Here is a 57,671-nt window from a genome sequence, read left to right as displayed (position 1 = left end):
CCGCCGGCGGCGTGCACCGAGCTGGCCCGGTGGTAGCTGCCCGACAGCCGCACGTCCGGGAGCAGCGGGAGCGCGGGAGGCAGCAGCGAGTGCTGCACCTGGTCGACGACGTCCCCCTCCGCGCCGGCGACGTGCCGGCAGTCGGTGTGGTCGGCCTCGACCAGCACGAGGACGCCGGGCTGCCCGTGCACCTGCAGCGGCTGCAGGACGACGGTGGCGGCCCGGCCGTCGGGGTCGGGGGCGCCGTGGACCGTCTCGGCGTGCCCGCTGCGGGCGACCTCACCGGCCAGCTCGGCGACGCGGTGGCCGGTGACCGCGGCGAGGTCGCCGGTGCCCGTGCCCAGGTCACGGGCGCGCGCGTTGGCCCAGACCGGTGCCAGCCCGGGTCCGGCGAGGCACCAGATGGCGGTGGAGGCGGTCTCCAGCGCCGCGACGAGCGCGGCACCGCCGGCGTCGTCGACGGGGGCGGGCCCTGAGGGCGGGCTCTCCTGACTGGTGTTCATCTCAGGCCAGCGAACCGCAGCCCACAGGCCCCTGCAACCGCGCCCACCGGCCGTGTGACCTGGGGTTTGGCGGCTGCCCGCGCCGGGGTAGCCCTCTCCGTCAGGCGCACCGCCCGGCGGCGCCGGGCAGGCCGCCGCGGCCGGTCGGGCAGGATGGGTGCGAACCGCGCGGACCGGGGTCTCCAGGGCTCCCGGCGCGCGGTCGCGATGCGAGGATGAGGAGCGTACGACGGATGGTGGACTCGAGGGGTGCCCTCACGCAGGACGGGCGGCGCGCCGAGCGACTGGAACTACGGGTGCCCACCACCCCGACCCAGCTGCCCGCCGTGCGGGCCATGGCCGGTGACCTGGCGATGCGGATGGACTACGACCTCGACGCGGTGGAGGACCTCCGACTGGCCGTCGACGAGGCCTGCGCGACGCTGTCGGCGATCGTCTCCGAGGACCGCCGGCTGACCGTGGTCTTCGAGACCACCCGCCGGGGCCTGCACATCGACGCCTGGGTGCCGACCGCCGAGGGCACCGACGTCCCCCGCGACGGCTTCGGCTGGGCGGTGCTGCACACCCTGGTCGACGAGGTCGAGGCCGGTCCCGCCACCCAGGCCACCGTGCCGGCCGGCGACGGCACCAGCTCACCGGTCGCCGTGATCTCCATGGACAAGTACCTGCCGGGACAGCACCCGGACCAGCGGCTCGGGGGCGCGGGCCAGAACGTCTCGGTCGCGCGGTGACCGGGGCGCCAGCCCCGGAACCCCGGACCGTCGAGGAGGACACCCTGCGCGACGACGAGTTCCCGACCGGCCGCCGCGGCACGGAGGGAGAGGTCGCGTCCGAGGAGCAACCCGTCGTGGTGCCCGACCCGCGCAGCGAGGTGGTGCCCGGCCCGGACGCCGGCGCCCCGGTCGGGAGCGACGTGGCGGACGAGGACACGGCGGACGCCGACGCGGAGCTCGAGGGCGCCACCACCGAGGACGCCGCATCCGACGACGAGCAGTCCGACGAGGACGACGAGACCGCGTCGGGTGACACCGGCTCCTCCGGCGCCGCGCCCGTCTCGGAGAACCGGCGGCGGGCGGAGCGCACCGCGCCGCTGTTCGCCGAGCTGGCCACCCTGGACAAGGACGACCCGCGCCGTGAGCGGCTGCGCGAGATCCTCGTCGAGGAGCACCTGCCGCTGGTGCGGCACTTCGCCCGCCGGTTCAGCAACCGCGGCGAGCCCTTCGACGACCTGCTGCAGGTCGGCACCCTCGGCCTGATCGCGGCCATCGACCGGTTCGACCCGAGCCGTGGGGTGGAGTTCCTCTCCTTCGCCGTCCCGACGATCACCGGCGAGATCAAGCGGCACTTCCGCGACCAGGGCTGGTCGGTGCGCGTCCCGCGGCGGCTGCAGGAGCTGCACCTGTCGTTGAACGCGGCGGTCGGCGAGCTGGCGCAGAAGAACGGCCGCGCGCCGACGCCGTCGGAGCTGGCCGAGCACCTGCGCATCCCGCGGGCGGAGGTGCTCGAGGGCCTCGCCGTCGCGAACGCCTACCGCAGCAGCTCCCTCGACGAGCGGCTCTCCGGTGAGGACGACTCACCGACCCTGGCCGCCACGCTCGGCGAGGAGGACGCCGCGCTCGAGGGCGTGGAGTACCGCGAGTCGCTGCAGCCGCTGCTGGCCACCATCCCGGCGCGGGAGCGGCGGATCCTGATCCTGCGCTTCTTCGGCAACATGACCCAGTCGCAGATCGCCGCCGACATCGGCATCTCGCAGATGCACGTGTCCCGGCTGCTCAGCCAGACGCTGGCCAAGCTCCGCGAGGGCCTGCTCAAGGACTGAGACCCCCCGCTCGCGAGCTCGCGGCGGGGCCCTGCAGGGGGCCGGCCGCTGCCCGACGCGGCTGCCAGCAGTTGATCACGGGGGCGTCGCACCAGCGCACGGCGTGTCCGCGCGGGTCGTCCGCGACGACCCCATGATCAACTCGAGATGGCGGTCACGGACGGGGCTGCACCTCTCCGCCGGTGGTCTCCTCCTCGGCGGCGCGGGCCAGTGACGTCGTGTCGGGGATCGTCGGTGCCGGCACGGCGGGCGCGGTGTCGGCGATGCTCGTCAGCTCGATCTTCGCCTCGGGCTGGTCGGCGGCGCGGGGCAGTGCCGACTCGAACCAGCCGGACGTGTCCAGCTCGGCGGCCGGCCGGCCGGCGCCGTTCGCCGACCCGTCGACGTCCATCCAGGACCGCCCGTCGCCGTCCGCCCCGCCCAGCTTGGCCAGGCCCTCCAGGGCCTTGCTGAACTCGCTCGGGACGATCCACATCTTGTTCGCGTCGCCCTGGGCGATCTGCGGCAGCGTCTGCAGGTACTGGTAGGCCAGCAGCCCCTGGTCGGGCTTGCCGTCGTGAATGGCCTGGAAGACGGTCTCGATCGACTTGGCCTGGCCCTGCGCCTGCAGGAACAGGGCCGCACGCTCACCCTCGGCCCGCAGGATCCGGCTCTGCCGCTCGGCCTCCGCCTCGAGGATCGCCGCCTGCTTCTTGCCCTCCGCGGAGAGGATCGCCGAGGCCTTCTGCCCCTCGGCGGTGGTGATCGCCGACTGCCGGGCCCCCTCGGCCTGCAGGATGATCGCCCGCTTGTCGCGGTCGGCCCGCATCTGCTTCTCCATCGAGTCGCGGATGGACGGCGGCGGGTCGATCGCCTTGATCTCGACCCGGGCGACGCGCAGACCCCAGGGGCCGGTCGTGCCGTCGAGCACCTCGCGCAGCTGGCTGTTGATGCCGTCGCGGCCGGTCAGCGCGCCCTCGAGGTTCAGCCCGCCGACCACGTTGCGCAGCGTCGTCGTGGTCAGCTGCTCCATGCCGGTGATGTAGTTGGCGATGCCGTAGACGGCCAGCCGTGGGTCGGTCACCTGGAAGTAGACGACGGTGTCGATGCCGACCTGCAGGTTGTCCGAGGTGATCACCGGCTGCGGCGGGAAGGAGACCACCTGCTCGCGCAGGTCGATCGTGGCCCGTACGCGGTCGATGAAGGGCACCAACAACGACAGGCCCGGCGACAGCGTCCGGCTGTAGCGGCCGAGCCGCTCGACGACCTTGGCCTGCGCCTGCGGCACGATCGTCACGCTCTTGGCGACGACGACCACCACCAGCAGGGCGATCACGATCAGGGCGATCAGTGCGGGTGTCACGGGAACGCTCCCTCCTCCGGGTCCGCTGCCGATCCTGCCCGGCTTCGGTGACGATGCGGTCACGGCGCGACGCGCGATCACCCGCGCGAGGCGCTACTCCAGTTCGAGGGCGTCCCCGACGACGGCGGTGGCGCCGTCCACCTGGAGGATCCGCACGGTCGCGCCGACCGGGAAGTGCTCGCTGCCGTACTGGCTGCGGGCGGTCCACTCGTCGGCGCCGAGGCGGATGCGCCCCCCGTGCCCGTCGACGGCACGGGTCACCTTCGCCGTGCGGCCGACGAGCGCGGCGACGCCGTCCGGTTGCTCGGGGGTGCCCTCGGTGAGGTGGCGCCTGGCCAGTGGCCGCACCACCGCCAGCAGCAGCGCCGAGACCACGACGAAGGCGACCAGCTGCAGGACGACGGGACCGCCGAGCAGCGCGACCCCGACGCCGCCGAGCGCCCCGCCGGCCAGCATGAGCAGGAACAGGTCGCCGCTGGCCAGCTCACCGGCGGTGAACAGGCCCGACGCGATCAGCCACAGCACCCAGGCGTCCACGTCCGCACTCTCCCAGATCCGGACCGCGCTGTGATCGATCGCGACCGGATCGTCATCTCGGCCGGGGCCCGGCATAACCTCGCCGGGTGCACGACTTCCCCGCGGGCCGGTTCGCGGTGTGGGCGACCGCCTGGCTCAGCGGCCGCGCCCCCTACGACGACGCACTCGACGCCCTGGTCGGCGACACCGCGCACCAGGTCCGCGGCCTGTCCGACACCGACGCGGCGGTCCCCCTCGGCTGGGCCCTGAGCGCACTGCGCGGCGTCGGCGAGCGCCGCGTCCGGCTGGTGCTGCCGGTGCCCGGCGACGTCCGGGGGCTGCCCCGCGTCCCGGGTCTGGCCCAGCTGGCCGTGGAGGCCGGGCAGGCCGCCGTCGGCGAGCGGGTGGCACTGGTGCCCGAGCCCCTGGGCCCCGAGGTGGTGCAGTGGACGGCGTTCGACCTGACCGGCGCCCCTCCGGTGCCGCCGCCGGTCGAGGGGTCGCTGCGCGCGGTGTCCGGCGCGCTCGACCTCGCCGTCGGCGACGCGGCCCGCACCCTGGCCGCGCTGGACCTGGCGCGGTGGCACCCCGAGGTGCCGGCGCTGCTGGCCGGGCTGGCGAAGGCCGCGCACGTGCCGGGGATGCCGCCGGGCACCGACCCGGTCGCGATGGCGCTGCTGGCGCGCGCCCAGCGGCTGGCGAAGGTGCTCGACCTGGCGCTCACCGACGCCCCCGGCGGCGCGGTCACCCACCGCCAGGCCGCGGCCCGGGACGACGCGCTGCGCCCGCTGGGCGACGCCGTGCGGGAGGCGGTCACCGCCGCCTACAACGCCGTCCCGCGGTAGCCGAGGACCGCCGCGCAGCCGGTCCGGCCGAGTGGGGCCCGGAGGGCTCCGCGCGGGCGGGACGCAGCGGCTCAGCTCAGGCCGGGGACGGCTCCTGGCCGCGGCGGAGGCCGGTAGGCCGACGGACGAAACAGCAGGCGGCCGGGCAGTTGGTGCCCAGCCGCGGCGGGGTCCCGGACCGGCGCTCCTCGACCAGCTCGCGCACCATCGCCACGAAGGCCGGGTGGGTGCCGGCCGTCCCCGCCCGGACGAAGGCCATGCCGAGCTCCTCGGCGGTCTCCCTCGCCTCGTTGTCGAGGTCCCAGACGACCTCGACGTGGTCGCTGACGAAGCCGATCGGGAAGAGGACGACGGCCTTCTCCCCCGCCGCGGCCAGCGCCCGCAGGTGGTCGTTGACGTCGGGCTCGAGCCACGGCACCGACGGCGGGCCGCTGCGCGACTGCCACACCAGGTCGACGTCGCGGCCGGGCACGACCGCGTCGACCACGAGCCGCGCCGAGCGCAGCAGCTCGGCCTGGTAGGCGCCGCCGTCCGGCCCGGCCACCGCGGCCATGGTGTCGGGGATGCTGTGCGCCGTCGCGACCAGCCGCGCGGTGTCCCGGAGGTCCTCCGGCAGCGAGGCCAGCGCGGCCGCCAGCGCCTCGGCGTTGGCCTGCACGAAGCCGGGGTGGTCGCCGTAGTGCGGCAGCTTCTCGGCGGTCGGCCCGCCGCCGGGCGCCGCGCCCGTGAACACGGAGCGGGCCCGGGCGACGTCCTCGTGGTACTGCCGGCAGCCCGACCATGAGGCGAACCCCGACGTCGGGAAGACGTAGACGTGCTCGATGCCGTCGTCGGCCATCTGCTGCCAGACGTGCTCGACGTAGGGCGACCAGTTGCGGTTGCCCCAGTAGACCGGCAGGTCCACGCCGGCGTCGGCGAACTCCCGCTCGACCGCCGCGGTCAGCGCCCGGTTCTGCGCGTTGATCGGGCTGACCCCGCCGAAGTGCATGTAGTGCTCGGCGACGTCGAGCAGGCGCTCGCGCGGGATGCCGCGGCCGCGGGTGACGTTCTCGAGGAACGGCATGACGTCGTCGGGCCCCTCCGGGCCACCGAAGCCGAGCACGAGCAGCGCCTCCCGCCGTCCGGACGGCGCGGGGTCGGCGGACGGCGGCGTCCCGCCGTTGTTGCGGACGGCGAGCGACGGGTCCTCGTCGGGACGCTGGCCGGCGGGCGTGATGTCGACGTCGGTCTGGAGCGGCACGCCTCCTCTTCTACCCCAGGCCGCGGGCGGATGCGGCGAGACCTCTCACACGCCGACGGCGTGGAAGCCCCCGTCGACGTGCACGATCTCGCCGGTGGTGGCCGGGAACCAGTCCGACAGCAGCGCGACGACGGCCTTGCCGGCCGGCTCGGTGTCGGTCACCGACCAGCCGAGCGGGGCGCGCGCCTCCCACGCCTCCTCGAACTGGGCGCTGCCCGGGATGGACTTCATCGCCATGCTGCGCAGCGGGCCGGCGGCGACGAGGTTGACCCGCACGCCCTCGGGGCCCAGCTCCCGGGCCAGGTAGCGGGAGGTGGACTCCAGCGCCGCCTTGGCCGCGCCCATCCAGCCGTAGACCGGCCAGGCGACGGTGGCGTCGAAGGTCAGGCCGACGACCGACGCCTGCTCCCCGAACAGCGGCCGGCAGGCCTGGGTCAGCGAGGCCATCGACCAGCTCGACACCTGGAACGCCGTCGCCGCGTGCTCCCAGGCGACCTCCGGGAAGCCCTCCCCCATCGCCTCCTGCGGCGCGAAGCCGATGGAGTGGACGACGCCGTCGAGGGTGTCGCCGACCTGCTCGCGCAGCCGGTCGGCCAGCGTGGCCAGGTGCTCGGTGTTCGTCACGTCGAGCTCGACGACCGCCGCCTCCTGGGGCAGCCGCTTGGCGATCCGCTGGCACAGCGACAGCGCCCGGCCGAAGTTGGACAGGACGACGGTGGCGCCCTGCTCCTGCGCGATGCGCGCGGTGGCGTAGGCGATCGAGGCCTCGGTGAGGACCCCGGTCACCAGGACGGTCTTGCCCGCCAGGATCCCTCCACCAGCGATGCCGCTCATCAGTGCCCCATTCCCAGTCCGCCGTCGACCGGGACGACCGCCCCGGTGATGTAGCCGGCCGCGTCGCTCGCCAGGAAGCGCACCACGCCGGCGATCTCCTCCGCCGAGGCGTACCGCCCCAGCGGCACCTGCCCGAGGATCTCCCGCTGCCGCTCCTCCGGCAGCGCGGCGGTCATGTCCGTCTGCACGAAGCCGGGGGCCACCACGTTCGCGGTGATGCCGCGGCTGCCCAGCTCGCGGGCGATCGAGCGCGCGAGCCCGACGAGCCCGGCCTTGGACGCCGCGTAGTTGGTCTGGCCCGCCGAGCCCAGCAGCCCGACCACCGAGGAGACGAAGACCATGCGGCCGCGACGCGCGCGCACCATCCTGGCCGCGGCCCGCTTGGACACCCGGTAGGCGGCGGTGAGGTTGGCGTCGAGGACGTCGGTGAAGTCCTCCTCCTTCATCCGCATGAGCAGGCCGTCCCGGGTGATGCCGGCGTTGCTCACCAGGACCTCGACCGGCCCCTGGTGCTCCTCGACCTCGGTGAAGGCCCGGTCGACCGCCCCGGTGTCGGTGACGTCGCACTGCACCCCGAACAGCCCCTCGGGGGTGCCGCTGCCACGGTGGGTCACCGCCACCCGGTCGCCCTGCTCGGCGAACTCGCGGGCGATCGCCAGCCCGATGCCGCGGTTCCCGCCGGTCACGAGCACCGATCTCGCCACGTGCCACACCCCCTGCGCCGGTCGCTGACGTCCGGGTCCCGAACCTAGTCGGTGGGTGCAGGTCACACCCGGTGACGGGCTGCCCGGGCGTGACGCGCGGGGGCCCGGGCTGGTGGAGTAGTGGGGCACGGCTCGGGTAGAGCGCGACGGACGAGGGCGGCACGTGATGGGGAGCCGGCCCGGCGGAGGACTGGATCCCACAGATGAGCAGCAACAGCACACGCAGGTTCACGAACACGGCGGTCCTGGCCGTCCAGACCGAGGACGCCACCCGGGTGGTCGGCTCCGACGACCTCGACGACGCGCTCGAGGGGACCTACCAGCGGGTGGGCCTGCGGCGCGGCCTGCTCGAGCGCCTCGCCGGCATCCGGGAGCGCCGCTGGTGGGCCGACGGCGTCACCTTCGTCGACGGGGCCGCCATGGCCGGCGCCAAGGCGATCAGCGAGAGCGGCGTCGACCCGGCCTCCATCGGCCTGATGGTCAACACGTCGGTGAGCCGCCGGTACCTCGAGCCCTCGACGGCGGTCGCGGTGCACCACGCGCTGGGCCTGCCGCGCTCGTGCCAGAACTTCGACGTGACGAACGCCTGCCTCGGCTTCGTCAACGGCATGGAGCTGGCCGCCGCTATGATCGACTCCGGCATGGTCGACCACGTCCTGGTGGTCAACGGCGAGGACTCCCGGCCGGTCCAGGAGCGCACCGTCGAGCGGCTGAACCGCCCGGACGCCACGTCCAAGGACGTGCTGGCGCAGTTCGCGACCCTGACCCTGGGCTCGGGTGCGGTCGCCATGGTCCTCGGGCGCGCCGACCAGCACCCGGAGGGGCACCGCCTGGTCGGCTCCGCGAGCCGGGCCGGCAGCGAGCACCACGAGCTCTGCACGGGCGACAACGACGAGATGCGGACCGACCTCAAGGGCCTGCTCGAGGCCGGGCTCGGCCTGTCCGAGGAGCTCTGGGCGGACGCCGCCGGTGAGTTCGACTGGGCCCGCGGCATGAGCCGGTACATCGTCCACCAGGTCTCCAAGGTGCACACCAAGGCCATGTGCGACCGGTTCTCGATCGACCCCGCCCTGGTGCCGACGACGTTCCCGACCCGGGGCAACCTCGGCCCGGCCTCGGTCCCCTTCACGCTGGCCGGCCAGCAGGACTCCCTCGTCGGCGGCGACCGGGTGCTGCTCATGGGGATCGGCTCGGGCCTCAACGCCTCCTGCCTCGAGATCGCCTGGTGAGGGCGGCCGACGCGACGCCCGCCCGGCCGGCGCTCCCGGGGCTGGACCCGGCCTGGTCCCGGCTCCTGACCGTCGCCGACGCCGACGGCGGGGAGCACTGCTGGCACGTCCTCGACAACGGCGTCCGGGAGCCGGTCGGCACGCTGTTGTGCGTCCACGGCAACCCCACCTGGTCCTACCTGTGGCGCCGGCTGCTGGCCGCCGCCCCGCCCGGCTGGCGGGTGGTCGCCCCCGACCAGCTCGGCATGGGGTGGTCCGACCGGCTGGCCGGGCCGCGGCTCCTGCGGCAGCGGGTGGCCGACCTCGGCGACCTCACCGCGGCCCTGGGCGTCACCGGCCCGGTGGTCACGGTCGGCCACGACTGGGGCGGGGTCATCTCCCTGGGCTGGGCACTGGAGCACCGCGACCAGCTGCGGGGCGTCGTCCTGGCCAACACGGCCGTCGCCATGCCCGAGGGCGACCTCGGGCCGGCCCTGATCCGGCTGGCGCACGTGCCCGGCGTGCGCGCGGCGGTCACCGTGGGCACCCCGGTGTTCGTCCGGGCGACGACGGCGCTGTCCCGGCCGGCGCTGCCCGCCGGCGTCCGGCGCGCCTTCGCCGAGCCCTACCGCTCGCCGGCGCGGCGCCGGTCGGTCGGTGACTTCGTCGCCGACATCCCGTTCTCCCCCGGCCACCCGTCCCGCCCGGTGCAGGAGGCGATCGCCGAGGGCATCCGCGGCCTCGACGTCCCGGCGCTGCTGCTGTGGGGCCCCCGCGACCCGGTGTTCGGCGAGCGGTACCTGACCGACCTGCGCGGCCGCCTGCCGCAGGCCCGGCTGCACCGCTACGAGGGCGCCTCCCACCTGCTGCCCGAGGACGCGCCGCAGTACGCGGAGGCCGTGGCGCAGTGGGTGGCCGACCTCGACACCGGGGACCGCACGCCCGCGCGGCCGGCTCCCGCGACGACCGGTCGCCGGCTGTGGTCGGCCCTGGACGAGCGGGCGGACGACGACTCCCCCGCGGTCGTCGAGGTCGGCGGCGCGACGGTGAGCTGGTCGCAGCTGTCCCGGCGGGTGGCGCACCTCGCCGCCGGGCTGGCGGCGACCGGCGTCCGGCCGGGCTCCCGCGTCGCGCTGCTGGTGGAGCCCTCGGCCGACCTCACCGCGACCGTCTACGCCGTGTGGCGGGCCGGGGGCGTCGTCGTCGTCGCGGACAAGGGCCTCGGGCTGGCCGGGATGCGCCGCGCGCTGCGCAGCGCCGCGGTCGACTCCGTCGTCGGCAGCCGGGCCGGTCTGGCCGCGGCGCGCCTCATGGGCCTGCCCGGGTCCCGGATCGCCGCCGGTCCGGGAGGCCGGACGGCGCTGCGCGGCCTGGGCGCCCGCTCCACGCTCGCCGACCTGGAGGCCCTCGGCCGGTCGGCCCCGGTGCCCGCCGAACCGCCGCTGGACGCCGACTGCGCCGTGCTGTTCACCTCCGGGGCCACCGGACCGGCCAAGGGCGTCGTCTACACGCACCGCCAGGCGGCCGCCCAGCTCGAGCTCGTGCGCTCCACCTACGGCCTCACCGCCGACGACCGGTTGGTGGCGGCGTTCGCGCCGTTCGCGATCCTCGGGCCGGCGCTGGGCATCGGGTCGGCGGTGCCGGACGTCGACGTGACCGCGCCCGGCTCGCTGACCGCGGCGGCGCTGGCCGACGCCGCGGCCGCCGTCGACGCGACCGTGGTGTTCGCCTCCCCGGCGGCGCTGCGGCGCGTGGTCGCCACGGCGGCCGGCCTCTCGGCGCAGCAGCGCACGGCCCTGGCCCGCGTCCGGCTGCTCATGTCCGCCGGCGCGCCCGTCCCGGCGTCCCTGCTGCGGTCGCTGCAGGCGGTGCTGCCCGCGGCGGACCCGCACACGCCCTACGGGATGACCGAGGTGCTGCCGGTCACCGACGTCTCGCTCGCCGAGATCGAGGCCGCCGGCGCCGGCGACGGGGTGTGCGTGGGCCGGCCCCTGCCGGGCGTCGACGTGCGGGTCAGCCCGCTGTCACCCGACGGCCGGGCCGACGGCGGGCTGACCGACCGCCCGGGCGTCCCCGGCGAGGTCTGCGTGCGGGCCGCGCACGTCAAGGACCGCTACGACGCCCTGTGGGCGCTGGAGCGGTCGACGTCCCGGGACCCCGGCTGGCACCGCACCGGCGACGTCGGGCACCTGGACGCCGACGGGCGGCTCTGGGTCGAGGGGCGTCTCCAGCACGTGGTCACGACGGCCGCCGGGCCGGTGACGCCCGTCGGGGTCGAGCAGCGGGTGGAGGCGGTCGACGGCGTGTCGGCCGCCGCGGCCGTCGGCGTGGGACCCGCCGGGGCGCAGGTCGTCGTGGTGGTCGTCGTGCCGTCCGGACGCCGGACCCGGCTCGGCGGCCGACCGGCCCTGGCCGGGGCGGACCTCGCCGACGCCGTCCGCGCGGCCGCTGGCGTCGACGTCGCCGCGGTCCTGGTCGCCTCCCGGCTGCCGGTGGACGTCCGGCACCAGTCCAAGGTGGACCGGGGCGAGGTCGCCCGCCGGGCCGCGCGGGTGCTGGCCGGCGCACGGGCCGCCCGCCGACCGTGAGGGTGCTGGTCACCGGGGCGAGCGGGATGCTCGGCCGGGCCACGGCCACCGGGCTGCTCGGGCGCGGGGACGAGGTGACGGTGCTGCAGCGCCGTCCCTCCGGCCTGCCCTGCGCGGAGGTGCTGGGGGACGTCGCCGACCCGGGCGTCGTCGGGCGGGCCGCGCGGGGGCAGGACGCCGTGCTGCACCTGGCCGCGAAGGTCGACGTCACCGGTCCGTGGGCCGAGTACGCGCACGCGAACATCGTCGGCACCCGGGCCGTCCTCGACGCCTGCCGGGCCGCGGGCGTCGGCCGGCTGGTGCACGTGTCGTCCCCGTCGGTGGCGCACGCCGGGACGGCGCTCGCCGGGGTCGGTGCCGGCCCCGCCGACCCCGCACGTGCCCGCGGCCGCTACTCCCGCTCCAAGGCCGTGGCCGAGCTCGACGCGCTGGCCGCGGACTCCCCCGCGCTGGCCGTGCTGGCCGTCCGCCCGCACCTGGTGTGGGGCCCCGGCGACACCCAGCTCGTCGGCCGCATCGTCGAGCGGGCGCGCGCCGGGCGGCTGCCGGTGATCGGGTCGGGCGCGGCGCTCATCGACACGACCTACGTCGACAACGCCGCAGCGGCCCTGGTCGCCGCCGTGGACGCGTGCGGACCGGTGCACGGGGAGGCGCTGGTCGTCTCGAACGGGGAGCCCCGCCCGGTCGCCGAGGTGCTCGGCCGGCTGTGCCGGGCGGCCGGGGTCCCGGGGCCGCGCGGCCGGGTGCCGTTCGGTGCGGCCTGGGCGGCCGGCGCTGCCGCGGAGGCGGTCTGGGCGGTCACGCGCCGGCGGTCGGTCCCCCCGCTGACCCGCTTCCTGGCCGAGCAGCTCGCGACCGCCCACTGGTTCGACCAGCGGCGCACGCGGGCTGCGCTGGGCTGGCGGCCCGGGGTCAGCCTGGACGAGGGGTTCGCCCGCCTGCGCACCTGGTACGTCGGGGACGACGGCCACCCCGCCGCCTCCTGACCGACGAGTTCGCGGGGTGGTCGGAGTCGGAACACCCATGAGCACCCCGCCTCCCCTGTCCCGCGCCGCCGTCGACGCGGCGGTGGCCGCCGAGCGGCACCGCGTCGCCGACCTCGTCACCGACCTCCCCGACGAGGGGTGGACGACGCCGTCGCTGTGTGCCGCCTGGACGGTGCGCGACGTCGTCGCCCACCTCACGGTCACGACGAGGATCACCGTGCCCCGCCTGCTGCGCGCGGCGGTGCGGGCGCGCGGCAGCTTCGACCGGGTGGCGGTCGACCTGGCGGCGCAGCGGTCCGCGGCGTACGGACCCGAGGAGCTGGTCGCGCAGCTGCGCGAGAGCGCGGGCTCCACGCGGAGGTTCCCCGGCAGCACCCCGAGGGACCCGCTCATGGACCTCGTCGTGCACGGTCAGGACATCGCCCGGCCCCTGGGCCGGCGCCACGTGTCGCCTCCCGACGTGGTGGCCGACTGCCTGGCCTACGTCGCCACCAACCGGTTCATGGGCGGGCCGCGGCGGCTGGCCGGGGTGCGACTGGTCTCGACCGACACCGGGTGGACCCTCGGCGACGGGGCCGAGCTGCGCGGGACAGACGTCGACCTGCTGCTGGTCGCGGCGGGGCGACGCGCCGGCCTGGAGGCGCTGGAGGGTCCCGGTGCCGCGGTCGTGGGTGCCCGCCTGGCCTGAGAGCCGCTGCCCCGGCGCGGGTCGGCCGCGCAGTCCCCTGCCACGATCCCCCGCATGCGGAAGCGCGCGCTGGTCCGTCGTCCCGGCCCCCGGTTGGCCGACGGGCTGGTCACCCACATCCCTCGCACGCCCGTCGACGGCGAGCTGGCGCTGCGCCAGTGGCAGGGCTACGTCGACGCGCTGCGGGCCGAGGGCTGGGAGACGATCGAGGTGCCGCCCGCCGACGACTGCCCCGACGCGGTGTTCGTGGAGGACACGGTCGTCGTCCACGGCGACCTCGCCGTCGTGTCCCGGCCGGGCGCGGACGAGCGCAGGCCCGAGACCGCGGGGACCGAGCGGACGCTGGCGGCCCTCGGCTACCGGATCGCCCGGATCGAGGCGCCCGGGACGCTCGACGGCGGCGACGTCCTGAAGCACGACGGCACCGTGTGGGTCGGGCTGGGCGGGCGCACGAACGAGGCCGGTCTGGCGCAGCTCGCCGCGCTGCTCGCTCCCCTGGGCGCGGAGGTGGTGGGCGTCCCGGTCACCCGGGTCCTGCACCTCAAGTCCGGCGTCACCGCGCTGCCGGACGGCACGGTGGTCGGGTTCGAGCCGCTGGTCGACGACCCCGCCGGCTGGCCCGGGTTCCTCGCCGTCCCCGAGGAGGAGGGGTCGCACGTCGTCCTGCTCGACGGCACGACGGTGCTGATGTCCTCGAGCGCGCCGGCCACCCGGGCGCTGCTCGAGGGGCGCGGCCTGCGCGTCGTCGCGGTGGACGTGACCGAGTTCGAGAAGCTCGAGGGCTGCGTGACCTGCCTGTCCGTGCGCCTGCGAGGCTGACCGCGGGCCCGCTGCGACCACGGGTGCCGGGAGAGGGGACCTCGCCAGTGCAGGAGCCAGTCGCGACGTCCGGCGCGGGCGCGCCGCCCGTCGTCCGCGAGACGGTGCAGCAGTTGGTCGACCGGGCCACGGCCCTGGCGTCCGGAGGGCGGCGGCTGCTCGGCATCACCGGCGCGCCGGGGGCGGGCAAGTCGACCGTCTGCGCGGCACTGGTCGAGGCACTCGGCGAGCGGGTCGCGCTGGTGGGGATGGACGGCTTCCACTACGCCAACCAGGAGCTGCTGCGGCTGGGGCGCCGGGACCGCAAGGGCGCTCCCGACACCTTCGACGTCGACGGCTACGTCGCCCTGCTCCGGCGGCTGCGGACGCCGTCCGACCGCACGGTCTACGGCCCCGTGTTCGACCGCGACCTGGAGGAGGCCATCGGCAGCGCCGTCCCGGTGCCCCCGGACACGCCGCTGGTCCTCACCGAGGGCAACTACCTGCTCGTGCAGGACCACGGGTGGGACGAGGTCCGGCCGTGCCTGGACCAGGTCTGGTACCTCGACGTGCCCCCCGAGGTGCGCACAGGCCGGCTCCTCCGTCGCCGCCTGTCCCACGGCCACGAGCGCCGGTCCTCCGAGGACTGGGTGCAGACCGTCGACCTGCCCAACGGCGAGGTCGTCGAGGCATCGAGGGAACGGGCGGACCTCGTCGTGCTCCTCGACGCCCCGGAGCTCCCGGCCGGGGAGGGACAGCAGGGCTGAGCTCGGCGGCGCTCCGTCAGCGGTCCCCGGACCGCCGTGACCGCACCGCCCCGGCCAGCTCGGCCAGCATGACCTCCGTCGTCCCGGGGTCGACGCAGGCGTCGGTGACGCTCAGGCCGTACTCCAGCCGCTCGGGGTGCCGGCGGTCGAGGTCCTGCCGCCCGGCGACGAGGTTGCTCTCCACCATCACGCCGCGGATCGCCCGCTCACCGCCGGCGACCTGCCCGGCCAGGTCCCGCACGACGTGGATCTGGCGCCGGTGGTCCTTCTGGCTGTTGCCGTGGGAGGCGTCGACGACGACCACCTCCGGCAACCCGCGCTGCGCCAGCTTCCGCTTCGTCTCGGCGATGTGCGCGGCGGAGTGGTTGGGGCCGTCCTTGTTCCCGCGCAGGATCACGTGGGCGGTGTCGTTGCCGGTCGTCGACAGCTGGGCGCTCACGCCGTGGTGGTCGACGCCGAGGAACTCGTGCGGGGCCCGCGCGGTCAGCACGGCCGAGACGGCGGCGTCGATGCTGCCCTCCGGGGAGTTCTTGAAGCCGACGACGGACGAGAAGCCCGACACCCGCTCCCGGGCGGTCTGGTCGGTGACGTTGCGCGCGCCGACGCCGTTGTAGGTGACCAGTCCGTTGACGTACTGCGGCGTGAGCGCGTTCAGCGGCTCGGCCGCCACCGGCACGCCCAGGGCCGTGATGCGGCACATGAGCAGCCGGGTCGCGACCAGCCCGACGCTGATCCGGCTGGACCCGTCGAGGAACGGGTCGTAGGCGAACCCCTTCCAGTCGACCTCGGTCCGCGGCTTCTCGGTGTAGGTCCGCATCAGGATCTCGAGGTCGTCGCCGTGCCGCTCCCGCATGCGGACGAGGAAGGCGGCGTACTCCAGCGCGGCCTCCGGGTCGTGGATCGAGCAGGGGCCGGCGATGACGGCCAGGCGGTCGTCGCGGCCGGCGACGATCTCGGTCACGGCGCGACGCCCGGCCCGCGTCGTGGCGGCGGACCCGGCCGGCAGCGGGACGACGGTGGCGACCGCGGCCGGGGTCACCACGACGCTCAGACCGGTGATCCTGGTGTTCACCAGGCCGGAGGGGTCGACGCCGTCCGCCGGCGAGACGCCCAGTCGCTGCTGGACCCCGGGCAGCAGCTCGGTCAGCGCGGCGTCGATCTGCCCGTTCACCCGCGTCTGGACGTCGAGCAGCAGATCGGCGATCCGCGTCGCCTCGTCCAGGATCTGGTCAGCCGGAATGAGGCCCTCCTCCGTCGTTCCCGGTCGCCGGCACCCTGATCGGGCCATGACACGCTCAGGGCCGACGGGTCCAGCATCCCTCGGCACGGGACCGGGGCGGGACCCGGTCCCCGACGGCCGGACGACGGGCAGTGTGACGGCGCCGGGACCGGTCAGGACCGGATGAACTCCAGCAGGTCGGCGTTGATCGTCTCGGCCTGCGTCGTCGGCATACCGTGCGGGAAGCCCGCGTAGGTCTTCAGGGTCCCGTTCTGCAGCAGCTCCGCTGACAGCGGTGCCGAGTCGGCGTACGGGACGATCTGGTCGTCGTCGCCGTGCATGACCAGCACCGGCACCGTGATCTTCCGCAGGTCCTCGGTGAAGTCGGTCTGCGAGAAGGCCACGATCCCGTCGTAGTGCGCCTTCGCGCCGCCCATCATCCCCTGCCGCCACCAGTTCTGGATGATGGCCTCGGACGGCTCGACCCCGGGCCGGTTGAACCCGTAGAACGGCCCGGCCGGCAGCGCGCGGTAGAACTCCGAGCGGTTGGCGGCCAGCTGGGCCTGCAGGTCGTCGAACACGCTCTTGGGCAGGCCGCCCGGGTTGTCCTCGGTCTGCACCATGAGCGGGGGCACCGCGCTGAGGATGGCCGCCTTCGCCACGCGGTCCTCGCCGTGGCGAGCGATGTGGTGGACGACCTCCCCACCACCGGTGGAGTGTCCGACGTGCACGGCGTCCCGCAGGTCCAGGTGCTCGGTCAGGGCGGCCAGGTCGTCGGCGTAGTGGTCCATGTCGTGCCCGTGCCCGGTCTGGCTCGAGCGGCCGTGTCCGCGCCGGTCGTGCGCGATGACCCGGTAGCCCTGCCGCAGGAAGAACAGCAGCTGCGTGTCCCAGTCGTCGGCCGACAGCGGCCAGCCGTGGCTGAACACGATGGGCTGGCCCGTGCCCCAGTCCTTGTAGAAGATCTCGGTGCCGTCAGCGGTCGTGATGCTGCTCATTCCTGTCTCCCGGGCTCGGCACTGGATGGGATGGGGGACCAGGCAGGCCGTCGTCCGCCGCACCGCCACGGGGCGGTCCCCGGCACGAGGATCGCGGCCGGCCGTCGCGTACCGAGGGGTTTCGTCGCCGGGGGTCCGGGCGCTTCGAGTGCCCACCCGGATGCGTCACGGGGTGGTCGCGTTCCGCTGGCGGACGAGGCGCTGAGCACCGTCGCTGTTCGCGGGGTCCAGCCGCCCGGACCCCGTCAGGCAGATCTGCCAGGCCGGCTGTGCGGATCACCCGCTTCGGCGGCCCCGAGGTCCTCGACGTCGTCGACCTCCCCGATCCCGTCCCCGGCGACGGCCGGCTCCACGAGGTTCCAGCGGCTGGCGTGGCATGCGCCGACACTCATCACCGGCCCGCTCGTCGAGCCGACCGCAGGCTCCGCCGGTGGCACGGCAGCTGGCTGCGACCGCACATCGTGACGGGCCCTCGACGCGCCGCTGTGGGCAGCGGGAGGATGCCCGGTGACCCATCGTCCCCACCCGGGGACACGAGGGGGTGGGCGGCCGCAGGAGGCCCTCGTGCCGGACCGGTTCCAGCGCCCGAGCGACGACGTACCGGGCTCCTCCGCCGGGATCACCCGGCGGCGCGTGCTGCAGGCCGGCGGACTGCTCGCCGCGGCCGCCGCACTGCCGATCCCGTGGGCTCCGCCCGCGCGAGCGGTGGACGACCTCCCCACGACGCTGCGGCAGGGCACCAACGTCATGGTCGCCGCATCGCCCGGCGGACGGGAGCTCGCCCTCGACCTGGTGGTGTCGATCTGGGTGCTGCCCATGGGCGGCGGCCCGGCCCGACGGCTCACCGACGACCTGCAGGACGCCACCCGGCCCGCCTGGTCGCCGGACGGGCGGACGATCGCGTTCCAGTCCTACCGCGACGGCAACTTCCACCTGTGGACGATCCGTGCCGACGGCAGCGGGCTCACGCAGCACACCTCCGGCCCGTACGACCACCGGGAGCCGCGGTGGCTGCCCGACGGCTCGGGGCTGCTGCTCTCCTCCGATCGCGCCGGTGCCGGCACGTACGACATCCACCTGCTCGACCTCGCGACCGGACAGGTCCGCGGCGTCACCGGCGGTCCGGGTGAGGACGCGGAGCCGACGGTGTCGCCCGACGGCGCCCGGGTCGCCTTCACCGTCGACGCGAACCGCATCGACGAGGTGGTCCTCGCCGGCGGGGCCCGCCGCACGCTCGTGCCGACCGTCGAGGGCAGCTCCGTCCACGGCCCGTCGTACTCGCCCGGATCGGGCCGGCTCGCGCACGTGCGCCTGACCGGCGCACGCAGCGACCTCGTGGTCGACGGCAAGCAGGTCACCCAGGGACGCGACGTCTTCGCCCTCCCGCCGTCGTGGTCGTCCGACGACGAGCTCGTCTACACCGCCGACGGGCGCATCTGGCGGCAGCTGGTCGACGGGTCCCCCGGCGAGGTCCCGTTCACCGCGGTCGTGCCCGTGCGGACGCGTCGCCCGGAGCCCCGGCGCCCCGACCTCGGCTCCACGGGCACGCGGCAGGCGCTCGGCATCGCCGGCCCGGTCGCGTCGCGCGACGGTCGCCGGATCGCCTTCCGGGCCCTGAACGCGCTGTGGACCGCCGACGTGGCCGGGAGCGGCCGACCGCGCCGACGGGTCGCCGACGGGTACTTCTCCTCCGACCCCGACTTCGCCCCGGACGGCCGGAGCCTGGTCTACGCCAGCGACCGGGCCGGGGAGGCCGACCTGTGGCTGCACGACCTCGGCACCGGCACCGACCGCCGGATCACCGCCCTGCCCGGCGCGCAGACGGCGCCGCGCTTCTCCCCCGACGGCCGGCAGGTCGCCTACCAGGACCAGAACGGCGTCGGCAGCATCCTCGACCTGGACACCCTGCAGGCGCGACCGGTCACGCCGGCCCTGTTCCAGCCCGGCCGGATGAGCTGGTCCCCCGACGGGCGCACGCTGGTCCTGGCCGCGGTCAAGCCGTTCTCCGGGCGCTTCCGGGAGGGCACCAGCCAACTGCTGTTCGTCGACGTCGCCTCCGGCGCCCTCGAGTACGTCGAGCCGATGCCGTTCCGCTCGCTGTCGACGCGCGGCGACGACGGGCCGGTCTTCTCCCCCGACGGGCGGCACCTGGCCTTCGTCGTCGAGAGCCTGCTGCACGTCGTGCCGGTCGGCCCGACCGGCCGCCCCGCCGGCACGCCGCGCGCCGTCACCAGCGAGATCACCGACTCCCCGGTCTGGCTCGACGAGCGCACCCTGCTCTACCTCAGCGGCGGCCGGCTGCGGCGGACGACCATCGCCGGGAACCCGGCGACCACGGTGCCGCTGGACCTCACCTACACCCGGGCGAGCGTGCGCGAGCCGCGCACCGTCCACGCCGGCCGGCTCTGGGACGGCGTCGCGCGACAGCTGCGCCCGGACGTGGACGTCGTGCTCGACGGGTCGCGCATCGCCGCGGTGCGCCCGCACGACCCCGCCCGCCGTCCCGACGTCGACGCCTCCGGGCTCACGGTGATGCCGGGGCTCATCGACGCCCACGTCCACTGGCACCTGCGCGGGCGGGCCTGGGGAGCCCGGCAGGGCCTGGTCTGGCTCAGCTACGGCATCACCACCACCCGCTCGCCCGGCGACCCCGCGTACCAGATGCAGGAGACCCGCGAGGCGCTCACCGCGGGCACCCTGGTCGGCCCGCGCCTGTTCGCGACAGGGGAGGCGATCGACGGCTCGCGCGTCTACTACAACTTCATGCGGCCCACGCTCTCGGCCGAGCAGCTGGACCTGGAGATGCACCGCGCCCGCCGGCTGCGCTACGACCTGGTCAAGACCTACGTGCGGCTGCCGGTGCGGCTGCAGAGACGCGCCGTGCGGCTGGCCCACGACCTCGGGCTCCGGCTGACGTCGCACTACCTCTACCCGGCCGCCACGATCGGCATGGACGGCATGGAGCACACCGGCGCCACCAACCGCCTGGGCTACTCGCACACGGTCAGCCGCCTCGGCCGGGCGTACGACGACGTGGTCGCCCTGTTCACCACGTCGGGGATGTCGATCACCCCGACGCTGTTCACCTCCACGGTCGTGCACGTCGACGACCCGGCACTCGTGGAGGACCGGCGCACCCGCACCCTGTACCCGGCGTGGGAGTACCAGCTGCTGCTGGACCGGGTGGCGCAGGCCGCAGGCCCGGCCGGGGCGACCACCCGCGCGCTGCTGGCCGGCAACGTCGACATGCTCCTGCGCATCCACCGCGGCGGCGGGTTCGTCATCGCCGGCACCGACGCCCCGCTGGACAACGTGGCCATCTCGCTGCACGCCAACCTGCGCGCCATGGTCGGCGGCGGCTTCACCCCGTACGAGGCGCTGGTCACGGCGACCCGCAACCCGGCCCGGTGGCTGGGCGCGGAGGACCGGCTCGGCGTCGTGCGGCCCGGCGCGCAGGCCGACCTGTCCTTCGTCCGGGGCGATCCGCTCGCCGACATCCGCGCGGCCGCGGACGTGGCGCAGGTGATGGTCGGCGGGCGGCTGCACACCGTCGACGGGTTGCTCGCGCCGTTCGACGAGCGCGCCCGGTCATCCGCCGTCCCCGCGCTCGTCCGGGCACCCGCGGGAGCGTCCCCCGGCTGGCGGCTCGGCGACCACCCTCACGACCGGACGCACTGGTGGCACGAGCCGGAGTGGCTGCACCGGGCGTGCTGCGAGGGGTGATCGCGGCCCCGTCCGTCCGGGCTCCCTCGTCGTTGCCCGTGGGTGGAGCCCTAGCCTCGGCTGCATGCGAGCCGTGCAGATCACCCGCTTCGGCGGCCCCGAGGTCCTCGACGTCGTCGACCTGCCCGACCCCACGCCGGGCGAGGGTCAGCAGCTGTTCGACGTCTCCACCGCCGGCGTCAACTACGCCGACACCCACCAGATCGAGAACAGCTACCTCGCCGCCCAGCAGCTGCCGCTGGTGCCGGGCGCGGAGTTCGTGGGGACGCCGGCCGGCGGCGGCCCGCGGGTGGTCGGGCTGCTCGACGGCGGCGGCTACGCCGAGAAGGTCGCCGCACACCCGCGGCTGACCTGGCAGGTGCCCGACGGCGTGACCGACGAGCAGGCGCTGGCCGTCGTCCTGCAGGGCAGCACGGCCTACCACCTGCTGCGCACCAGCGCCCACCTGGCCGCCGGCGAGACCGTCGTCGTCATCGCCGGCGCCGGCGGCGTCGGGTCGCTGGCCGTGCAGCTGGCCCGCCGCTGGGGCGCCGGCCGGGTGATCGCCACCGCGTCCAGCCCGGAGAAGCGGGCGCTCACCGAGGAGCTCGGCGCTGACGCCTCCGTGGACCCGGCCCTCGCCGACGACGACCCCAGGGCCTTCACCGCCGCGCTGCGCGAGGCCAACGGCGGCCGCCCGGTCGACGTCGTCCTGGAGATGACCGGCGGCAACGTCTTCGCCGGCTCGCTGTCCGCGCTGGCCCCGTTCGGCCGGGTGGTCACCTACGGGATGGCCGCCCGCCAGGAGACCGCCGCCGTCCCGCCGGGGGTGCTGCTGCAGAAGAGCCGCGCGGTCGTCGGCTTCTGGCTGGCCCACTGCATGGCCCGGCCCGCGATGCTCGACGACGCCATGACCGAGCTGCTGCCCCTGGTGGCCGACGGCGCGCTGCGCCCGGTGGTCGGCGGCCGCTACCCGCTGTCGGCCGTCCGCGAGGCGCACCAGGACCTGCTCGCCCGCCGCACCACCGGCAAGCTCGTCCTCGACCCCTCCCGCTGAGCGCGGTGGGTCCGTGCGGGTGACCCGCACGGACCCACCCCGGTCAGGGCGGGGTGCGGGCGTGGACGATCACAGGTCGGCCGGCCCCAGGCCCCGCTCGGTGATCTCCCGCCGGAGCCGGGACAGTCCCCGCGCCCGCGTCGGGCCGATGCTCCCGACCGGCATGGCACACCTCGCCGCGACGTCGTCGTAGGAGTCCAGCTCCTCCCGGAACAGTGCGACGAGGAGCTGCTGCTGCCGGGGTGAGAGGCGCTCCACCGAACCCCACAGCTCGCGCGCCACCTCGCGGTCCACGACGCTCCGCTCGAGGTCGACCGTGGCGTCGGGCGTCTCGTCGACCACCGGTCCCGGGGCTTCTCTCGAGGCCGCGCGCAGGACGGACAGCGCCTCACGCCGCGCGGTGACCGCGAGCCACCCCGCGAGCCGCTCCGGGTCGCGGATGGTGTGCAGGTGCTGCACCAGGCGCAGCCAGGTCGTCTGCGCGACGTCGTGGACGTCCGCCGCCTGCAGGCGGAACGACCGGGCCACGGAGCGGACGAGACCGTCGTACTCCTCGACCAGTCGTCCCCACGCTTCCTGGTCGCCTCGGGCCGCCAGCTCCAGCAGCTCCGGGGTGCTGCTGCCGGTCGCGGTACCGGGGTGGGTCCGTGGTGCCATGGCGACATCGATCCGTTCCGTGTGGTCAGGCGCTCCCCCGAGGGGACGGGGAGCCACCACAGAGGGTGGCGAGGGGGTCTGGAGGAGCGCTGAAGCGCCGCTGAAACGGCTTGAACGGGCGGCTGCAGCCAGGAACGCTGGGTGGTGGCGCTGCGTGCACGACGGCAGACGTCCGGTCGCCGGTGGCCGGGTGACCGGATCGGCCCGGTCACCGGTCGGAGCGGAGGGATCCGCCATGGACCTTCGGATCCTGGGCCCGCTGGAGGTCCGGGTCGCAGGTGGGACGCTCGCCCTCGGGGGTGGAAAGCAGCGGGCGGTGCTGGCCATGCTGGCGCTCCACCTCGACGAGGTGGTCCCCAGCGACGTCCTCGTCGACGGCCTGTGGGGGGAGCAGCCACCGGCGAGCGCCGTCAACACCCTGCAGGTCTACGTGTCGCGGCTGCGGAGGGTCCTCCAGGCCGAGGACGACCCCGACCGCGCCGGTGTCGCGGTGCTGCAGCGGCGCGGGCCCGGCTACGTGCTCGACCTCGACCCCGAGCGGCTGGACCTGCGCCGTTTCCAGCGTCTGGTGCGCGAGGGCACCGAGGTGCTGCGGACGGCGCCGGCACGGGCGTCGGGCACGCTGCGGGAGGCCCTGGGGCTGTGGCGAGGGCAGCCGCTGGCGGAGTTCGTCGACGAACCGTTCGCGCGCGCCGAGGTCCCGCGCCTCGAGCAGCTGCGGCTGGGTGCGCTCGAGGCCTGCCTGGAGGCGGAGCTGGCCCTGGGCCGCCACGTCCAGCTCGTCAGCGAGCTGGAGTACCTGGTCGCCGAGCACCCCCTGCACGAGGGCCTGCACGGGATGCTCATGGTCGCTCTCTACCGCTCGGGTCGACAGGCCGAGGCCCTGGGTGCCCACCGGCGAGCCCGCCGCATCCTCGCCGAGGCACTGGGCATCGACCCCGGCCGCGCACTGCAGGAGCTCGAGGCCGCCGTCCTCGCGCACGACCCCGGCCTCGACTGGACCCCACCGGCGGAGCCCGCGCCTGCGGTCACGGCCGAGGTGCCGCGCTCACCTGCCCCCGTGTCGCGGCAGCAGGTGTGGAGGGCGCCGGCCCGCAACCCCCACTTCACCGGACGGGACGACGTGCTGGCCGAGCTGCGGCGGCGACTGCGCGCGGAGGGGGCGACGCTGGCGGTGCAGACGCTGTACGGGCTGGGCGGGGTGGGCAAGACCCAGTTGGCCATCGAGTACGCGCACCGCTTCGCCGCCGACTACGACGTGGTGTGGTGGGTCGACGCCGAGCAACCGGTGCTCATCCCCGACCAGCTCGCCGGGCTGGCCGCCCGGCTGGGTGTGCCGGCCGCGGCCACGGTGACCGACACCGTCGACCGGCTGCTCGCCGAACTCCGCCACCGGGACCGGTGGCTGCTGGTCTTCGACAACGCCGAACACCCCCAGGACGTCGCCGGCTACCGGCCCGACGGGGCCGGGCACCTGCTGATCACCTCCCGCTCCCCCGGCTGGGGAGCGCTCGGCGGGCGGATGGAGGTCGACGTGCTCACCCGGGCCGAGACCATCGCCCTGCTCCGGGCTCGCATCCCGGCACTGGACGCGGAGCTGGCCGACAAGATCGCCGCCTCCCTGGGCGACCTGCCCCTGGCCGCCGCCCAGGCCGCCGGGTACCTGGAACAGACGAACCTGCCGGCGGCCGACTACCTGCGCCGCTTCCGCACCTGCCGGGCCGACCTGCTGGCCCGCGGCGACGTCCTGGGCTACCAGGGCCGGATCGACACCACCTGGGCGCTGTCGCTGGAGCGGCTCAGGAACGACGACCCCGCTGCGGTGCAGCTGCTCGAACTCGCCGCCTTCCTCGCCCCCGAACCCATCCCGCTGTCACTCGTCAGCGCCCACGCACGGGTCCTCGACGAGCCGCTGCGGACCACCGCTGCCGACCCCGATGCCCTCGCCGACACCGTCGGAGCACTGGTCGGCTACTCCCTGGCCCGCCGGAACCCCGACAGCTTCCAGGTGCACCGCCTGGTGCAGGCGGTGGTCCGCCGCCAGCTGCCTCCCGGCCGGCGGCAGGCCACAGCGCACCAGGTGCTGTCGCTGCTGGCCGCCGCCTCCCCGGGCGACCCGGAGGATCCGGCCAGCTGGCCTGCCTACGCCGAGCTGACCCCGCACGTGCTCGCCACCGGCCCCCTGGGTGATGACTCGCCGGTCAGCCGCCGACTCGTCCTGGACACCGTCCGCTACCTCCACGCCCACGGGGACGGCCACGGCAGCCGGGCTGTCTGCGAACCGCTGCTCGACCGCTGGCGGTCGCTCCTCGGTCCCGACCACCCCGACACCCTGGCCGCGGCGACCAGTCTCACCCTGGACCTGTTCTTCCTGAAGGACGCGGCACGCGGCCGGCCCCTGGGCGAGGACACGCTGCAGCGTTGCCGCCGGGTGCTCGGCCCCGACCACGCGACCACCCTGTTGGCGGCGGCCGCGCTCACGCTCGTGCTGAACCAGGTGGGAGAAGCCGGGGCAGCCCGCGTCCTGGGCCAGGACACCCTGCAGCGTTGCCTCCGCGTGCTGCACGCGGACCATGCGACCACCCTGCTGGCGGCGACGGCCCTGACCGTCGCACTGGTCGTGCTGGGTGAGGTGGGGGCAGCCCGCGAGCACGGCGAGGACACGCTGCGGCGTTGCCGCCGGGTCTTCGGCCCCGACCACGCGACCACCCTGTTGGCGGCGGCCACCCTGGCCGTCGCCCTGGTCGTGCTGGGTGAGGCCGAGCCGGCCCGCGAGCTCGGCGAGGACACGCTGCGGCGTTGCCGCAGGGTCTTCGGGCCCGGACACGTGGTCAGCCTCTGGGCCGCGGGCGCCCTGACCCACGCTCTGGTGCAACTGGGTGAGACGGAGGCAGCTCGCGAGCTCGGGGAAGACACGTTGCGGTGCCGGGTGCTCGGCCGGCGCCACGTGATCACCCTCCTGGTCGAGGGAGGGCTGACCCTCGCACTGGCGTCGCAGGGCGAAGCGGCCAGGGCCCGCACGCTCGGCGAGGACACCGTGCAGCGCTCCCACCGGACCCTCGGCCAGGACCACCCGATCACCCTGTGGGCGGCCGCCGCCCTGACCCACGCCCTGGACCGGCTGGGCGAGGCGGGACCGGCCCGCGTCCTGGGGCAGGACACCCTGCGGCGCTGCCGGGGAGTGCTCGGTCCGGAGCACCCGATCACGGCCTGGGTGGCGCAGGCCGCGAGCAGGTCACCTGCGGCCCGGTGACGGTGCTGCCGCTGACGGCATGCGCCGGCGGCCGTGAACGCTGCTGCGTGCTGCCCCTACAGCAGGCGGTTGGTCCAGAGCAGGCTGAGGACGACGCCGAGCAGCGCGAACAGCACCCCGCCGCGGACGAACCAGTAGCTGACGTCGCGCGGCTCGGTCGTGTAGCCGATCTGGCTGCCGAGGTCCTGGTAGACCTGCTCGAGCTCGGCGGCGCTGGCGGCCTCGCTGTAGCTGCCGCCGGTCCGGTCGGCGATCTCCTCGAGCGTCGCGCGGTCGACCGGCACCGGGACCCGCTCGCCGTCGAGGTCGAGGGTGCCGTAGTCGGTGCCGAACGCGATGGTGGAGACGGGGATGCCGGCGTCCAGCGCGGCGTCGACGGCCTGCGTGTCGGGGCGGCCCACGGTGTTGTAGCCGTCCGAGAGCAGCACGATCCGCGCCGGCGGCACCTCCTCGCCGTCGGCGTCCAGCGACGACTGGAAGTTCTCGATGGCGGTCAGCGAGGTGAACACCGCCTCGCCGATCGCGGTCGACTCGGCCAGCTCCAGGTTGTCGATCGCGGTGCGCACCTGACCGCGGTCGGTCGTCGGTGTGACCACCGTGGTCGCGGTGCCGGCGAAGGACACCAGGCCGAGGTTGATCCGCTCGGGCAGCACGTCGACGAACTGCTTGGCCGCCACCTGCATCGCCTCGAACCGGCTGGGCTCGATGTCGGTCGCCTGCATCGACAGCGAGACGTCGACGGCCATGACCACCGTCGCCCGCTCCCGCGGCACCCGCACCTCGGTGCTGGGCACCGCCAGGGACACGATCAGCGCGGCCAGCCCGAGCGCGACCAGCCCGAAGGCCAGGTGCCGCCGCCAGCCGGGGCGCCTGGGCACCAGCGTGCCCAGCAGCGCGACGTTGGTGAACCGGGCGGCGTAGGCCTTGCGACGCAGCTGCAGCACCACGTACAGCGCCACCAGCGCGACGACCGCCAGCAGGCCGAGCAGCCACCACGGGGCCTGGAAGCTCATCGGGAGGCTCCTCCGCTGCCGGCGCGCCGGCGGTCGCGAGGTGTCATCGGGACGCGCCTCCGGAGCCCGCCCGTCGTCGGTCCGCGACGAATCGGACGACGTCCATCAGCCAGTCGCGGTCCGTGCGCAGCTGCAGGTGCCCGGCACCGGCGCGGCGCAGCGCAGCGGCGATGGCCCGCCGCTGGGCCGCGGCGCCCTCGGCGAAGCGGGCCCGGAAGCCTGCGTCGCCCGTGGGCACCTCCAGGGTCTGGCCGGTCTCCGGGTCGACGACGGTGAGCAGGCCGACGTCGGGCAGCTCCAGCTCCCGCGGGTCGACCACCTCGATGGCCAGCAGCTCGTGCCGGGCCCTCAGGCCTCGCAGCGGGCGCTCCCAGTCGGGCGCGCCCTGGGCGTCGGAGCCCAGGAAGTCCGAGACGACGACCACCAGGCCGCGGCGGCGCGGTGGACGGCGCAGCGACTCCAGCGCGGCGGCGAGGTCGCCCCGGCGCCCGCCGGCGGCCCGCGGCGTCGCGACGACGGCCCGCAGCAGCCGGTCGGCGGCCAGCCGTCCGGCGGTGGCCGGGTAGCGGTCGACCCGCTCGCCGGTGGTGACGACGGCGCCCAGCCGGTTGCCGCCGCGGACGGTGAGGTGGCTGACCGCGGCCAGCCCGGCGATGGCCAGGTCGCGCTTGGTGCAGTTGGCGGTGCCGAAGTCGAGGCTGGCCGAGAGGTCGACCACCGCCCAGGTCTCCAGCTCGCGGTCGGCGATCGTCTCGCGGACGTGCGGCACCTGGGTGCGCGCGGTCACCGGCCAGTCCATCCGCCGGACGTCGTCCCCCGGGTGGTAGGTGCGGGAGTCGCCGGCCTCGGTGCCCGAGCCCGGCACCAGGCCGAGGTGGTCGCCCTGCAGCAACCCGTCGAGCCGGCGCCGGACGGTCAGCTCGAGGCGCTGCAGCAGGACGTCGGCCGGGCCCTCGGCGAAGTGCGGCGGGGCGCCGTCCCCGGCCCCGGGGTCGATGCCGGAACCCGGGGTGGGCGGAGGGCCGGCCTGCTCCGGGGCCTGTTCCGGAGTCGTGGCGCCGCCGGACCGGCGACGCAGGATCACGTCGGCGAGGACCCGCGCTCGGCGCCGTTGGCGGACGGGTCCGGGTGGACCTGCGGCGCCGGGCCGGGCTGACCCGCGGCCGGCTGGGCCGGGGCACCGAAGGGACCGGTCGGCGGCACGGGACCGGGCTGGCCGGGGCCGTTGTAGGGCTGCCCCGGCTGGCCGTACTGCGGTCCGGGCGGGCCGAACTGCGGCGCGCCGAACGGCGGCGCGGCCGGCACCGAGGGGCCGCCGGGGGTAGCGGGGCCGAAGCCGCCGGAGCGCTGGCGCGGGGCCACCTGCGGCAGCGGCACGGTCTGCAGGATCCTCCTGACCACGTGGTCGGCGGGCACGCCGTCGGCCAGCGCGTCGTAGGAGAGCACCAGCCGGTGGCGCAGCACGTCGGCGGTGACGTCGAGGACGTCCTGCGGCAGCACGTAGTCGCGGCCGCGCACCAGCGCCAGGGCACGGCCGGCGGCGATCAGCCCGAGCGAGGCGCGCGGGCTGGCGCCGTAGGAGACCCACTGCGCGACGTCCTCCATGCCGTGCTCGCGCGGCGCGCGGGTGGCGACCACCAGCCGGACGACGTAGTCGACGAGGGCGTGGTGCACGAACACCTGCGAGGCGGTGCGCTGCATGCGCACGAGGTCCTCGGGGCCGAGGACGGTCTCGGGCACCGGCGGGGTCGAGCCCATCCGGTAGATGATCTCGCGCTCCTCCTCCGGGCTCGGGTAGTCGACGAGCACCTTCATGAGGAAGCGGTCGCGCTGGGCCTCGGGCAGCGGGTAGACGCCCTCGGACTCGATCGGGTTCTGGGTGGCCAGCACGAGGAACGGGTCGGGCAGCGGGTGGGTGACCCCGCCGATCGACACCTGGCGCTCGGCCATCACCTCCAGCAGCGCCGACTGCACCTTGGCCGGCGCGCGGTTGATCTCGTCGGTGAGCACGAAGTTGGCGAACACCGGGCCCAGCTCGGTGTCGAAGGCGTCCTGCCCCGCCTTGTAGATGCGGGTGCCGATGATGTCGGCGGGCACGAGGTCGGGGGTGAACTGCAGGCGGGCGAAGCGACCGCCGACGACGGTGGCCAGCGTCTCGACGGCGAGGGTCTTGGCCACGCCGGGGACGCCCTCGAGCAGCACGTGGCCCCGGGCCAGCAGGGAGACGAGCATCCGCTCGACCAGCCGGTCCTGACCGACGATCACCCGCTTGATCTCGAACAGCACCCGCTCCAGGCGGGCGGCGTCGACCGACGGCGGGACCGGCTGCCCGGCGGACTGGTCGAGCGGGGTGCTGGCGGCGCTGCTCACGGAACTCCCTGATCGTGCCGGTCCACGGCCCCGGGTCCGACGAGGCGCCGCGGGGCCGGCGACGGGCGGCGTGCCCGTCCCCGCCAGTGTCCTACACGTTCCTGGGGGCCAGCTGGGCACGCACGCGGGCGAGCCGATCGGACACCGACGGTGAGCGACGCCCGGGGAGCACGGGACGCGTGCACACACCTGCCCGCAGCCCCCGCCGACTGCTAGCCTCGGTCCTGCGTCGGGCAGCTCCCCCCGTGGCTGCCCGACGCCCCATCTCCTGACCCCGTCCCGGGTCCCCTCGGTCCCTGCAGGCGGCCGCCGCGAGCCTGGCGACGTGCTGGAACGGCCGTCCTCCAGGGTCCCGCGCCGAGCTCGCGAGGCGTGGGGGAAGGCTGGCTCTCCGTCAGGCGGTCGGCCGGACGGCGCCGTAGTAGTCGCGGCCGAACCACATGTCCGAGATGCGCACGACGTCCCCGCTCTGCGGCGCCTGGACGACCTGGCCGCCACCGATGTAGAGCGCCACGTGGTAGATCGACGTGTGGTCGGCGGTCTCGCCCCAGAACACCAGGTCGCCGGGCTGCAGGTCGTCGGCGGCCACCGTCCGGTCGCGGAAGCGCCAGTACTGCTCGCGGCTCGTGCCGCCGATCCGCACGCCGGCCTGCGCGTAGGCGTACTCGGTCAGGCCCGAGCAGTCGAACCCGAACACGTCGGTGTCCGGCGGGATGCCCCACGTCGGGCCGTTGGCGTTGCCGCCGCCCCAGCTGTAGGGCAGCCCCCGCTGGCTCTTCGCCGCCGCGATGGCCCGCTGCACCACCGACCCGGCCGGATCGCCGGCCGTGGTGTCCGTGCCGGTCGGCGAGCCACCGCGGGAGGACGAGGACGAGCCGGAGGACGACGCGCTCCGCTCCGGGGACCCCGCCGACGAGGAGACCGACGGCGTGCTCGGCGCCGGCGGGCGCGCCTGCGCCGCGGCGGTCGCGGCCTCGGCAGCAGCTGCCGCGGCAGCCGCACCCCGGGTGCCGGAGAGGACCTCCTGCGCCTCGGCCAGCTCGGCCTCCAGCACCTCGCGCCGGTCGGCGAGCTCGGCGGCCTGGGCGCGCGCCGAGACCTCCTGCTCCTGGGCGCTGGCCAGGGCCCCGGCCGCGGCGTCCTCGGCCTCGTCGGCCGTCCGCACCGCGGTCTGCGCCGCCACGTCCGCCGCGGCGGCCTGCTGCTCCAGGACGGTCAGCTCGGCGACGACGTCGACCCGGTGGCCGCCCGCGGCCTCGAGCAGCGCGGCCCGCTCCACCAGCTGGGCCGGACCCTCGGCGGTGACCAGCGCGGCCGTCCCCGGGGTGGTGCTGCCCTGCATGTAGCTCGACCGCGCGAAGGCGACCACCTGGTCGCGGCCGCGCCCCAGTTCGGCAGCAGCCCGCTCGGCAGCAGCGGCGGCGGCGTCCGCCGCGACGCGCGCCTCCTCCTGCGCGGCCTGCCGGACCTCGTACTCCTGCAGCGCGATCTGCGCGCCCCGGCGGGCGGCGTCCACCCGCTCCTGGGCCTGCGCGAGCTGCGCGCTGATCGCGCCGACGCGGGCGGCCGCGGCGTCGCGCCCGGTCTGCGCGGCGGCGACCTCGTCGTCCCCGGGGGCGGCCACGGCCGTCCCCGGCACCAGGCCGGCCAGGACCAGGGCGGTGACCGCCGTCCCGGCTGCGCGCGCCAGCCACCCGGAGCGCCTCGGATGGCTCTCCCGCTCGTCCGTCCTGCCCACGTCCGACCTTCCTCACGACCTCGTCGACCGGCGCCCGGAGGCGCACTCCGGTGCCGGAACGACAAGATCAAGGAAGGGGTTGAGCGGGCACTCCCCACGTGGGGGGATGCCGCTGCCGGAAATGGGGTGTCCGCCGCGGCCCCTCCAGGAGGTCCCCTCACGGCCTCGGGGACCTCCTGGAGGGGCCCTTCTTCAGTTCACCTGGCGGTCGGAGTCCGACCAGAAGGCCTCGCGCAGCTTGAACTTCTGGATCTTGCCGGTCGCGGTGCGGGCCAGCTCGTCGCGGAACTCCACCCGCTTCGGGATCTTGTACCCGGCGATGCGGCCGCGGCAGTGGGCGACGATCTCCTCGGCGGTGACCTGCTGGCCCTCGGCGACGACCACCACGGCGGTCACCATCTCGCCCCACTTCTCGTCCGGGACGCCGATGACCGCGACCTCCGCGACCGCCGGGTGGCTGAAGACGACGTCCTCGACCTCGATCGACGACACGTTCTCACCGCCGGTGATGATCACGTCCTTCTTGCGGTCGGAGATGGTGAGGTAGCCACCGTCGTCGATGCTGCCGCCGTCCCCGGTGTGGAACCAGCCGCCCTCGAGGGCCTCGGCCGAGGCGTCGGGGTTGTTCCAGTAACCGGCGAGAACCGTGTTGCCCTGGGCCAGGACCTCGCCGGACTCGCTGACCTGCAGCCGGGTGCCCAGCGCCGGCACCCCGGCCCGGGAGAGCCGCTTGGCCCGCTCCTCGCGCTCCAGGTCGTCGTACTCGGCGCGCGGCCGGTTGATGGTGATCAGCGGCGCGGTCTCGGTCAGGCCGTAGATCTGGTTGAACTCCCAGCCGAGCTCCGCCTCGACCCGCGCGATCGTCTTCGAGGGCGGCGGGGCGCCGGCCACGATGATCCGCACCCGGTCGCGCCCGGGGACCTCGCCGTCCCACTCGGCCGCGGCGTCCAGGACGGCGTTCCACACCGCCGGCGCCCCGGCCATGACGGTCACGCCGTGCTGCTCGACCCGCCGCAGGATCTCCGCGCCGTCGACCTTGCGCAGCACCACCTGGCGGGCGCCGACGCCGGCCGTGCTGTAGGGCAGGCCCCAGCCGTTGCAGTGGAACATCGGCAGCGTGTGCATGTAGACGTCGCGGTCGCTGAGCTGCATGTGCATGGCGAAGGTGACCGCGTTGACCCACTCGTTGCGGTGGGTCATCTGCACGCCCTTGGGCCGGGCCGTCGTCCCGCTGGTGTAGTTGATCGTGGCGGTGGCGTCCTCGTCGGGCTCGGACCACGGCACCGGCTCGGTGTCGAAACGCAGCAGCTGCTCGTACTCCTCGCCGGTGGTGAACCGGTGCTCGGCCTCCACGCGCTTGAGCGAGGTCTCCAGCTCCGGGTCGACGAAGAGGACCCGCGCGCCGCAGTGCCCGACGATGTAGCTCACCTCGTCCGGCTGCAGCCGGAAGTTCACCGGGACGACGACCCGCCCGGACGACGGCAGCGCCAGCAGGCACTCCAGCAGCCGGCCGGCGTTGTGGCTGACGACGGCGATCCGCTCGCCCTCCCCGACGCCGAGCGCGTCGAGGCCGGCCTGGAGCGCGCGCCCGCGCCGGGCGACCTCCCGGTAGGTGACCTCCCCCAGCGAGGGCGCGGGCTGGTTGGGCTCGTCGACGATCCCGACGCGGTCGCCGTAGACCAGCTCGGCGCGGTCGAGGAAGTCTCGGGTGGTCAAGGGCACGCGCATCGGGGCTCCCGGGTCCTCGGGCCGACCAGCCGGCCGGCCGCTCGACGTGGTGCCGATCACGCTAGCGGCCGTTCGTGGTCCGGTGGTCCCCGGCTCAGCCGAGCAGCGCGGCCAGCGCGGCGGCGGTCCCGATCGTGGCCGCGACCGCGCGGACGGTGTCGACCCGCAGCAGCCGCCGGTACGCCGCGTCGTCCCACGCCGTCCCGAGCCGGCGGTGCAGCGGGACGGCGCCCAGCGCGGTGGCCCCGAGGACGACGGCCAGGCAGGCCGCGCCGAGGAGGACCGGGAGCAGCGGCGTCCCCTCCGGCCGGGCGACGAGCAGCCACGACGTCGTGACGCCCTGCCCGGCGAACAGCGGGCCCACCACCCGGGTGATCCGCCGCTGATGGCGGCGCTCGTAGGCCGGGAAGACCGCCGGCGGGACGAGCGCGAACTGCGGGTAGACCAGCGCCCGCACCGTCCACTGGAAGCCGGCGTAGGCCGCGGTCAGCGCCAGGTGGACGGCCAGCAGCTTCACCGCTTCGGTCGCTTGCCGCGCCAGGCCAGGCTCTGCGCGTCGAGCGCACGCAGCAGCGGGTCGCCCTCGGCGAGCACCCGCTCGGCCAGCGCGACCGCGGCGGCCAGCTGGTCGTCGTCCAGCTGGCCGGACGCCGGCGAGCGGCGCCGGTCCAGCACGTCGTACCAGCGCCCACCGACGGCGTGGTCGAGCAGGATCCGCCCGAAGCAGTGGTCGGCGGTCACCACCCAGCGGCCCTCCCGCGCCCGCCGCGGCAGCTCGGCGTCCACCAGCTCGCGGTAGCGGGCGAGCAGCGCCTGCCGGCGTGCCCGGCCCAACGGCTCGTCCCGCGTCACGGCGCCAGCAGCCGCGGGAGCGACGTCCCGATCGGCTCGCGCACGACCAGGTCGGCGAGGTGGTCGTAGGGGGTCGGCTCGGCGTTGACGACGACGACCCGCGCGCCGGACTGCTGGGCCAGGTCGGTCAGCCCGGCCGCCGGGTGCACGGTCAGCGAGGTGCCGACGGCGAGGAAGACGTCGCAGTCGGTCGCCGCCTCCACCGCCGCCTCGACGACCGCCGGGTCCAGCGTCTGGCCGAAGCTCACCGTGGCCGACTTCAGGATGCCGCCGCAGACGCGGCAGGCCGGGTCGGGCTCGCCGGCGGCGACGCGGGCCAGCGCCTCGGCCATCGTCGTCCGGTCGCCGCAGGCGAGGCACTCGACGGCGTGCACCGTGCCGTGCAGCTCGACGACCAGATCCGGTGACGACCCGGCCGCCTGGTGCAGCCCGTCGACGTTCTGGGTGAGCAGCGCCCGCAGCCGGCCCTGCCGCTCCAGGTCCACCAGCGCGGCGTGCCCGGCGTTGGGCCGGGCGTCGGGCGCGGTGTCGCGGCGCATCAGCCAGGCCCGGCGGCGGATGTCGGGGTCGGCGACGTAGTAGGACAGCGTCACGAGCTTCTCGGCGTCCGGGTCGCGGGTCCACAGGCCGTCGGGCCCCCGGTAGTCGGGGATGCCGCTGTCGGTGGAGATGCCCGCGCCGGTGAGCACGGTCACGCGCCGCGCGCCGGTCAGCCAGCCAGGAGGCGTCACGGCGCCCACCGTAGGAGCCCCTCCCCCGACGATCAGCCCGGACCACCCATCCGGCTCCTCGCTCACCCCGGTGCTGAGCCAGGAGCCGGATCGATCAGCTCACCCGGTCGTCGAGGGGCCGCGAGGAGCCCCCCGGGGCAGCCTCTCGGGACGAGGAAGGGTCGCCTGACCTCCGCAGGGTGGCGGGGCCCTGGGATGATGCAGGGTGGCAAGCAGCGCGACGGACCAGCTGAGGGGTAGGCGCAGAGAAGTGGCAGCCAGCAAGGACAGCTTCGGAGCGCGGGCGACGCTGAGCGTCGACGGCACCGACTACGACATCTACCGGCTCGACGCGGTGGAGGGCGCAGAGCGGCTGCCCTTCAGCCTCAAGGTCCTCCTCGAGAACCTGCTGCGCACCGAGGACGGCGCGGACATCACCGCCGACCACATCCGCGCGCTGGCGAACTGGGACCCGAACGCGGAGCCCGACCAGGAGATCCAGTTCACCCCGGCCCGCGTGGTCATGCAGGACTTCACCGGCGTCCCCTGCATCGTCGACCTCGCCACCATGCGCGAGGCCATGGCCGAGATCGGCGGCGACCCGGGCAAGATCAACCCGCTGGCGCCGGCCGAACTGGTCATCGACCACTCCGTCATCGCCGACGTGTTCGGCACCCCGGACTCGTTCGAGCGCAACGTCGAGATCGAGTACCAGCGCAACGGCGAGCGCTACCAGTTCCTGCGCTGGGGCCAGGGCGCCTTCAACGACTTCAAGGTCGTCCCCCCGGGCATGGGCATCGTCCACCAGGTCAACATCGAGCACCTGGCCCGCGTGGTCTTCCCGCGCCAGGAGGGGAACCGCGTCGTCGCCTACCCCGACACCTGCGTGGGCACTGACTCGCACACCACGATGGTCAACGGCCTGGGCGTGCTGGGCTGGGGCGTCGGCGGCATCGAGGCCGAGGCCGCGATGCTCGGCCAGCCGGTGTCGATGCTCATCCCGCGCGTGGTCGGCTTCAAGCTGACCGGCCAGCTCCCCGACGGCTCCACCGCCACCGACCTGGTGCTCACCATCACCGAGATGCTGCGCGAGCACGGCGTGGTCGGGAAGTTCGTCGAGTTCTACGGCGAGGGCGTCTCGGCGGTGCCGCTGGCCAACCGCGCCACGATCGGCAACATGAGCCCGGAGTTCGGCTCGACCGCGGCGATGTTCCCCATCGACGAGGAGACCATCGGCTACCTGCGCCTGACCGGCCGCAGCGAGGAGCAGGTCGCGCTGGTCGAGGCGTACGCCAAGGAGCAGGGCCTCTGGCACGACCCGTCCCGCGAGCCGGTCTTCTCCGAGTACCTGGAGCTGGACCTCTCCACCGTCGTCCCCTCGATCGCCGGCCCGAAGCGCCCGCAGGACCGCGTCTCGCTGTCCGACGCCAAGGCCTCCTTCCGGCAGGCGCTGCCCACCTACGCGCCGGTCGACGAGATGCAGAAGGACGACGACGACGCCCCGCGCGACACCGAGTCGGCCGCCGACGAGGCCTCGGAGGAGTCCTTCCCCGCCTCGGACCCGGTGAGCCCCTTCGCGCACGGCAACGGCGACGCCGGCAAGCCGCACCACGTCGTCCCCGACCGCGTCCCGGACCGCCCCTCCAAGCCCACCCGCGTGGTGCTCGAGGACGGCACCGAGACCTACGTCGACCACGGCCACGTGGTCATCGCCGCGATCACCTCCTGCACCAACACGTCGAACCCGCAGGTGATGATCGGTGCCGCGCTGCTGGCCAAGAAGGCCGTCGAGGCCGGCCTGGAGAGCAAGCCCTGGGTCAAGACGACGCTGGCGCCGGGCTCGAAGGTCGTCACCGACTACTACGAGAAGGCGAACCTCACCCCGTACCTGGAGAAGCTGGGCTTCTTCCTGGTCGGCTACGGCTGCACCACCTGCATCGGCAACTCCGGTCCGCTCCCCGAGCCGGTGTCGGCCGCGGTCAACGAGGCCGACCTCGCCGTCGTCTCGGTGCTGTCGGGCAACCGCAACTTCGAGGGCCGCATCAACCCCGACGTCAAGATGAACTACCTGGCGTCGCCGCCGCTGGTCATCGCCTACGCCCTGGCCGGCTCGATGGACGTCGACATCACCACCGAGCCGCTGGGCACGGGCAAGGACGGGCAGGACGTGTACCTGCGCGACATCTGGCCCTCGCCGCAGGAGGTCCAGCGGGTCATCGACGAGGCGGTCTCGGCCGAGCAGTTCGGCCGCAGCTACGAGGACGTCTTCGCCGGCACCGAGCAGTGGCAGAACCTGCCCACGCCGACCGGTGACACCTTCGCGTGGGACGCCGAGAGCACCTACGTCCGCAAGCCCCCGTACTTCGAGGGCATGCCGGCCGAGCCGGCCCCGGTGCAGGACATCACCGGCGCCCGCACCCTCGCCGTCCTCGGCGACTCGGTGACGACCGACCACATCTCCCCCGCCGGGTCGATCAAGCCCGACAGCCCGGCCGGGAAGTACCTGCGCGAGCACGGCGTGGAGCGGCGCGACTTCAACTCCTACGGCTCCCGGCGCGGGAACCACGAGGTGATGATCCGCGGCACCTTCGCCAACATCCGGCTGCGCAACCTGCTGGTGCCCGGCACCGAGGGCGGGGTCACCAAGAACCACCTCACCGGCGAGACGACGACGATCTACGACGCGTCGGTCGCCTACCAGGAGCAGGGCATCCCGCTGGTCGTGCTGGCCGGCAAGGAGTACGGCTCGGGCTCGTCGCGTGACTGGGCGGCCAAGGGGACGGCGCTGCTGGGCGTCAAGGCGGTCATCGCCGAGAGCTACGAGCGGATCCACCGCTCCAACCTCATCGGCATGGGCGTGCTGCCGCTGCAGTTCCCGGCCGGGCAGGACCGCGAGTCCCTCGGCCTGACCGGCGACGAGGAGTTCACCATCACCGGGATCACCGCGCTCAACGACGGCGAGACGCCGCGCACGGTGAAGGTGAAGGCCGGCGACGTCGAGTTCGACGCCACCGTGCGGATCGACACCCCCGGCGAGGCCAACTACTACCGCAACGGCGGGATCATGCAGTACGTGCTGCGCTCGCTGCGCGGCTGATCCCCCGCATGGACCTGGGCCTGGGCGGCCGCGGATACCTGGTCACCGGCGCGAGCCGGGGGCTGGGGTTCGCGGCGGCCCAGGCCCTCGTCGCTGACGGGGCGCGCGTCCTGGTGAACGCGCGCGCCACCGACGCCGTGGACGCCGCCGTCGCCACGCTGGGCGGGCCGCCGGCGGCGCACGGCCTGGCCGCCGACCTCACCGCCGCCGACACGGCCGAGCGGCTGGTCGCGGCCGCCCGGGACCGGCTAGGCCGGGTGGACGGCGCGCTGATCAGCGTCGGCGGCCCGGAGCCCGGAACCGTGCTGGACACCCCCGAGGACGCCTGGCGGGACGGCATGGAGGCCGTGCTGCTCGGTCCGCTCCGGCTGGTGCGCGCGCTGGTCCCCCACCTCGGCGCGGGCGCCGTGATCGGCTTCGTGCTCTCCACCTCCGCCCGCTCCCCGCTGCCCGACCTGGCGGTCTCCAACGGCCTGCGCCCGGGCCTGGCCATGACCGCCAAGCAGCTGGCCGACGAGCTGGCCCCCCGCGGGATCCGGGTGGTCGGCCTGCTGCCGGGCACCTTCGCCACCGAACTGGTCGTCGAGCGCGAGGACGCCTCCGGCGACCCGGACCGCGCCCGCGCCTGCGCCGAGGCCGGCATCCCGCTCGGCCGGGTCGGCGAGCCCGCCGAGTTCGGCCGGGTGGCCGCCTTCCTGCTCTCCCCCGCCGCCTCCTACGTCACCGGCACCTCTGTCGCGGTGGACGGTGGGCGGCTGAGGACGCCGTGAGCCGACGTGGGCGTGAGCATCGCAGCGAGCGCCGGCGAGCGAGGAGCGCAGCGGCCGCGGAGGCGGACCCGTGGACGCCGTGACCGGTGCGCCGGTGCTGGTCGCCTGCGCGCACGGCACCCGCAACCCCACCGGCCGGCGGCTGATCGCCGAGCTGGCCCTCGCCGCCCGCGAACTGCGCCCCGGCCTGGTCACCACGGCGGCGTTCGTCGACGTGCAGCCGCCCACGGTGGCCGACGTCGTGGCGGGCCTGGCCGGGGACGGGCGGCCCGCGGTGGTCGTCCCCCTGCTGCTGTCCGGGGGCTACCACGTGCACGTCGACATCGCCCGGGCCGTGCGCGAGCACGCCGCGGCCCGCGCCGCCCGTCCGCTGGGCCCCGACCCGCGGCTGGTCGCCGTCCTGCACGACCGGCTGCTCGCCGCCGGCGCCGACCCCGACGACCCGGCCACCGCCGTGGTGCTCGCCGCCGCCGGCTCCAGCGACCCGCGCTCAGTCGCCGACGTCGACGCCACCGCGGCCGCGCTGCAGGAACGCTGGACCGGACCGGTGACGACCGGCTACGGCTCGGCGGCGCAGCCCCCGGTGCCCGAGGCCGTCGCCGCCGCCCGGGCCGCCGGCGCGCGGCGGGTGGTGCTCGCCGCCTACCTGCTGGCGCCCGGCCACTTCCACGACAAGCTCGGCGGGGCCGGCGCGGACGCGGTCACCGCTCCCCTGCTGCCCGACGACCGCATCGCCGCCGTCCTGCTCGACCGCTACGACGCCGCGGTCGCCGCCTGGTCGGCCTGACGGGAGGCCCGCGGTCTGGGCCCATGGGGGTGGGCCCCCACGGGCCCCCGGACGAGCGGTCGGTGGTGTTCGCCGTCGCCCTGCTCCTGAGCATGCTGGGGCTGGCCTACGCGATGCGCGAGCTGCCCGTCGGGACGGCGTACGCGGTGTGGGTCGGCATCGGCGCGGTGCTGACCGTCGTGATCGCCATGGTGTCCGGCGAGGAGCCGGCGTCCCTGGTGCGGCTGCTGCTGCTCGCCGGGATCGTCGGCTGCGTCGTGGGGCTCAAGGTCCTCCACTGACAGCAGGTCCTGCACTGACAGCGATTCTCAGGTGGGTTGGCGGGGTCGGTGTCACCCGGGAGTCCGGACGGAGCGGGCACGCGTCGTGCGGAGGAGACACCGCCGAGAGCCCCCGGATCGAGCACGGCAGCAACCGCCGACGAGCCCGCACGGGTGCAGCACCTGTGCGGAACCTCCACCCCTGCTTCCCTGTGTAAGCAGGGGTGGAGCCGCCACGGGAGGGTGTCCGGCCGACGCGCCCCGGGACGCAGAAGGCGTCGTCCGGCCCGACCCGGCACCGGGGGGCGTATCACCCCGATCGGGGGCCACCGGCCCACCCACCCGCTCACCCCGACCCGTCAACCCAACCGGAGACCGCTGTGAGAGGACCCTCCTCCACCACTCGCCAGCTCGCGGCGGGACCCTGCAGGAGGGCCATGCCTCGGGCAGTCCCTACAGTGGCTGTACCGGGATGATGAATCGGCAGGTCACTGGGCTGCGAGCAGCCCCCGCAGCTCCTGGGTCAGCGCCTCGCGGCCCCCCGGGTGCTGCTGCCAGGCCGCGGGGGTGGCCTGGAGCAGGGAGATCCGCCAGCGGCCGGCGCCCTCGTCGACCGCGACCACCGTGTGGACCGTGTGGTAGCGCGGGTCGATGTCGTTGTCCCCGGGCGGGATCATCCCGGCGTGGGCCAGCAGCATCGCCACGCCCGGCGCCACCGGTCGCACGGAGCGGATCACCGCGACGTAGGCGGCCGTCGGATGGCTCCCGAAGATCTGCCGGAAGTCGGCCGCGATGGCCAGACGCCCGTGGTGGTGGGTGCCGTCGTACCCGATGATGTCCCCGTCGTCGGCGAAGGCGGCTGCGACCGCGGCGCCGCTGCGTCGGTTCCAACCGTCGAGGAACTGGGCGTAGAGACCGCGGATCTGGGCGTCGTTCGGGTGCGCGGACGTCACGCTGGCTCCTCCTGCGTTGCTGGGACAGGAGTGACGGTAGTGGTCACGCCGCGCCGACCGTTCGCCCCTCGCCGACGGCGAACTGCGTGCGGTAGAGGTCGGCGTACCGGCCCCCGAGCGCCAGCAACTCGGCGTGCGTGCCCGACTCCACGATGCGACCGTCGTCGACCACGAGGATCTGGTCGGCGCTGCGGATGGTGGACAGCCGGTGGGCGATGACCAGCGACGTCCGGCCCTCCAGCGCGGTGTCCAGCGCGTGCTGCACCGCCACCTCCGACTCGCTGTCGAGGTGCGCGGTGGCCTCGTCGAGGATCACGATGCCCGGCGCCTTGAGCAGCACGCGCGCGATCGCCAGCCGCTGCTTCTCCCCGCCGGAGAGCCGGTAGCCGCGGTCGCCGACGACGGTGTCCAGGCCGTCGGGCAGCGACCGCACCAGCCCGGCGATGCGGGCGCCGCCCAGCGCGGCCCACAGCTCGTCGTCGGTCGCCTGCGGCCGGGCGTAGAGCAGGTTGGCGCGGATCGTGTCGTGGAACAGGTGCGCGTCCTGGGTGACCACGCCGATCGCGTCGCGCAACGAGGCCAGCGTGGCCCGCCGCACGTCGATGCCGCCGACCCGCACGGTGCCGCTGGTCGCGTCGTACAGCCGCGGTACCAGGTTGGCGATGGTCGACTTCCCGGCACCGGAGTGGCCGACCAGCGCGACGAGCTGGCCGGGCTCGACGCGGAAGGAGACGTCGTGCAGCACCGCCGTGGGCCCGCCGTGCTCGGGCAGCGACACGTCCTCCAGTGACGGTAGCGAGACGTCCGCGGCCGACGGGTAGCTGAAGGAGACGTGGTCGAACTCGATCGACCGGCCGTCCGCGGGCACCGGGACGGCGCCGGGCTCCTCGCGGATCATCGGCTGCAGGTCGAGCACCTCGAAGACGCGGTCGAAGCTGACCATCGCGCTCATCACGTCGACCCGGACGTTGGACAGCGCCGTCAGCGGGCCGTACAGCCGGGACAGCAGCAGCGCCAGCGCCACGACGTCGCCGGGGCTCAGCGACCCGGTGAAGGCCAGCCACCCGCCGAGGCCGTAGACCAGCGCGGTGGCCAACGCCGCCACGAGGGTGAGCGCGGTGAAGAAGGTGCGGCCGTACATGGCCGACAGGACGCCGATGTCGCGGACCCGCGCGGCCCGGCCCCGGAACCCCTCGGCCTCCGCCTCGGGCCGGCCGAAGAGCTTGACCAGCAGCGCGCCGGCGACGTTGAACCGCTCGGTCATCGTCGCGTTCATCGAGGCGTTGAGCCCGTAGGACTCCCGGGTGATCTCCTGCAGCCGCCGGCCGATCCGGCGCGCGGGCAGGACGAACACCGGCACCAGGACCAGCGACAGCGCGGTGATCTGCCAGGACAGCGAGAACATGACGCCGGCGGTGAGCACCAGGCCGATGGCGTTGGACAGCACCCCGGACAGCGTCGAGGTGAAGGCCTGCTGGGCACCGATGACGTCGTTGTTCAGCCGGCTGACCAGCGCTCCGGTCTGGGTGCGGGTGAAGAAGGCGACCGGCATCCGCTGGACGTGCTCGAACACCCGGCTGCGCAGGTCGTAGATGACGCCCTCGCCGATGCGCGCGGAGTACCAGCGGGTGGCCAGCGAGATGCCGGCGTCGACGACCGCGAGACCGGCGATGAGCAGCGCGATGCGGACGACGTCGCCCGCCGTCCCCTCCAGGCTCGCGATGTGGTTGACGATCCGCCCGGCCAGCAGCGGGGTCAGCACACCGATGACCGACGAGCCGACCACCAGCAGCACGAACCAGGTCAGGTCGCGCCGGTAGGGCCGGGCGATGCCGAGGATGCGCCGGACGGTGCCCTTGGGCAGCTCCCGCGCGACGACCGACGGGTCGCGGCGGAAGGACCGCATCGCCGCCATGGAGGTCATGGGACCGCTCATGTCCATGCCACCCCCTCTCCCGACCGGCCAACACCCCCACCGGGCGGGCTGTTCCGGAGGCAGTCTGGCAGTGCCCTCCGACGGTTCAGCGGCCGCCGACCAGCTCGGCCAGGCGCCGGGTCTGGGCGGCCCGCTCGGCGGCGTCCTGGGTCTCCGGGTCGTTGCGGACGGCGGAGCGGACCAGTGCCGCGGTCTCCCGGCTGGCCCCCACGGGCGCCGCCGTGATCGCGGCGACCAGCGCGCCGACCGCCCCGTCGAGCGCGTCGGCGGGGACGACGGCGTTGGCCAGCCCGAGCTCGAGCGCCTCGGCGGCCGGCACCGGCCGGCCGGTCAGGCAGATCTCCATCGCCCGCGAGTAGCCCACCAGCTCGGTGAGCGTGCTCGTGCCGGTGAGGTCCGGCACCAGCCCGAGGGTGGCCTCGGGCAGCCGCAGGTCGGCGTCCTCGGTCAGCACGCGAAGGTCGCAGGCGAGCGCGAGCTGCGCGCCGGCGCCGATGGCGTGCCCCTGCACCGCCGCCACGGAGACGATCCCCGGCGAGCGCAGCCACCGGAACCCGCCCTGGTAGCGGCGGATGCGCTCCTGGGTCTCCTCGGCGGGCAGCCGTCCCAGCTGGCCGAGGCCGCCGGCGGTGCCGGGGTCGGTGCTGAACAGGCTGCGGTCCAGGCCCGCGGAGAACGAGCGCCCCTCGCCGCGGACGACGACGACCCGCACGTCGTCGTCCAGGGCTGCTCCCACGGCGGCGAGCGCCGCCCAGGTGGCGGGGGTCTGCGCGTTGAGCCGGTCCGGCCGGTCGAGGGTGACGGTGAGGACGACGCCGTCGCGAGCCGTCCTCACCCACCCGTCCTGGTCGGGACCGCTCAACTCTTCCTGCTGTTCCGGTTGGCTCCCCCGCGGCTGCGCAGGGTGGCGCCGGACTCCGACAGGAGCCGGTGCACGAAGCCGTAGGACCGGTTGGTCGACGACGCCAGCGACCGGATGCTCTCCCCGCCGTCGTAGCGCTTGCGCAGCTCGTCGGCCAGCGACGTGCGGTCGCCCCCGGTGATGCGCTTGCCCTTGCTCAGGTCCGCGGTGCTCGAGTCGGCCATGACTCCCCTCCGTCAGCAACCAGCCGCGGGCCCCTGGCCCGTCGAGGCTGCTCGTCCCGTCGGCGCCGGGCCCCGCTGACCTCGGCGTCCCACCTCCTCATGATCACCCAGGAGGACGACGACGGCCACGCGAACGGGTGACCAGGTGGACCGACTCCACCCACGTGCGGAGGCCGCCTCGGACGGCGGCCCGCCCCGTGGCTCAGGCCAGCTCGACCAGGTCGGCGAGGTCCTCGCTCCAGGCGTCCTCGGTGCCGTCGGGCAGCAGGATCACCTTGTCCGGGTCGAGCGCGCGCACCGCGCCCTCGTCGTGGGTGACCAGCACGATCGCCCCGGTGTAGGTGCGCAGCGCGTCGAGCACCTGCTCGCGGCTGGCCGGGTCGAGGTTGTTGGTCGGCTCGTCGAGCAGCAGCACGTTGGCGCCGGAGACGACGAGCGTGGCCATGGCCAGCCGGGTCTTCTCACCGCCGGAGAGCGTGCCGGCGCGCTGGCCGGCGGCGTCCCCGGAGAACAGGAACGCGCCGAGGATCCGGCGCAGCTCGGTGTCGGTGCTCTGCGGGGCGGCCGCGCGCATGTTCTCCAGCAGCGAGCGGTCGTGGTCGAGGGTCTCGTGCTCCTGCGCGTAGTAGCCGACGCGCAGCCCGTGCCCGGGCTTGACCTCGCCGGTGTCGGGCACCTCGGTGCCGGCCAGCATCCGCAGCAGCGTCGTCTTCCCGGCGCCGTTCAGCCCGAGGACGACGACCCGCGCGCCCCGGTCGACGGCCAGGTCGACGTCGGTGAAGACCTCCAGCGAGCCGTAGCTCTTCGACAGCCCCTCGGCGGTCAGCGGCGTCTTCCCGCACGGCGCCGGCGTCGGGAAGCGCAGCTTGGCCACCCGGTCGGCGACCCGGACCTCCTCGAGCCCCGCGGCCAGCCGCTGCGCGCGCTTGTCCATGCTCTGCGCGGCCTTGGCCTTGGTGGCCTTGGCGCGCATCTTGTCCGCCTGCGCGGTCAGCGCGTCGATCTTGCGCTCGGTGTTGGCCCGCTCCTGCCGCCGCCGGCGCTCGTCGGTCTCCCGCTGGGCGAGGTAGGGCTTCCACCCGAGGTTGTAGACGTCGACCGTGGCCCGGTTGGCGTCCAGGTGCCACACCTTGTTGACGACGGCGTCCAGCAGCTCGACGTCGTGGCTGATGACGATCAGGCCGCCCTTGTGCGCGGCCAGGAACGTCTTGAGCCAGGTGATCGAGTCGGCGTCGAGGTGGTTGGTCGGCTCGTCGAGCAGCAGCGTCTCGGCGTCGGAGAAGAGGATGCGGGCGAGCTCGACGCGGCGCCGCTGACCGCCGGACAGGGTGCGCAGCGGCTGGGCCAGCACGCGGTCGGGCAGCCCGAGCGCGGTGCAGATGCGCGCCGCCTCGCTCTCCGCGGCGTACCCCCCGAGCGCGGCGAACTGGTCCTCGAGGCGCCCGTAGCGGCGCACCGCCCGGTCGCGCTCGGCGTCGTCGGCGGGCTCGGCCATCGCGACCTGCGCCTTGGTCATCTGCGCGCGCAGCACGTCGAGCCCGCGGCCGGACAGCACGCGGTCGCTCGCGGTGGTGTCGAGGTCGCCGCTGCGCGGGTCCTGCGGCAGGTAGCCGATCTCCCCGGTGACCTCCACCTTGCCGGCGTGCGGGAGCCGCTCCCCGGCGAGCGTGGTGAGCGTGGTGGTCTTGCCGGCGCCGTTGCGGCCGACGAGGCCGATGCGGTCGCCGGGCTGCACGCGGAGGTCGGCGTCGCTGATGAGGACGCGTGCCCCGGCGCGCAGCTCGAGGCCGGTCGTCGTGATCACTGATCCCAGGATAGGCGCTCGGCGGCCCGCGCCCGACCGGGTTTCGGGTGACGTCGGCGGCAGCCCGTCGTCCACAGACGGGGGAAGCGGCTCCCACGCGGACCCCCGGCACGCCACCATCTCGGCCATGACCTCGACGTCCGGCCCATCGTGGGGCCCGCCGTGCCCGGTGTGCGGCCTGCCGAGCGCCGGACCGGGGCCGGCACCCTGCCCCTCCTGCGGGCTGCCCGCCGTCGGCGAGGCGGCCCGCGTCGTCGCCCGCATCGGGGCGACGATCGACGAGCTGTCGCGCGACCGCGACCGGCTCCTGGCCACGCTGCGGACGGCGACCGCGCTCCCCCGCCCGGCTCCGGCCCCTGCCCCGCCCGCCGCCCCCGCTCCCCCGGCGCCACCGGTCGCCGCTCCACCGCCGCTGTTCCCCGCGCCGCCCGGCCGGCCGCCGCGGCGGGTCAGCCCGCAGCAGGTGCTCCTGGCTCTGGGCGCGCTGCTCGTGGTGGCCGCCGGCATCGCGTTCGTCGCGGTCGCCTGGACCCGGCTGGGCCTGGTCTTCCAGTCCGCCGTGATGGCGACCGTGACCGCCACCGCCTGCGGCGTCTCGGCGTGGACGGCGCGCCGCGGCCTGCGGGCCACCGAGGAGGCGCTGGCCGCGGCGGGAGCGGCGCTGCTCGCCGTCGACCTCGGCGCGGCGCACGCGCTGGGGCTGTGGGGGCTGGACGGCGTCCCGGTGCGGCTGTGGACCGCGGTCTCCTGCGCCCTCGTCGCGGCGGTCGCGCTGGGCCTCGGCCGGCTGACGCGCAGCACGCTCACGTGGCCGCTGGTCGCCCTGCTCGCGGTGCAGCTCGTCCCGCTCCTGCTCCTCCCCGAGGACGCCATCGCCGGGGCCGCCGGGGTGGCGGCCGTGCTGGGCTGCGCGCTGCTCGACGTGGCGGTCGTGCTGCGCCTGCGCCGGGTGCTGGCACCGGTCGCGCAGGTCCTGGCGACCCTGTGGGCGGCGGCGGCGGTGGCCGGCGGCGTGCTCGTCGCCTGGGTGGGGACGGCGGTCGACGCGTGGACCGCAACCGCCCTGCTGGCGGCCGCCGGCGCGGTGGGGCTGCTGCTGCGGCAGGACGCGCGGCTGGCCGCCCGGCTCCCCGCGGCCCCAGCCGTGGCCGCCGCAGGTGCCGCGGCCACCGCCCTGGCGCTCACCGGCGCGCTGGCCCGCGCCGACCTGCCCGGCTGGGTCGTCGCCGCCGCGCTGGGCCTCGTCCTGCTCACCGCGGCCGTGCCCGCCGCGCCACGCCGGACGGCGCTGGCCGCCCTGCTTCCCGGCGGCGGGGTGCTCACCGCGAGTGGCGCGGTGCTGCTGGGGGCGGATGGCCGTACCGGCGTCCTCGGGCTCGTCCTCCTCGCCGGCACGGTGCCCGCGGCGCTGGCCGCGGCACGGCTCCCCGCGATCCGGCCGCGCGCCACGGTCGCCGCGCTGCTGTGCCCGGTCGGGGCGGCGCTGCTCACCCGGGACGCCGGGTGGCTCACCCCCGCCGTCGCCGGCCTCCTCCTGGTGCTGGTCGCCGCGGCCGGGTTCGCGCTGGCCGCCGCGCGCGCCGGCCGGCCGGAGGAGTGGGCAGCGGCCGGCGCGGCGGCCGTCGCCACGCTGCTGGCCGCGGGGTCCACGGCGGAGACGGGGGCCTGGGGCCAGGTGGCCGTCCAGCTCGCCGTGGCCGGCGCCGCAGCCGGGACCTACGCGCTCGTGGCGCAGCGGCGCGACGTGGCGGTGCTCGCCGTCGCCGACCTGGTCGTGGCCTGCTGGGTGGCCGCGGGCGGCGCGGCGGTGCAGACCGTGGAGGTCTACACGCTGCCGGCCGCGGCGGGCCTCCTGGTCGTGGCCCTGCCGCAGCTGCGGGCCGGCGCACGGTCGTGGGCGGCGGAGGGCGCTGCGGTGGCCACCGCGCTGGTCCCCTCCGCGCTGGTGGTGGTCGCCGATCCGTCGGCGCTGCGGCTGGTGCTCGTCGTCCTGGCCGCCGGCGCGCTGACCGTCGTGGGCACGCTGACCCACCGGCAGGCGCCGTTCGTGGTGGGCGCCGCGTCGCTGGCGTTCGTGGTGCTGGGCCGGCTGACGCCCTATGCGCCGCTGGCCCCGCGGTGGCTGACGCTGGCAGTGGTTGGCCTGCTCCTGCTGGCGCTGGGCGCGACCTACGAGCGCCGACGGCAGCAGGCCCGCGAGGCGGTGGCCTGGGTGGTGCAGATGCGCTGAGCGACCGGAGCGCGCCGGGGGGGCGCCCCGCCCTACCGTGGACCGGTCGCACGGACGCGGGAGGGGGAGGCCGTGGGCTCAGCGCCGGCGCCGCCGCTCCGCTACCGCGCCCGTCCGTCGCAGTTGCTGCTGGTCGTCGGCGCCGTGCTGGTCGTCAGCGCCGGCGGAGCAGCGGCCGCGGTCTACGGCGGCGGGTCCGCACGGGTGCTGCTGCTCGCGCTCGCCGCCGCGGCCGCCGGTGCCTCGGCCTGGGGGTCGCGCGCCCGGCTGCGCGCCACCGAGGAGACGCTCGCCGCCGCGGCGGTGGCGCTGGCCGTGCTGGGGGCCGACGCCGGGACCCCGCTGCTGCGCGGCTCCGTCGTCCCGCCGCTGGTGCTGGGCGGGGTCTTCCTCGTCCTCGCCCGGCTGCTCCCGCGCCCCGCCACCTGGCCGCTGGCGGCCTGGCTGGCCCTGCAGCTGGCCGCGGTGCGCGCCCTGGACGGATCCGAGGCCGGCGTCGTCCGCACCGCCGAACTGCTGACCGTCGCACTGGTCGGGCTCGGCGTGGCGCTCGGCGCCCGACGGCTCGTCGCGCGGGTCGCCCTGGTCACCACCGCGCCGTGGTGGGGAGCCGGTGTGCTGGGCGCCCTGGGGACGGCGTGGAGCGACGACGCGGCCGCCCGCTGGACGTCGGCCGCGCTGACCGTCGCCGCTGCGCTGGAGCTGGTCGCCGCCCGGCTGGTGCGCCGGCTGGAGCCGCTGCTCGGACCACCGGTCGCGGTCCCCGTGCTGGCCGGCGCGGTCTCGGGCGCGGCGCTCGGCGGCGCCCTGGGCGCTCCCGGACCCGGTGCGGTGCTGCTCGCCGGCTACACCGGGGTGCTGCTCGCCGCGGCCGCCGCGGCACTGCTGACCGGCTGGGTGCGCGGACTGTTCCTGCCGGCGGCCCTGGCGACCGGCGGCACGCTGGTGGTGCTGAGCGTCGGCCAGCTGGTCGCCGGGTCGCGGTGGCTGGAGCTGGTCCTCCTGCTGGTGCTCACCGCGCTGCCGTGCGTGCTGGTCGCGGCGCTGCGCGGGGACGACCGGCCGGTGGCCGCCCCCGCGGCGGTCGGCTGCCTGGCCGCCGCCGCACTGGTCGCGGCCGCGAGCGGGCTGGTCGGCGTCGGCGGAGCCGCGGGCTTCCTGGGCGTGCTCTACGCGGCGTCGCTCGGCGCGGGCCTGGTGCTCGACCCGCAGACCCGGCGGGCCACCGTCGTCACCGGCGCGGTGTGCGCAGCCCTGGCCGTGGTGCTGCTGGTCCTCGCTCGGGACCGGGGGATGCTGGCGGTGCAGCTGGCCGCGCAGGGGCTGCTGACCTGCGCCTGGGGCTGGTTCGTGTGGCACACGCCGGACCCGCGCAGGGGCGCACCCGAGGGCTCCCCGGCGTGGCGGGCGGGCGCGGCCCAGCTGGTGGTGGCCGCGTGGACGGCCGCCGCGCTCGCGGGCTGGTCGGTGGTCGAGGCGTACACGCTGCCGGCAGCGCTGGGACTGCTGCTCGCCGCGGGGCCGCGGCTGGCCGGCGGACCGTCCTGGCCGGCGTGGGGTCCGGGACTGCTGGTCGCGGCGGTGCCGTCGGTGGTGTGGGCGGTGGTGGCGCCCGGGAGCACCCGCCCGGTGCTGGTGCTGCTCGTGGCCGCCGCGGTGATGGCCGTGGCCGCGTGGCGGGCGGTGCGGGCTCCGCTGCTGATCGCCGCCTGGACCACGGTGGCGCTGGCCCTCGGCCTGGCCGTGCTGGCGCTGCCGCTGCCCGTGTCCGGGGCGCTCGTGGTGGGCGTGGTGCTGCTGGCGGTCGGCGCCCGGCGTGAGCGGTACCCCGTCGCCGGCTTCGACGCCCGTCTGGCCGACATGCGCTAGACACGACGACGGCCCGCACCCCGGAGGGGTGCGGGCCGTCGCGGCCTCAGAGGCGGCCCTCCCGCAGGGCCCCGCCCCGAGCGTGCGAGGGGTGGGGGGCGGAGGGGTCCTTCCTCAGACGCGGAAGCCGAGGGCGCGCAGCTGCTCGCGACCGTCGTCGGTGATCTTGTCGGGGCCCCACGGCGGCATCCAGACCCAGTTGATCCGCACGTCGTCCACCAGGCCGGGGCCGGGGCCGCCGGTGAGGGCCTGCCGGGCCTGGTCCTCGATGACGTCGGTCAGCGGGCAGGCCGCCGAGGTCAGCGTCATGTCGATGACGGCGACGTCGTCGACGACGTCGATGCCGTAGACCAGGCCGAGGTCGACGACGTTGACGCCGAGCTCGGGATCGACGACGTCGCGCATGGCCTCCTCGACGTCCTCGAGCAGGGCCGACTTGTAGGCCGGCAGGTCGCCGGGCGCCCCGTCGGTCGCCGGCGTGGCGTTCTCGGTGGTCTCGCTCATGCCTTGTCGCCTCCAGTCGGGGGGGTGGCCGCCAGCGCGCGGGCGGACGCGTCCTTGAGGGCCATCCAGCTCATCAGCGCGCACTTGATCCGCGCCGGGTACTTGGACACGCCGGCGAACGCGATGGCGTCCTCCAGCTCGTCCTCGAGCTTCTCGGCCACCGCCGCGTCGCCCTTGCTCTGCATCAGCGTCATGAAGTGCTCGCCGGTCTCCAGTGCCTCGGGCACCGACTTGCCGATGACGAGCTCGTACATCGCCGACACCGACGCCTGGCTGATCGAGCAGCCCATCCCCTCGTAGGAGACGTCGGCGAGGGTGTCGCCGTCCAGGTGCACCCGCAGGGTGACCTCGTCACCGCACGTCGGGTTGACGTGGTGCACCTCGGCCTCGAACGGTTCGCGCAGCCCGCGGCCGTGCGGGTTGCGGTAGTGGTCCAGGATGATCTCCTGGTACATCGACGCCAGCTGCATCAGTCCGCCTCACCCGGTGTCACGGCAGGTGCAACGCCGAAGAAGCGCTGGGCTTCCCGGACGGCGTCGGCCAGCGCGTCGATGTCGTCGTAGCCGGTGTGCACGTAGAAGGTGGCCCGCGTCGTGGCCGGGACGCCGTAGCGGCGCACCACCGGCCAGGCGCAGTGGTGGCCGACCCGCACCTCGACGCCGAGGTCGTCGAGGACCTGGCCGACGTCGTGCGGGTGGACGCCCTCGACGGTGAAGGAGACCGCACCGCCGCGGGCGACGGTGTCGGGCGGGCCGATCACCGTGACGCCGGGGATCTCGGCCAGCTTCTCCAGCGCGTAGGCGGTGAGCGCCTCCTCGTGCGCCTGCACCCGGTCCATGCCGAGCTGCTGCAGGTACTCGACGGCGGCGGCGAGCCCGATCGCCTGCGCGGTCATGGGGACGCCGGCCTCGAAGCGCTGCGGCGGCGGCATGAAGGTGCTGCCCTCCATGCGCACGACCTCGATCATCGAGCCGCCGGTGAGGAAGGGCGGCAGCGCGTCCAGCACCTCGTAGCGGCCCCACAGGACGCCGATGCCCGTCGGGCCCAGCATCTTGTGCCCGGAGAACACCAGGAAGTCCGCGCCGAGGGTGGTGACGTCGACCGGCTGGTGCGGCACCGACTGCGCGCCGTCGACCAGCACCAGGGCACCGACCTCGCGGGCCCGGGCGACGATGTCCTCGAGCGGGTTGATCGTGCCGAGGATGTTCGACTGCTGGGTGACCGCGACCAGCTTCGTCCGCTCGTTGACCACGGTGCCGAGGTCGGAGAGGTCGAGGCGGCCGTCGTCGGTCAGCCCGAGCCAGCGCAGCGTGGCGCCGGTGCGCTCGCACAGCTGCTGCCAGGGCACCAGGTTGGCGTGGTGCTCCATCTCGGTGACGACGATCTCGTCGCCCTGCCCGACGGCGTACCGCCGGAACTGCTCCTCCTTGGCCGTGGCCGCGTTCGACAGCGCGTAGGCGACCAGGTTGATCGCCTCGGTGCTGTTGCGGGTGAACACGACCTCCTCGGCCGGCGCGCCGATGAACGCCCCGATGGTGGCGCGGGCCGCCTCGTAGCGGGCGGTCGCCTCCTCGGCGAGCTGGTGCGCGCCCCGGTGCGGCGCGGCGTTGCAGGTCAGGTAGAAGTCACGCTCGGCGTCGAGCACGCGCAGCGGCTTCTGCGAGGTGGCCCCGGAGTCCAGGTAGACCAGCCGCTTCCCGTCCCGCACGGTGCGGGACAGGATCGGGAAGTCCGCCCGGATCGCCTCGACGTCCAGAGGCAGGGGCGCCTTCTGCGCCCCGACTTCGGGACGCGAGACGGTCTGGGTCATGCCTTCGCAGTCTCCTTCGAGCCCTTGATGTAGGCGGCGTAGCCCTCGTTCTCCAGCTTCTCCGCCAGCTCCGGGCCGCCCTCCTCGGCGATCCGGCCGTTGACGAACACGTGCACGAAGTCGGGCGTGATGTAGCGCAGGATGCGCGTGTAGTGGGTGATCAGCAGGACGCCGACGTCGCCCTCCTCGCGGGTGCGGTTGACGCCCTCGGAGACGACCCGCAGCGCGTCGACGTCGAGGCCGGAGTCGGTCTCGTCGAGGATCGCGATGGCGGGCTTGAGCAGCCGCATCTGCAGGATCTCGTGGCGCTTCTTCTCACCGCCGGAGAAGCCCTCGTTGACGTTCCGCTCGGCGAAGGCGGAGTCCATCTCGAGCAGGTCCATCTCGCTCTTGACGTCCTTGACCCAGGTGCGCAGCTTCGGGGCCTCGCCCTTGACCGCGGTGGCCGCGGTGCGCAGGAAGTTCGAGACCGAGACGCCGGGGACCTCGACCGGGTACTGCATGGCCAGGAACAGACCGGCGCGGGCGCGCTCGTCGACGCTCATGGCGAGGACGTCCTCGCCGTCGAGGGTGACCGTGCCCCCGGTGATCGTGTACTTCGGGTGGCCGGCGATCGAGTACGCCAGGGTCGACTTGCCCGACCCGTTCGGCCCCATGATCGCGTGCGTCTCGCCCGAGCGGACGGTCAGGTCGACGCCCTTGAGGATCTCCTTGGCGTCGTCACCCTCCCCCACGCTGACGTGCAGGTCGCGGATCTCCAGAACGGACACTTCTCTTCTCGCTCCTCAGTTGCCGGCCGCGAGCGGGAGGCGGCCGTCGGCTTCGGTGTCGACGAGCACGTCCTCCCCCTCCACGCGGACCGGGTAGACGTCGACCGGCTCGGTGGCCGGCAGGTTGGTGGGCTCGCCGGTGCGCAGGTCGAAGCAGGACCCGTGCAGCCAGCACTCGATGGTGGGGGCGCCGTCGAACTCCTCGACGTCGCCCTCCGACAGCGGGACCTCGGCGTGCGAGCAGACGTCCTGGAGGGCGTAGACCTCGCCCTCGAACCGGACGACGGCGATGTCGATGTCAGCCAGCTCGACCCGCAGGGCGCCGTTCTCGGGCACCTCGGAGAGCGCGCAGACCCGCTCGAAGGACATGTTTCAGGCCACCTCGACCGGCTGCTCGTCCAGGCCGGGCAGTGCACCGAGACGGGTCTCGATGGTGCGCATGAGCCGGTCCTGCAGCTCGTCGATGCCGATGCGCTGGACGACGTCGGCGAAGAAGCCGCGGACGACCAGGCGGCGCGCGGTCTCGGCGTCGATGCCCCGGGAGCAGAGGTAGAACAGCTGCTCGTCGTCGAACCGGCCGGTGGCGCTGGCGTGGCCGGCGCCGACGATCTCGCCGGTCTCGATCTCCAGGTTGGGCACCGAGTCGGCGCGGGCGCCGTCGGTGAGCACCAGGTTGCGGTTGAGCTCGTAGGTGTCGGTGCCGGTGGCCGCGGGGCGGATCCGGACGTCACCGATCCACACCGTGCGCGCGCCCTCGCCCTGCAGCGCGCCCTTGTAGAGCACGTTGCTGGTGCAGTTGGGCACCGCGTGGTCCACCCACAGCCGGTGCTCCTGGTGCTGGGTCTCGTCGGAGAAGTAGACGCCGAAGAGCTCCGCCGTCCCGCCGGGACCGGCGTACTGCACGTTGCTGACCAGCCGGACCAGGTCGCCGCCGAGGGTGGCCACGACCTGGGTGAAGGTCGCGTCACGGCCGACCACGGCGTCGTACTGCGCGCCGTGGACGGCGCCGGGCGCCCAGTCCTGCACCGAGACGAGGTTGACGTGGGCGCCGTCACCGACGAGGACGGCGACGCCGCCGGCGTACCTGGCCAGGCCGCCGTGGTCGAGGACCACCGTCACCTGGGCGAAGGCCCCGACCTCGATCACCAGCTGGCCCCAGACGACGTCGTCCGAGCCGGTGCCCGACAGCCGCAGCGTGACCGGGCGGTCCAGCTGGGCCTCGGCCGGGACGCGGACGACGGCAGCCCCGCCGCTGCGCTGCCGGGTGAGGGCGGCCAGCCGGTCGACCGGCTCGGGCAGGCCCTTGAGCAGCGGGTCGTCGACCTCGACGCTGACCAGCTCGACGCCCTCGGGCAGGTCGGTGTCCCACTGCAGGTGGGCGTCCGACGGGGCGCCGTCCAGCAGCGGGCGGATGCGCTTCATGGGAGTGAAGCGCCAGTCCTCCTCGCGGCCGGTGGGCACGCCGAAGGCGTCGGGGTCGGTCGAGGTGAAGCGCTCGGCCGGCGAGCCGGTGGGGGTCGTCCCGCCGTGCGAGTGCGCACCCGGTGCGGCCTGGCCGGCGGTGCCGGTGCCCGCGGCCGGGGTGGCCGGCGGGCCGGCCTGGGTGCCGACCCCCTCGCCGAACAGCTCACCGGCGAGGGTGGCCGACTCCGTGGTCAGACCGGTGGTGTTGACGTCCCCGGTGGTCCCTGGGGTGTTGTTGCTGGCCGACATCAGCCGACGGCACCTTCCATCTGCAGCTCGATCAGGCGGTTCAGCTCGAGGGCGTACTCCATCGGGAGCTCGCGGGCGATCGGCTCCACGAACCCGCGGACCACCATCGCCATCGCCTCGTCCTCGGACAGACCGCGGCTCATCAGGTAGAAGAGCTGGTCGTCGCTGACCCGGGAGACGGTCGCCTCGTGCCCCATGGCGACGTCGTCCTCGCGGACGTCGACGTAGGGGTAGGTGTCCGACCGGCTGATCGTGTCGACCAGCAGCGCGTCGCACTTCACCGTGGACTTCGAGCCGTGCGCGCCCTCGTCGACCTGGACCAGGCCGCGGTAGGAGGTGCGGCCGCCGCCGCGGGCGACGGACTTGGACACGATCGTCGAGGAGGTGTTCGGCGCGGCGTGCACCATCTTGGCGCCGGCGTCCTGGTGCTGGCCCTCGCCGGCGAAGGCGATGGAGAGCACCTCGCCCTTGGCGTGCTCGCCGGTCATCCAGACCGCCGGGTACTTCATGGTGACCTTGGAGCCGAGGTTGCCGTCGATCCACTCCATGGTCGCGCCCTCGTGGGCGATCGCCCGCTTGGTGACCAGGTTGTACACGTTGTTCGACCAGTTCTGGATGGTCGTGTACCGGCAGCGCGCGTTCTTCTTGACGATGATCTCGACGACCGCGGAGTGCAGCGAGTCCGACTTGTAGATCGGCGCGGTGCAGCCCTCGACGTAGTGCACGTAGGCACCCTCGTCGACGATGATCAGCGTCCGCTCGAACTGGCCCATGTTCTCGGTGTTGATCCGGAAGTAGGCCTGCAGCGGGATCTCGACGTGCACGCCCTTCGGCACGTAGATGAAGGAGCCACCCGACCACACCGCGGTGTTCAGCGCGGCGAACTTGTTGTCGCCGGACGGGATGACCGAGCCGAAGTACTCGCGGAAGAGGTCCTCGTGCTCCTTCAGCGCCGTGTCGGTGTCGAGGAAGACGACGCCCTGCTCCTCGAGGTCCTCGCGGATCTTGTGGTAGACGACCTCGGACTCGTACTGGGCGGCGACACCGGCGATCAGCCGCTGCTTCTCCGCTTCCGGGATGCCCAGCTTGTCGTAGGTGTTCTTGATGTCCTCGGGCAGCTCGTCCCACGAGGTCGCCTGGGCCTCGGTCGAGCGCACGAAGTACTTGATGTTCTGGAAGTCGATCCCGGACAGGTCCGAACCCCAGTCGGGCATCGGCTTGCGGCCGAACAGCTTGAGGGCCTTGAGCCGCCGCTCGAGCATCCACTCGGGCTCGTTCTTGCGGCGGGAGATGTCCCGGACGACGTCCTCGTCCAGGCCGCGGCGGGCGGAGGCCCCGGCGACGTCGGCGTCGGCCCAGCCGTACTGGTAGCGGCCGAGCTGCTCGATCTGCTCGTCCTGCGTCAGCGGCGTGCCGGTCACCGGCTGCTGGGTGCTGGTCATGCGGGCGTCCTCTCCCGGTCGTTCGTGGGGGTGCTGCTGGTGGACGGTGCGGTGCGCCCGCCGGCTCGGAGCCGGTGCGCCGCGCGCTCGTCCGGTACAGGGCTCGCGGGGCCCGATCTGTTCCCCGCGCGCGTGTGAGCAAGGACCCGGTCCTCCTCACCCGTCGGTGGAGGACCCGGCCACAGGTCGGTGCGGCGGACCGGCCCCGGGATGTGCGTGGTGCACACCCCGTCGCCGTGGGCGATCGTGGCCAGCCGCTGCACGTGCGTGCCGACGAGCCGGCCGATCACGGCCGTCTCGACCTCGCACAGCTGCGGGAACTCCGCCGCCACGTGCGCGACCGGGCAGTGGTGCTGGCACAGCTGGCCGCCACCCGAGATCGCCGAGGCCGAGGCAGCGTAGCCCTCGGCCGTGAGCGCCGCGGCGAGGGCCTGGGCCCGGTCGACCGGCGGCCCCGGCACGGTCTCCACCGCGGCCGAGCAGCGCTGCTCCAGCCCGGCGAGCTGGGCCTCGGCCACCGCGCGGACGGCGTCCGGCCCGCCCTGCGCCGCGACGAACCGCAGCGCGGTCAGCGCCAGGTCGTCGTAGGCGTGCGGGAAGGCCGAGCGGCCGGCGTCGGTGAGGTGGAACAGCCGGGCCGGGCGGCCCCGGCCCCGGGGTGTGCCCGGCGCATGGCGCTCCTCGACACGGCCGGTGGCCACCAGCGCGTCGAGGTGCCGGCGGACGGCGGTCGGCGAGACCCCCAGCCGCCCGGCGAGCTCGGTCGCGGTCTGCGGGCCGTGCTCGAGCAGCAGGGCGGTGACGCGCTGCCGCGTACGCCCGTCCTCGGCGGACGGCGAGGGGCGCGACGGGCTGCTCGCCCCGCCGCCGACCTGCACCGCACTGCTTTCCACAACACGAGTCTCACCTAATTCCGGCGGCGTGCAAGCAAGGGCAACCTAAGCCGGGCACGGCTCCTGGCCTGAGCCGGAGCCGCGGCCGGGCCGGCGGGAGCGGTGCGGCACGCCTCCCCCGCCGGCCGTGTGACCGGGAGCACGTCCGGGCGGCTACACGCCGGCCGGCGCGGGCTGGCTGACGGCGAAGTCCAGCCGGCCGTCCCGGACGCCGACGGTGACCCGCCGCCCCCGCTCCAGACGGCCGTCGAGCAGCAGCCGCGCCAGCGGGTTGTCGACCTCCCGCTGGATGGCGCGGCGCAGCGGCCGGGCGCCGAACTGCGGCTCGAAACCGTGCTCGGCGATCCAGGTGACCGCTTCGTCGGTGAAGGCCACCTCGATGTCCTGGGCCGCCAGCCGACGGCGCGTCTCGTCGAGCAGCAGCCGGGTGATCTCGGCCAGCTGCTCGGTCTCCAGCTGCCGGAAGACCACGATCTCGTCGACGCGGTTGAGGAACTCCGGCCGGAACTGCTCGCGCAGCCGCCGCATCAGCCGCTCGCGCAGCCCGGCGTCGGCCGCCGCGCCGTCCCCCGAACCGAAGCCCAGCGGGGTGTTGCGGCCCTGGATCAGCTCCGACCCCAGGTTGCTGGTCATGATCAGCACGGTGTTCTTGAAGTCCACCGTGCGGCCCTGCGAGTCGGTGAGCCGTCCGTCGTCGAGCACCTGCAGCAGGGTGTTGAAGACGTCGGGGTGCGCCTTCTCGATCTCGTCGAGCAGCACGACCGAGTACGGACGGCGGCGCACCGCCTCGGTGAGCTGGCCGGCGTCCTCGTAGCCCACGTACCCGGGCGGGGAGCCCACCAGCCGGCTGACCGTGTGCCGCTCCTGGAACTCGCTCATGTCCAGCCGGATCATCCGGTCCTCGTCGCCGAAGAGCGCCTCGGCCAGCGCCCGCGCCAGCTCGGTCTTGCCGACGCCGGTGGGCCCGAGGAACAGGAAGCTGCCGATCGGCCGGTCGGGGTCGCCCAGGCCGACGCGCGAGCGGCGCACCGCCTCGGCGACCACCCGGACGGCGTCCTCCTGGCCGACGACCCGCTGGTGCAGGTGCTCCTCGAGCCGCAGCAGCCGCTGCACCTCCTCCTGCGTGAGCTGGCTGACCGGGATGCCGGTGGCCCGGGAGACCACCTCGGCGATGTCCTCGACGCCGACCTCCGGCACACCCGACCCACCCGGGCCGGACTGCCCGCCGCCGGTGCGGGCCTGCTCCAGCCGCTCCTGGGCCGCGTTGAGCTGGTCGCGCAGCTCGGAGGCGCGCTCGTACTGCTCGGCGGCGACGGCCTGGTCCTTCTCCCGCTGCAGCCGCTCGACCTCCTGCTCCAGCCCGCGCAGGTCGGTGGGCGGGGTCTTCACCCGCCGACGGACCCGGGCGCCGGCCTGGTCGATGAGGTCGATGGCCTTGTCCGGGAGGTGGCGGTCGGTGACGTAGCGGTCCGAGAGCTCCACCGCGGCCCGGATCGCGTCGTCGGTGAAGCGCACCTCGTGGTGGGCCTCGTACCGGTCGCGCAGCCCGCAGAGGATCTGCACGGTGTCCTCCACGCCGGGCTCGCTGACGAGGATGGGCTGGAACCGGCGC

The 57,671-nt window shown here is 75.0% G+C and carries 49 protein-coding genes (2 of these 49 running past the window's edge); 18 read left to right on the top strand and 31 right to left on the bottom strand.

The annotated features are described in order from the left end of the window. Window positions 1-503, bottom strand: partial view of a SpoIIE family protein phosphatase gene (locus BLS21_RS10175; protein ID WP_091217268.1) — the 5' end (the start) only. Its footprint begins 1,348 nt before the window's first position; the window shows 503 of its 1,851 coding nt (coding positions 1-503); the start codon lies at window positions 501-503; its stop codon lies off the left edge, out of view. Window positions 504-736: 233 nt separating this feature from the next. On the opposite strand from BLS21_RS10175, the gene BLS21_RS10170 reads away from it, so the two are divergent. Together BLS21_RS10170 and BLS21_RS10165 are read left to right on the top strand one after the other, a co-directional pair. Next, window positions 737-1,234, top strand: coding sequence for an ATP-binding protein (locus BLS21_RS10170; protein ID WP_091217265.1), 498 nt, complete (start codon window positions 737-739; stop codon window positions 1,232-1,234). Next, window positions 1,231-2,322, top strand: a complete 1,092-nt coding sequence (locus BLS21_RS10165) for an RNA polymerase sigma factor SigF (protein WP_091217263.1) — start codon at window positions 1,231-1,233, stop codon at window positions 2,320-2,322. Before BLS21_RS10170 ends, BLS21_RS10165 begins: the two co-directional genes overlap by 4 nt. 154 nt (window positions 2,323-2,476) lie before the next feature. Here BLS21_RS10165 and BLS21_RS10160 read toward each other — a convergent pair whose 3' ends face one another. Together BLS21_RS10160 and BLS21_RS10155 are read right to left on the bottom strand one after the other, a co-directional pair. Further along, entirely contained in the window at window positions 2,477-3,664 is a 1,188-nt protein-coding gene (locus BLS21_RS10160) for an SPFH domain-containing protein (RefSeq protein ID WP_091217260.1), read from the bottom strand. A gap of 93 nt (window positions 3,665-3,757) precedes the next feature. Continuing rightward, a complete protein-coding gene (locus tag BLS21_RS10155; RefSeq protein WP_091217258.1) occupies window positions 3,758-4,201 on the bottom strand; it encodes an NfeD family protein in 444 nt (147 codons plus the stop codon). A gap of 86 nt (window positions 4,202-4,287) precedes the next feature. Between BLS21_RS10155 and BLS21_RS10150 the strand changes: the two genes are divergently transcribed. Beyond that, on the top strand, window positions 4,288-5,025 hold the full coding sequence (locus BLS21_RS10150; RefSeq protein ID WP_091217255.1) for a hypothetical protein: 738 nt from the start codon (window positions 4,288-4,290) through the stop codon (window positions 5,023-5,025). A 76-nt stretch (window positions 5,026-5,101) separates the two neighbouring features. Here BLS21_RS10150 and BLS21_RS10145 read toward each other — a convergent pair whose 3' ends face one another. From BLS21_RS10145 to fabG, 3 genes are read right to left on the bottom strand one after another with little or no spacing between them, the layout of a single operon-like run. Then, complete coding sequence (locus BLS21_RS10145; protein ID WP_091217252.1) at window positions 5,102-6,265, bottom strand: ferrochelatase; 1,164 nt, start codon at window positions 6,263-6,265, stop codon at window positions 5,102-5,104. Window positions 6,266-6,310: 45 nt separating this feature from the next. Further along, on the bottom strand, window positions 6,311-7,099 hold the full coding sequence (gene fabI, locus BLS21_RS10140; protein WP_091217249.1) for an enoyl-ACP reductase FabI: 789 nt from the start codon (window positions 7,097-7,099) through the stop codon (window positions 6,311-6,313). Further along, window positions 7,099-7,803: a 3-oxoacyl-[acyl-carrier-protein] reductase gene (fabG, locus tag BLS21_RS10135; protein ID WP_091217637.1), complete on the bottom strand. Its 705-nt coding sequence runs from the start codon at window positions 7,801-7,803 to the stop codon at window positions 7,099-7,101. Before fabG ends, fabI begins: the two co-directional genes overlap by 1 nt. A gap of 203 nt (window positions 7,804-8,006) precedes the next feature. On the opposite strand from fabG, the gene BLS21_RS10130 reads away from it, so the two are divergent. From BLS21_RS10130 to BLS21_RS10105, 6 genes are read left to right on the top strand one after another with little or no spacing between them, the layout of a single operon-like run. After that, window positions 8,007-9,032 (top strand): 3-oxoacyl-ACP synthase III, encoded by a 1,026-nt coding sequence (locus BLS21_RS10130; RefSeq protein WP_091217245.1) that lies wholly within the window; start codon window positions 8,007-8,009, stop codon window positions 9,030-9,032. After that, entirely contained in the window at window positions 9,029-11,599 is a 2,571-nt protein-coding gene (locus BLS21_RS10125) for an alpha/beta fold hydrolase (RefSeq protein ID WP_281241927.1), read from the top strand. The genes BLS21_RS10130 and BLS21_RS10125 overlap by 4 nt, the downstream gene beginning before the upstream one ends. Further along, window positions 11,596-12,585: an NAD-dependent epimerase/dehydratase family protein gene (locus BLS21_RS10120; RefSeq protein ID WP_091217242.1), complete on the top strand. Its 990-nt coding sequence runs from the start codon at window positions 11,596-11,598 to the stop codon at window positions 12,583-12,585. The genes BLS21_RS10125 and BLS21_RS10120 overlap by 4 nt, the downstream gene beginning before the upstream one ends. Window positions 12,586-12,622: 37 nt before the next feature. Beyond that, window positions 12,623-13,273: a maleylpyruvate isomerase family mycothiol-dependent enzyme gene (locus BLS21_RS10115; RefSeq protein ID WP_091217239.1), complete on the top strand. Its 651-nt coding sequence runs from the start codon at window positions 12,623-12,625 to the stop codon at window positions 13,271-13,273. A 54-nt stretch (window positions 13,274-13,327) separates the two neighbouring features. Further along, window positions 13,328-14,092: a dimethylargininase gene (gene ddaH, locus BLS21_RS10110; RefSeq protein WP_091217237.1), complete on the top strand. Its 765-nt coding sequence runs from the start codon at window positions 13,328-13,330 to the stop codon at window positions 14,090-14,092. 47 nt (window positions 14,093-14,139) lie between these two features. Then, complete coding sequence (locus tag BLS21_RS10105; RefSeq protein ID WP_091217234.1) at window positions 14,140-14,838, top strand: nucleoside/nucleotide kinase family protein; 699 nt, start codon at window positions 14,140-14,142, stop codon at window positions 14,836-14,838. 16 nt (window positions 14,839-14,854) lie between these two features. On the opposite strand, the gene BLS21_RS10100 is transcribed toward BLS21_RS10105, so the two are convergent. Continuing rightward, a complete protein-coding gene (locus BLS21_RS10100; RefSeq protein ID WP_245700246.1) occupies window positions 14,855-16,126 on the bottom strand; it encodes a 3-deoxy-7-phosphoheptulonate synthase in 1,272 nt (423 codons plus the stop codon). Window positions 16,127-16,230: 104 nt separating this feature from the next. Next, complete coding sequence (locus tag BLS21_RS10095; protein WP_091217232.1) at window positions 16,231-17,055, bottom strand: alpha/beta fold hydrolase; 825 nt, start codon at window positions 17,053-17,055, stop codon at window positions 16,231-16,233. 564 nt (window positions 17,056-17,619) lie between these two features. Between BLS21_RS10095 and BLS21_RS10085 the strand changes: the two genes are divergently transcribed. Then, on the top strand, window positions 17,620-20,778 hold the full coding sequence (locus tag BLS21_RS10085; protein ID WP_217636074.1) for an amidohydrolase family protein: 3,159 nt from the start codon (window positions 17,620-17,622) through the stop codon (window positions 20,776-20,778). A gap of 64 nt (window positions 20,779-20,842) precedes the next feature. After that, window positions 20,843-21,814 (top strand): quinone oxidoreductase family protein, encoded by a 972-nt coding sequence (locus BLS21_RS10080; RefSeq protein ID WP_091217230.1) that lies wholly within the window; start codon window positions 20,843-20,845, stop codon window positions 21,812-21,814. Between the two features lie 69 nt (window positions 21,815-21,883). On the opposite strand, the gene BLS21_RS25115 is transcribed toward BLS21_RS10080, so the two are convergent. Beyond that, on the bottom strand, window positions 21,884-22,471 hold the full coding sequence (locus tag BLS21_RS25115) for an RNA polymerase sigma factor (RefSeq protein ID WP_175479524.1): 588 nt from the start codon (window positions 22,469-22,471) through the stop codon (window positions 21,884-21,886). A gap of 235 nt (window positions 22,472-22,706) precedes the next feature. Here BLS21_RS25115 and fxsT point away from each other — a divergent pair, with 235 nt between their 5' ends. Then, window positions 22,707-25,724, top strand: a complete 3,018-nt coding sequence (fxsT, locus tag BLS21_RS10070) for an FxSxx-COOH system tetratricopeptide repeat protein (protein WP_091217227.1) — start codon at window positions 22,707-22,709, stop codon at window positions 25,722-25,724. Between the two features lie 56 nt (window positions 25,725-25,780). On the opposite strand, the gene BLS21_RS10065 is transcribed toward fxsT, so the two are convergent. The 8 genes from BLS21_RS10065 to BLS21_RS10030 form a co-directional block, all read right to left on the bottom strand. Beyond that, window positions 25,781-26,737, bottom strand: a complete 957-nt coding sequence (locus tag BLS21_RS10065; RefSeq protein ID WP_091217224.1) for a VWA domain-containing protein — start codon at window positions 26,735-26,737, stop codon at window positions 25,781-25,783. 43 nt (window positions 26,738-26,780) lie between these two features. After that, a complete protein-coding gene (locus BLS21_RS10060; RefSeq protein ID WP_091217222.1) occupies window positions 26,781-27,821 on the bottom strand; it encodes a DUF58 domain-containing protein in 1,041 nt (346 codons plus the stop codon). Then, a complete protein-coding gene (locus tag BLS21_RS10055; RefSeq protein WP_091217219.1) occupies window positions 27,818-29,107 on the bottom strand; it encodes an AAA family ATPase in 1,290 nt (429 codons plus the stop codon). The genes BLS21_RS10060 and BLS21_RS10055 overlap by 4 nt, the downstream gene beginning before the upstream one ends. Before the next feature lie 394 nt (window positions 29,108-29,501). After that, window positions 29,502-30,845 (bottom strand): C40 family peptidase, encoded by a 1,344-nt coding sequence (locus BLS21_RS10050; RefSeq protein ID WP_091217217.1) that lies wholly within the window; start codon window positions 30,843-30,845, stop codon window positions 29,502-29,504. Between the two features lie 192 nt (window positions 30,846-31,037). Next, window positions 31,038-32,573, bottom strand: a complete 1,536-nt coding sequence (locus tag BLS21_RS10045) for a long-chain-fatty-acid--CoA ligase (RefSeq protein WP_091217215.1) — start codon at window positions 32,571-32,573, stop codon at window positions 31,038-31,040. A 94-nt stretch (window positions 32,574-32,667) separates the two neighbouring features. Then, window positions 32,668-33,090, bottom strand: coding sequence for a DUF1772 domain-containing protein (locus BLS21_RS10040; RefSeq protein WP_091217212.1), 423 nt, complete (start codon window positions 33,088-33,090; stop codon window positions 32,668-32,670). Beyond that, the gene (locus BLS21_RS10035) at window positions 33,087-33,425 is read right to left on the bottom strand and encodes a hypothetical protein (RefSeq protein ID WP_245700245.1); all 339 of its coding nucleotides are present in this window, start codon (window positions 33,423-33,425) and stop codon (window positions 33,087-33,089) included. Before BLS21_RS10035 ends, BLS21_RS10040 begins: the two co-directional genes overlap by 4 nt. Then, entirely contained in the window at window positions 33,422-34,156 is a 735-nt protein-coding gene (locus BLS21_RS10030) for an SIR2 family NAD-dependent protein deacylase (RefSeq protein WP_091217619.1), read from the bottom strand. Before BLS21_RS10030 ends, BLS21_RS10035 begins: the two co-directional genes overlap by 4 nt. Window positions 34,157-34,406: 250 nt before the next feature. On the opposite strand from BLS21_RS10030, the gene BLS21_RS10025 reads away from it, so the two are divergent. From BLS21_RS10025 to BLS21_RS10010, 4 genes are all read left to right on the top strand, one after another. Next, entirely contained in the window at window positions 34,407-37,232 is a 2,826-nt protein-coding gene (locus BLS21_RS10025) for an aconitate hydratase (RefSeq protein WP_091217209.1), read from the top strand. A gap of 8 nt (window positions 37,233-37,240) precedes the next feature. After that, window positions 37,241-38,002: an SDR family oxidoreductase gene (locus BLS21_RS10020; RefSeq protein WP_091217207.1), complete on the top strand. Its 762-nt coding sequence runs from the start codon at window positions 37,241-37,243 to the stop codon at window positions 38,000-38,002. 70 nt (window positions 38,003-38,072) lie between these two features. After that, entirely contained in the window at window positions 38,073-38,789 is a 717-nt protein-coding gene (locus tag BLS21_RS10015) for a sirohydrochlorin chelatase (RefSeq protein ID WP_091217205.1), read from the top strand. Window positions 38,790-38,812: 23 nt separating this feature from the next. After that, window positions 38,813-39,070 (top strand): DMT family transporter, encoded by a 258-nt coding sequence (locus BLS21_RS10010; protein WP_091217202.1) that lies wholly within the window; start codon window positions 38,813-38,815, stop codon window positions 39,068-39,070. Window positions 39,071-39,537: 467 nt separating this feature from the next. Here BLS21_RS10010 and BLS21_RS10005 read toward each other — a convergent pair whose 3' ends face one another. The 5 genes from BLS21_RS10005 to BLS21_RS09985 all read right to left on the bottom strand — a co-directional run bounded on the left by BLS21_RS10005 (window position 39,538) and on the right by BLS21_RS09985 (window position 44,828). Further along, complete coding sequence (locus BLS21_RS10005) at window positions 39,538-40,002, bottom strand: SgcJ/EcaC family oxidoreductase (protein ID WP_091217199.1); 465 nt, start codon at window positions 40,000-40,002, stop codon at window positions 39,538-39,540. Between the two features lie 43 nt (window positions 40,003-40,045). After that, window positions 40,046-41,938, bottom strand: a complete 1,893-nt coding sequence (locus BLS21_RS10000) for an ABC transporter ATP-binding protein (protein ID WP_175479523.1) — start codon at window positions 41,936-41,938, stop codon at window positions 40,046-40,048. Window positions 41,939-42,023: 85 nt separating this feature from the next. Then, window positions 42,024-42,773, bottom strand: coding sequence for an enoyl-CoA hydratase/isomerase family protein (locus tag BLS21_RS09995; protein ID WP_245700244.1), 750 nt, complete (start codon window positions 42,771-42,773; stop codon window positions 42,024-42,026). 23 nt (window positions 42,774-42,796) lie between these two features. Continuing rightward, the gene (locus tag BLS21_RS09990) at window positions 42,797-43,024 is read right to left on the bottom strand and encodes a helix-turn-helix domain-containing protein (protein WP_091217190.1); all 228 of its coding nucleotides are present in this window, start codon (window positions 43,022-43,024) and stop codon (window positions 42,797-42,799) included. A gap of 202 nt (window positions 43,025-43,226) precedes the next feature. Further along, the gene (locus tag BLS21_RS09985; protein WP_091217187.1) at window positions 43,227-44,828 is read right to left on the bottom strand and encodes an ABC-F family ATP-binding cassette domain-containing protein; all 1,602 of its coding nucleotides are present in this window, start codon (window positions 44,826-44,828) and stop codon (window positions 43,227-43,229) included. A 127-nt stretch (window positions 44,829-44,955) separates the two neighbouring features. Between BLS21_RS09985 and BLS21_RS09980 the strand changes: the two genes are divergently transcribed. Beyond that, window positions 44,956-47,058: an SCO7613 C-terminal domain-containing membrane protein gene (locus tag BLS21_RS09980; protein WP_091217184.1), complete on the top strand. Its 2,103-nt coding sequence runs from the start codon at window positions 44,956-44,958 to the stop codon at window positions 47,056-47,058. Window positions 47,059-47,130: 72 nt separating this feature from the next. Further along, a complete protein-coding gene (locus BLS21_RS09975; RefSeq protein WP_091217182.1) occupies window positions 47,131-48,927 on the top strand; it encodes an SCO7613 C-terminal domain-containing membrane protein in 1,797 nt (598 codons plus the stop codon). Between the two features lie 114 nt (window positions 48,928-49,041). Here BLS21_RS09975 and BLS21_RS09970 read toward each other — a convergent pair whose 3' ends face one another. From BLS21_RS09970 to BLS21_RS09930, 9 genes are all read right to left on the bottom strand, one after another. After that, the gene (locus tag BLS21_RS09970) at window positions 49,042-49,431 is read right to left on the bottom strand and encodes a metal-sulfur cluster assembly factor (protein WP_091217179.1); all 390 of its coding nucleotides are present in this window, start codon (window positions 49,429-49,431) and stop codon (window positions 49,042-49,044) included. Beyond that, a complete protein-coding gene (gene sufU, locus BLS21_RS09965; RefSeq protein ID WP_091217176.1) occupies window positions 49,428-49,901 on the bottom strand; it encodes a Fe-S cluster assembly sulfur transfer protein SufU in 474 nt (157 codons plus the stop codon). The genes BLS21_RS09970 and sufU overlap by 4 nt, the downstream gene beginning before the upstream one ends. Continuing rightward, a complete protein-coding gene (locus BLS21_RS09960) occupies window positions 49,901-51,241 on the bottom strand; it encodes a cysteine desulfurase (protein ID WP_091217174.1) in 1,341 nt (446 codons plus the stop codon). The genes sufU and BLS21_RS09960 overlap by 1 nt, the downstream gene beginning before the upstream one ends. Beyond that, window positions 51,238-52,011: a Fe-S cluster assembly ATPase SufC gene (gene sufC, locus BLS21_RS09955; protein ID WP_091217171.1), complete on the bottom strand. Its 774-nt coding sequence runs from the start codon at window positions 52,009-52,011 to the stop codon at window positions 51,238-51,240. Before sufC ends, BLS21_RS09960 begins: the two co-directional genes overlap by 4 nt. 15 nt (window positions 52,012-52,026) lie before the next feature. Beyond that, window positions 52,027-52,380 carry a non-heme iron oxygenase ferredoxin subunit gene (locus tag BLS21_RS09950; RefSeq protein ID WP_091217168.1) on the bottom strand — a complete coding sequence of 118 codons (354 nt, stop codon included), beginning with the start codon at window positions 52,378-52,380 and terminating at the stop codon, window positions 52,027-52,029. Window positions 52,381-52,383: 3 nt separating this feature from the next. Continuing rightward, window positions 52,384-53,724 (bottom strand): Fe-S cluster assembly protein SufD, encoded by a 1,341-nt coding sequence (gene sufD, locus BLS21_RS09945; RefSeq protein ID WP_091217165.1) that lies wholly within the window; start codon window positions 53,722-53,724, stop codon window positions 52,384-52,386. Then, window positions 53,724-55,166 carry a Fe-S cluster assembly protein SufB gene (gene sufB / locus BLS21_RS09940; RefSeq protein WP_091217162.1) on the bottom strand — a complete coding sequence of 481 codons (1,443 nt, stop codon included), beginning with the start codon at window positions 55,164-55,166 and terminating at the stop codon, window positions 53,724-53,726. Before sufB ends, sufD begins: the two co-directional genes overlap by 1 nt. Then, window positions 55,163-56,059: a helix-turn-helix transcriptional regulator gene (locus BLS21_RS09935; protein ID WP_245700242.1), complete on the bottom strand. Its 897-nt coding sequence runs from the start codon at window positions 56,057-56,059 to the stop codon at window positions 55,163-55,165. The genes sufB and BLS21_RS09935 overlap by 4 nt, the downstream gene beginning before the upstream one ends. 153 nt (window positions 56,060-56,212) lie before the next feature. Beyond that, window positions 56,213-57,671, bottom strand: the 3' portion of a protein-coding gene (locus BLS21_RS09930; RefSeq protein ID WP_091217158.1) for an ATP-dependent Clp protease ATP-binding subunit. It continues 1,085 nt past the right edge of the window; 1,459 of the gene's 2,544 nt are visible here — the last part of the coding sequence; its start codon lies off the right edge, out of view; it ends in the stop codon at window positions 56,213-56,215.

The organism is Geodermatophilus siccatus (genome assembly GCF_900103785.1).
GTDB classification, from domain to species: Bacteria; Actinomycetota; Actinomycetes; order Mycobacteriales; family Geodermatophilaceae; genus Geodermatophilus; species Geodermatophilus siccatus.
Note: the sequence above shows the minus strand (reverse complement) of the source record. Positions and strands in the feature narration are given on the sequence as shown.

Bases quoted from the DNA above. Each gene is read 5' to 3' on its own strand.
- BLS21_RS10170 (WP_091217265.1), top strand. From the start codon at position 737: ATGGTGGACTCGAGGGGTGCCCTCACGCAGGACGGGCGGCGCGCCGAG.
- fabI (WP_091217249.1), bottom strand. From the start codon at position 7,099: ATGAGCGGCATCGCTGGTGGAGGGATCCTGGCGGGCAAGACCGTCCTG.
- BLS21_RS10130 (WP_091217245.1), top strand. From the start codon at position 8,007: ATGAGCAGCAACAGCACACGCAGGTTCACGAACACGGCGGTCCTGGCC.
- BLS21_RS10115 (WP_091217239.1), top strand. From the start codon at position 12,623: ATGAGCACCCCGCCTCCCCTGTCCCGCGCCGCCGTCGACGCGGCGGTG.
- ddaH (WP_091217237.1), top strand. From the start codon at position 13,328: ATGCGGAAGCGCGCGCTGGTCCGTCGTCCCGGCCCCCGGTTGGCCGAC.
- BLS21_RS10100 (WP_245700246.1), bottom strand. From the start codon at position 16,126: ATGGCCCGATCAGGGTGCCGGCGACCGGGAACGACGGAGGAGGGCCTC.
- BLS21_RS10095 (WP_091217232.1), bottom strand. From the start codon at position 17,055: ATGAGCAGCATCACGACCGCTGACGGCACCGAGATCTTCTACAAGGAC.
- BLS21_RS10080 (WP_091217230.1), top strand. From the start codon at position 20,843: ATGCGAGCCGTGCAGATCACCCGCTTCGGCGGCCCCGAGGTCCTCGAC.
- BLS21_RS25115 (WP_175479524.1), bottom strand. From the start codon at position 22,471: ATGGCACCACGGACCCACCCCGGTACCGCGACCGGCAGCAGCACCCCG.
- fxsT (WP_091217227.1), top strand. From the start codon at position 22,707: ATGGACCTTCGGATCCTGGGCCCGCTGGAGGTCCGGGTCGCAGGTGGG.
- BLS21_RS10065 (WP_091217224.1), bottom strand. From the start codon at position 26,737: ATGAGCTTCCAGGCCCCGTGGTGGCTGCTCGGCCTGCTGGCGGTCGTC.
- BLS21_RS10045 (WP_091217215.1), bottom strand. From the start codon at position 32,573: ATGCGCGTGCCCTTGACCACCCGAGACTTCCTCGACCGCGCCGAGCTG.
- BLS21_RS10020 (WP_091217207.1), top strand. From the start codon at position 37,241: ATGGACCTGGGCCTGGGCGGCCGCGGATACCTGGTCACCGGCGCGAGC.
- BLS21_RS10010 (WP_091217202.1), top strand. From the start codon at position 38,813: ATGGGGGTGGGCCCCCACGGGCCCCCGGACGAGCGGTCGGTGGTGTTC.
- BLS21_RS10000 (WP_175479523.1), bottom strand. From the start codon at position 41,938: ATGAGCGGTCCCATGACCTCCATGGCGGCGATGCGGTCCTTCCGCCGC.
- BLS21_RS09990 (WP_091217190.1), bottom strand. From the start codon at position 43,024: ATGGCCGACTCGAGCACCGCGGACCTGAGCAAGGGCAAGCGCATCACC.
- BLS21_RS09980 (WP_091217184.1), top strand. From the start codon at position 44,956: ATGACCTCGACGTCCGGCCCATCGTGGGGCCCGCCGTGCCCGGTGTGC.
- BLS21_RS09970 (WP_091217179.1), bottom strand. From the start codon at position 49,431: ATGAGCGAGACCACCGAGAACGCCACGCCGGCGACCGACGGGGCGCCC.
- sufU (WP_091217176.1), bottom strand. From the start codon at position 49,901: ATGCAGCTGGCGTCGATGTACCAGGAGATCATCCTGGACCACTACCGC.
- BLS21_RS09960 (WP_091217174.1), bottom strand. From the start codon at position 51,241: ATGACCCAGACCGTCTCGCGTCCCGAAGTCGGGGCGCAGAAGGCGCCC.
- BLS21_RS09950 (WP_091217168.1), bottom strand. From the start codon at position 52,380: ATGTCCTTCGAGCGGGTCTGCGCGCTCTCCGAGGTGCCCGAGAACGGC.
- sufD (WP_091217165.1), bottom strand. From the start codon at position 53,724: ATGTCGGCCAGCAACAACACCCCAGGGACCACCGGGGACGTCAACACC.
- sufB (WP_091217162.1), bottom strand. From the start codon at position 55,166: ATGACCAGCACCCAGCAGCCGGTGACCGGCACGCCGCTGACGCAGGAC.